The sequence below is a fragment of the Plectonema cf. radiosum LEGE 06105 genome (genome assembly GCF_015207665.1).
Classification (GTDB): Bacteria; Cyanobacteriota; Cyanobacteriia; order Cyanobacteriales; family Nostocaceae; genus Rivularia; species Rivularia radiosa_A.
Map to the genome: position 1 here is coordinate 1 of NZ_JADEWL010000039.1, position 49,497 is coordinate 49,497.

A 49,497-nucleotide genomic window follows, 5' to 3' on the forward strand; every position below is an offset into this window, starting at 1 on the left:
GTTCATGTTGGCTACGGATTAACGGAAGTTTTACTTGGTCGTCAATGGTTGCAAAGTAAACGATTAGTGGTGGATATAAATAAGAATGAATTGACGTTAGAATGACGTTATTTATTGGTGATTATTTCTTAATTTATAAGTCAAAGATAATATGTATTATTGTACGTTAAAACTATTTATTTAAAGGATAATTTTATATAGCATTGCTATTTTTATAACTCATCCACAATAGAAGTACTCTCAGATTTCCCTTCAAAATAACTACAATGCTCATCTTTTTGAAGACTAGGATTAACAGCACAAGGTAATAAATAATCGCCCGAAGCATATTTACAACCCAAGCACTGACAGGATAAATAATCTCCGCTTTCTCCCTTATCATGTTCATAATTTCTACTTAATCTAACTAGCGTATATGAAGTATCTCTATCCCCCTGGGCTGCTGCTCCTGCTCCTAATAAAATAAACCCAATTGCAAATCCACAGCTTCCAGAATTTGCTTTTTTTAATGTTTCTGGAGTTTTGTTCCCTGTTAATGGTAAAGCTATTAATGCGGCTCCAGAAATAATAAATATGCTAATACTTATAGCTGTTGCCCAGGATGATAAGCAAGCTAACGAATACCAAATTCCTATTTCTTGGAATTGTTGTAATTGATTTTTTATTCTATTCATGATTAAAATCTATTGGTTTACCGTTGAAATGTTGATAAATATTATTCGCTTCCAACCAATTGGGTAATGTTCTTTCTACTTCTTCCAACTCATTACCATTATCATCCACTAACCCATGTACAATTTGCACTCTAGGTAATGGTGTTTCTCCATTAGCGGAAAACTTTTTAAGTTGAATTGTGCCTGATTTCCTGGCTTCAAATGTTCCTTCTACAGTGCTTTCATTGGTAAAATAATGGTTAACACCAATGAAGTATTCTTTGGCTTTACGAGTATCTGTAAGGTGCATTGAGAAGAATTTTATTGCAGCATCTTTACAGCTATCAATTTTCTTTAGGTTGGTAAATTCATCAATAATGATTTGCTGTTTGGCAGACGGTTTTTCTTTGATTCTTTGTAACCATCTATCAGTTGCATCTTCTAGAGATTGTCCAATTTCTTCTTCTGATTCTGCTTTTAATGTTGCATCTAATAGTTTCCATACTTCCCAGTTTTCTCCTGTAGCGTGTCTGTCAATTAGTTGGTAGATTGGTGCATCGAAGCAGTATTTACGAATTAATGCGATCTGCTTGCAGCAGCGCTTCGCTATCGCACTAGCAGTATTGGTTTTACCGCTACCCTGAGAACCAATCAGCCATAGGGGTTTAGCATTTTTGATTAGGTCATACAGCCAACCGTCTTCATGGAATTTTAGGGCTTCTATAAGGGAGTTAACTAACTGTTTATCGCTGGTTTGATTAGTCAAGGGTTGAGATGATTTTTTATTCTGTAGCTTCTCTATTTCTTTCTCTGCTTTGTGTTTATCTAGTAGATTAGAGGCAATTTGTTTGTCCATGTCGGAATGTTTTACGGCTCTGGCTTTGAGATAATCTTCGAGTTGCAGTTGATTTTTAATAGCTTCATTCTCGTCATCGGTTAACCCTAGTTCTTTTCTTTGCTGCAAATCTTCTTGAGTTAAGCCATCTTTTAAAGTATCTGTATGTAGTTGGTTTGAGTGTTGTTTGATATCTCGGTTGCGTCTGTGTTGCTGCCAATTATAATAAGCTGTAGTTTTTTCTTCTTCTCCTAATTGGTAATCGGATTTTTTAAGCCTACCGACACGAGAAGCTAGCGTTAATGAAATACCCCACAATCCGACAATAGAAGCTACATTACCGTATATTTGATAAGGATTATCTTTGGGGATAATTCTTACTAAGCTTATGGTGCTACCCATATATGGAATAATTGAGCCGTAGCTGTTATATTTATCCCACTCTTCTGCAAGAACATATCTTGGTTGATGGCAGTATTTACTATCTAGTTTCTTTTGTGCTTTTTCTAAGTCATAATATTTCAGTTTTTTAGCTTTATTTTTATCAGTTAAAATGTTCTCTTTTTTGTTAGCAGTTTGCGGACAGAATTGTATTTGTGCTAGTGGGTAAGGTTGACGTGAATGGGAAAAGCAGAAGCCGGTTAAGCCGACTACTGCTGATATGATAATTGCAGATAGTTCAACTATATTTCTACTCATCTCCTATTAATAATAAATAACGAACCAAGTACTATACCTGCTGCAATACCAATTGATAACCAGGGGTCTAACCAAGGTCTTTCTTGGTAAATAGTCTGAATGTCTGCACTGATTTGATAGGCGCTATCTGTAGTCATTTGCTGGAAGTATTGATAGTCTTTTATTGCAAGCCAAGTGCTTCCAGCAGCGATTACAAACCCACCGATTGTTTTTACTGGTTTTTCCATACTTTCAACCTCAAAACCATTGTTATAATTAGCTCTAAACCCAGATAAACCAACTATTGAACTGATTGAACAAATAGAAAAACATAATCCTGCTGCAAGCCATAGAGATGCACCACCGTTGATTAATAAAAGCAGTCGTGCAAGAAAAAATCCGCTAGCACTTAACGACCAACTTATGAAATATTTCTGTACTAGTTCCGTTGTTTGAATGACTTGCTTTCTGTGTTTTTTACGTTCTTCTAAATGCTGTATTAAGTCTTTGGGTAATTGAGTATCTGGTGTAGTTTCTGAATGTTCTTGTTCTTCTAATTCGTTAAATTGCTCAATCATATGTTAATGAATATTGGGGGAAGTTAGAAGTTGTATAAGTTAAAAAGTAAGAAAGATAAATAAATGGTAGTGTTGTTATTAATCCATTAATCAGCAATTCTTCCCTCTTCTTTGAGAAATTAAAATCCAAGGATTGTATCTTTGATTTTTTGAATTATTGAACGACCTGCATATTGTTTCTTGGGTTTTAAATCATCTCTAGCATTATCACCAGCATCTAGATAATAATTACCTAGCTCTTTATCGTGCTGTAAATCAATTGTTTGTTGCCTTACTTCTGTTTTTAATTCTTCTTGCAACATCTTGTATTCGCCATCGATTGACATCATATGTCTATCAACCCAAGCTTTTAATGTAATATGTTCTTTAGCTTGTTTATGGCGCAATTCTTCTTTGCTTTTAGCTGCTTCAAAGTCAAGGTTTAATTCTTCTAATTGATTTGCTAGTTTATCGTCGGCGAGAATGGATGATTGTATTTCTCGTTCAATACGTTCTCCACTTACACCAGCTTGTTTATAAATAGCTGCTAGAGTTGTATTTAAATCTTCTGCTCCTTTTATTGCTGCTAGCATATTGTCCTTAACTTTAGGTGCAAATTCGCTTATTTTGGCTCCATCATTGCCCATTTGACCGATTAGTTTTAGTGCTTTTTGGTCGCCCATTAATGCCCTGTAAATTAGGTTTGTGGAAGCGTTAAATTTACCACGCAGTTGTCTTTCTAGGTGGCGAGATTTGGAAGAAACCAAGTTTTTTAGCTTGCCAGTATTTTTCACAGCGATTAACCCTCTCTTCTGTTAATATTTCTGTACATTGGTAGTGCATCCAGTTTTGGTATTGTTCTATTTGTTCTTTCTTTTCTAGATAGGCTTGATATTTGAAGTGATAACTGATTGATTGGTAGCAATAATCTATTAGGAATAAAGCAGGGATAAGGATTGATAGTAGTTTGAATGCTTTGCTAAACGTTAAGCATTTACTGTGCTTTAAATGCTGCCGAGAGACTTTTGGAGAAGCTTTTGAGATTAGAGCTTTTTTGCTCTAACACCTCCTTTGTTGTTATGGCTCCTTCTACACTCTTTCTCTGCAAGCTAGTAGTTCTGTTATTGATATAGTCACGCAGGTTGTTATTGCTAGCATCAATTTTTTGTTCAACTTCATCAAATTTACTTTGAGCGTAATTTTTAATTGATGAGTTGATAGTTTCTACAGCACTCACAAAGTCGGTAAATGAGTCGCTAACGGTTTGGGAGATATCTGTGATTTCTGATTCGCTCAACTCTATTCCCATAGATTGGGCTTGTACTGTTATTAATTGCTCTTTCTGTTGATTGGTAATTGCGGTTGAATTTCCCGTTTCTTGAGTAGCTTCTGATTCCGTAATAGCAGGGGGTGTATTTTCTGAATTGGGAATTTCTAGAGATTGATTATGTTTATCAATCAAATACTGTACCCCTGCTTTTATTTGTTCTTGAGTGGGATTATCTAAGTCATCGCATAAAACAGAAGAAGCTGCTTCTAAAAAATCGTTTTGCGAAAAACCCTGATAATTCTTCTTGTACAATCTTGTCCGAACGTTGTTCTGAAATTTTGTAGTAGCCATGTCGTTTTTCTCCAGTTACTTTGTTATCAATTCAAGATAGTTAACTCTAATTGTTTGATTTTGAAATTCCGTCCTTGAGTCATATTCATTCAATAGCTAAAACTTCAATTCTAGGTTTGGGCGTGTTAAATTTTGAGCCAGTAATGCGCTTATTAAATGCCCATTTGGCGGCTCCAAGTGCAACTAAAGCAAAATCATCGTTGTTGAACTTTTTATTAGCGGAATAAGACAATCCACAGCGACTAAACCAGTGATATTTTGTACTTCTAGGTATTTCTTTTATCTCTAATGTTTTTGTTAAGTCGTGTAGAAACGAGTCACAGGTAAAGGTTTGATTGCTATTTCTATATTTATTAAAGACTTCCCAACATTCTTGAAAATCTTCACTTGTAAACGAAAATCGCTTATATCGTGACTTAAATTGTGCAACTGATTTGACTATCGCTTCACTTGAAGGATTTTCTACCGCAAACCCTAAGTGGCACTTCATCGAAGCAACCAACCTGTACCAAGTTATATCTGAGATTTTCTTCCCTAAAGTCTGCTCGTAAAGACTTCTTAGCTTGCTGTACTTCCTTAAGTAGTTCTTGTTTGCCATATATTAAACGCTACTAATAATACATAGATATACGGTGATGATGTATCAGGTAGATGACTATCCGTAAATTCTTAGTTATCAGGTACGTCAATAACTTTGAATCATGTATCAATACCCTTGGACACCTATCTGATAACTTGGATAATAATTGAAGAAAAATCATCTTTACAAGACTTGAAACAACGTCTGGACAAGAGTTTTCAATGTTTTGATGTAATTAGACTCCTCTCTCTAGCACCCATATGTGTACCCCCGCTCACACGCCGCGCTTTGGGAATGAGGCGCTGTCGCTTCCAAGAACGTTTACAAGTGAAGGCATCTGAACAGAAAGTTGCTCCCAGTTGGCGCGTGGTTGCAACAATGTAGCCGGGGAGGGTATTTCCCACTTTTTAATGATTTTGTTCATAGGCTTAATGGAAATACGAATCTATGCCCCTCATTAGTTGTATTTTTGGCAGCGTAAGGATTTTGGGTATCTGCTATTTATGCTGATATGATAATAGTACTTTACCACAATGAAAAGTACATTACCTGACTATTTGTTGAGGTAAGTTTAAGAAATGATAATGAAGGAGGTGATTTTATATAGTTAAAGTTATTAATGCCAACAGATAAAGCACTAGTGAGCGTATATGTCCCTAAAGACATCAAAGAAAAGCTTGAAGTATGGGCAACTGAAGAAGACAGGTCTGTCAGTTATATAGTTGGCAGACTGATCATAGAAACGATTGAAGTTAGAGAATCAAAGAAAAATATTCCCCATGATTCTAAAGACAAAGGGGATAAGGAAGATGCATGAATCATTACAGTATCGACCCACTTAAATTGCCATCGTTACCATTAGCTGAACGTTCACAGATGCCAAGACAGCCATGCGTATACTTTGTCCTAACGGACAACTGCGTTTTGCACATTGGACAAACTGTTAATCTTGCTCGCATTGTGCCTGTGCAGCTTTCTTTATTGACCTTCTTCGCCTCTCGCCTATTTTTCTATTCTTTTTTGCAATTTCTTTCACCTTTGCTCCCAGGCAATAGTATGATAAGTGCATTAGTTTTGTTTACGCAGAACAATTTTTGCTGCGATATTCAGGAGCAGCAAAAAGTAAAACTAGTTCTTATTAATTGATAGGGGCTTTGAATTATTTAAGGAGGTTGTAGATGAGTTGATACGTTTAAAGGACAAAAAAGCTTAAAGTAAGCGAATTTTGCCCTAAAAACTAAATATTGCAACGGAGGGTTATATCTCAAAGAACCTAACCAGTATGGATTGCTTGGACGGCTTTTCAATTACTGTTTAAGTCTTAACCAGAGATGACTCCGCTTTGTGCTACACACACATCTTATTACAAGTTGCGTCTCTCTGTACAGCTTTTTTTGCCACAATTGGACATTTTTTAAATCGTTAAATTCCGGCTCACAAAAAGAAAGTAGTAGACAGTTGCACAAAAACGCGGAAACCCTCCACTCTTGTTCGCTTCAGTAACCAAAACAAGGAGGAAGTATGTATTTGTAAAAAATTAAGCCATTTTAATATGTCAGGGAATCATGACTTTAGCGCAAGAAAAAGCTGGGTAGTTCGCCTTGTGCTTGGTTAATTCCTTTCCGTGCAGCCACCATAGCCACACCGCAGTAAAGCGGTAGTTCGCCTGAGTCCTAGTTCCTACAGTTGTAGTAGTTCTAGCCTCATCCGTTCCACAGACCGAAAAAACCGCGAGACGATTTGCACTCGTCTCAGCACGCTGGAAAAATACCCCAGCGAATCAAAATATTAAGATTTGTTTTCATTCTAGGCTACACGTAAAGGAATTAACCAAAACAACGCAGGCGGCTACCCCGATCATCAAGCATCGGAGCAGCCATATGTATTTACCAAAAAATTCAGAAAATCCAGAAAATCCAGAAAATAACCGCTTTTCAAGCCGTGCGGCTTCTGACAATAAAAAACACAAAACCCATTCACCTGCCGACCCCGTGGGCAAGCGCTACGTAGAATGCTTCCACCACCCTCATGGCGCAATAGTAGCCCTTACACCATGCGGAGAAGAAAAACCAGCATGGCGTACTATTAGCTATTACCTCCAAGCTTCCACCATGTGGAACTATCACCAAGACTCGTCCAAACTGGTGGGTATCCGCTTTGGGAACAGCACGAAATTCGGCGTAATTGACCTAGATAACGGCGGCGACTACCATAACCCAGAATCCGTAAAAAAAATCCGATACGCCCTAGAAGCGATTGGCATCACCGATACAATACCCATACAATCAAGCTATAGCGGGGGCTACCACCTAATAATCCCCTTAGAAACCCAAATACCTACCTTCTCGCTCGCCTGCGCTTTAGAAATAGCATTAAGAAAAGCAGGTTTGAGCATTCGCCAAGGACATCTAGAAGTCTTTCCCAACGCCAAACCTTACGGCAGCAACACAGTTACCAACTACAACGCCATCCGCTGCCCCATGCAGCCCTATAGCGGTGCCTTACTCCTAGATGACGACCTGCAACCGATCGGCGACAGCGTAGAAGTCTTCTTAGACCACTGCGATCGCGCAGCAAGCCGCCAAGATTTAACAAAACTTAAAAGATTCGCCACAAAAGCCAGAAAACGGATAACCAAAGAAAGGTACAGCAAAACTTATTCTAAAGATGCTCTTGAATGGCGTACCGAGTGGGAAGAAATCATCGCCACCGGGTGGACTGGAAAAGGACAAACAAACACCTACCTACAAATCCTTGTAGGCTATGGAATAGTATTTTTGGGGTTAGAGTACTCCGAATTAGTTAAACACGCCTTAGAAGTCGCTACAAACGCCCCTGGCTACACGGAATATTGCGGACACCAACATGAAATAGAAGCTAGGATACGTCAATGGGCTAGAAACAGTATCAACAACAAATGGTATTCCGAATATGCTAGCTACCCAGAACGCCCCCGTGGAAGCTTTGCAGCCACATTCGCGGAGATAATTGCAGGTGGTAGCAATGAAGAAAGGAGGAAGAAGAAAGAAGGAAGAAGTGGATTACCTCAAACTTCTTCCCTCTTCCCTCTTCCCTCTTCCTTCACTGATAACGTAATACCATTTGACCGACGTAAAGCACAAAGCGAACGGCGCAGCCAGGAAGCCCAAAGGCGCATTCGTTGGTCGGTAAAAGCATTGGAATGGAGTACGGGCTTACCCGAAGGAATAACCGACCGAACTTTGGCAATAAGTGCTGAATACAAACGTAGTTTTGGTAAAACCATTTCTAGAGAAACGCTGCGGAAATATCTCCACCTGTGGCATCCGAAATTTTATGTGGAAGACCCCTGGGCAGAAAATAGCTCAAACGTTTATCAGACGGATAAGTACGGGTATTTTAACCGTCAAATAGCTGTTGACCAAAATAAAAACGCCCGAAATACTTACCAGATGGGCGAGTACGGGTATTCACCCTATATGAAGGTTTTGTGCCTTCCTCCGGCAGACGCTCCCCCGCAGGGGGGGTCGGCTGCTTCCGAAGTGTCCGATGAAGTTGATGGAGTGGATATTGAAAGACCAGGTGTTAATGAAAATGTAAATTTTTCTAACAATTCCAACAATCAACCAAATTCTGAAACCCAAAATCCAGAAATTGAAAATTGTTTTAATAATTCAAATAACGAATTAAATCCTGAGATTGAAAATCCAGAGAATTTAGAAAATCTAGAAATCATTGAAAATGTAAATAATCTTAACAATTTCAATGATTCCAACAATGAATTTAATAATTCAAATGATTCATCAGAATGTTTAAACAATTTTAAACCGATAGAAAATAACTCTGATAAGTATTTTAAATACCCACATGGCTGCGGCGCGGCTGAAAATGGCGATAATAAAAACTTATCAATCAATCTTGATCGAGCGGATTGTACTGTACCTTCATCTTCTTCTGTGCCACCAAAAGTTGAGGAATTGAAACGAGCTACCCGGTTGCGACTGAAAGCATTATCCGATGCCCAGAAAGCGGTGAGGACGTATTGCGTGATAACAGGACGTTTGTTACTAGGGCAAGAGCGATCGCGATTAGAGCAAATCGCCAAGTACCAATTTTACTTGAATTCGGGATGCTCCGTGTTGGTAGCAGAGGCAGAAGCTTGGGCAGCTGTTAATCCTGGGTGCTTGCCGTTTAGTTTGGAGTCGGCATTCAACGAACGCGCCGACGAATGAGGCGTTACAAAATATGCCTATCAAGTAATGCTTTCATTTTAGATGTAATGGGGATTGAGGAAGTCGTTTAAAACGTCCTCCGGTAACGGTTCGTCAAAGTCAGGAGCGATAGACACCTTACCACAATCTAATCCTGGAATTCTTGGTGATGGCTGCCTTATTACAGGCACAATACGGGCAACGGGAGTACCAGCTTGAGAAAGAACAATTTCTTCTCCCGCCAAAACTCGGTGGAGCAGTTCTGCAAAGTCAGACTGATTGGTAGGAAGTTCTGTATTATACATTTCCAAAAAAATAACGGAATCAAGTCTCACCCTTTGACGGTGGATTATTTATAGAATTGCGAGGTGTGGCTCAATAGTTATGAAAAATATAGTCAAATATAGCTTTTCACTCTTAGAGGACAACAATTCCGGTTTAAAACACGTTTACGATAGCAGCGGATAATTAAATGTTAAAAGAAATTCACCTCCAGCAAGTTGGTCTAGCTGACCATTTTGATGTTGAATTTGCCGATAGACTCAATATATTTACGGGCGATAACGGTTTGGGTAAAAGTTTTTTACTCGATGTTGCTTGGTGGGTAATTACTGGAAATTGGGTAGAACAACCTGCTTATCCACAACGAAATAAAGAGGGAAACCCAAAAATTAACTGCCTAGTTAGCACCGAAAAAAACATAAAAGAATATCAAAGTGACTTTGATTTCTCAGAACAACAATGGCGTAATTTACAAATGCCTCCCTTATTAAAAGAGGTAATTATTTACGTGCGTGTTGATGGTAGTTTTTCTGTTTTTGACCCCGCACGTAATCGGGATAATGCTTATAATTTTAATCCAGATACGCTTTGGAATGGCTTAAAATCAAACGGTAAAGTTCTTTGTAACGGTTTGATTCAAGATTGGGTTACATGGCAAAATCAACCCAATAAATATCCATTTCAACTATTTTCTAACGTCATTAAAAAACTTGCATCTCATCCTTCTGAATGGATAGAGATTGGAGAACCAACGCGAGTTTCTGTGGAAGACGTGCGCGATATTCCTACAGTTAATCTACCTTATGGTAACGTTCCTGTAACTCTAGCTTCTGCCGGAATGAAGCGGATTTTGGGATTAGCTTATTTACTAGTGTGGACTTGGTACGAACATAAAAAAGCTTCTGAACTGCGCCAAGAAAAGCCAACACATCAAATAGTTTTATTAATAGATGAAGTTGAATCTCACTTACATCCCCAGTGGCAAAGGGTAATTTTACCAGCTATTTTAGATGTGGCGTGTGAATTACAAAATAGTATAAATATACAGGCTTTAGTAACTACTCATTCTCCACTGGTGCTTGCTTCCTTAGAACCAGATTTTGATGAGGAAGAAGATAGATTATTTTTATTTGGATTAGAAGATAGAGAAGTCACTCTTAATGAAATACCTTGGTCAAAACAAGGAGATATAGTTGGATGGTTGACATCAGAAATTTTTGGACTCAAACAAGCTCGTTCTAAAGAAGCAGAAAATGCAATTGAAGCCGCAGAAGCCTGGATGCGCCATGACGATTTGAATGTTTTTCCAGAAAACTTGAGAACCCAACCACAAATTCATCTTCAATTGCAAAGACTTTTACCCGGACACGACCCATTTTGGGCGCGTTGGATAGTCACATCAGAAAAAAGAAATTCTGCTGGGTTATCGGGGGTTTAATAACACAGATGATACCGTTTGAACCTCCGCCAGAACCACCAGATTTTGATAAAAAAGCACGGCAACCAGGAAATGCTTGGTTAGCAAAAAATCCCGACCCCAAAAAAGGAACTAGAGATTATTGGTCGCCTTTTAAAAGTAATTTAGCCGATGGCTTTAACAATCTTTGTGCATATTCAGTAATGTACGAACCAGTAGGTACTGTAGAACATTATCTTAGCCGCGATAATTATCGTAATTTGGCTTACGAATGGAGCAATTTACGTTTTGCTTCTGGTTGGATTAATAGTTGCAAAGGTACGCTTGATGACCAAGTTCTTGACCATGCATGATTTGGGAGAAGATTGGTTTGAAATTCTGCTTCCTTCTTTACAGTTAGTATTAACGAATAAAGTTCCCCCGCAACAACGTCAGAAAGCAGAATTTACCTTGGAACGGTTGCGGTTACGCGATGATGAAAGAGTTCTGCGCCAGCGTCAATCATGGTATCAATTATATTTTGATGGAGATTTAACTCTACAAGGATTAGAAAAGAAAGCTCCTCTCATCGCTCGTGCAGTTAGAAAACAGCAGCAAGCAGATTAAAGGCAATAATATCAATTACCTTCTTAAAACTTCTATTATAAAAGCGACTATAGAACAGAAATAATTGTACTCTCCGACAGTCGTTATAGGAAACATAGCATAACAAAAGTTTCAGAAAATAAACGCTGATTAATTGCTGGTAAAAATAATTTTATATGATTAAAAGTACCTGTTTTTTAGCTGACAGCAACTAATCAAATTCCTCTAATAGTTATATAGTTATTATCGGGACTTATTTTTTTCTAACTCTAGCAGCGCTTTAATATTTTTGATATCGCTCGGTAAAATATTGCTATCTATACATCCGTCCTTTAACAGTAAAATAATTGCGAACCTATCTTCATTACTAACAATAACTTCTAGTAAATCTAAATTTTTACAAATTTTATAAAATGTATTTTCATGCATTTTTGCATATAAACGAGAATTACCCCCAGGCGATTCCCCACCATATTTTTCAACAAGTTCGGACGCGATACGTATAACTTCTTGTTCTTCATCAAGAAAGTTCTTTAAGTTCTCCGTTTCAAAAAGTTCTGGTTGTTGATGTCGTAAGTTGCAAAACAACGCCCATGCTAAATCATCTTGCTTAATGCCGTTTTTGTTAAGCGCAGAAACATTACAGTTACCCGATTGTTTGATATGAGTTAAATCCACATCCCACAAACAAATCCCAGCAACATTACAGTTAACAAATATCGCTCCCTCTACTATCGCTTGTCGCAAATTCACATCGCTTAAGTCTGCTCCTGTGAGGTTGATATTGCTAAGATTAGCTTTAATCAAACTGGCTTGATTCAATTTTGAATCCGTTAAAACTGCATTACTAAGATTAGCTTCATTAAGATTTACTTCAATTAAGTGTGAATTAAGCAGAGTCGCACCACTGAGGTTACAAGCCCTCATATCGGCTTGATAAAAATTTACATTTCGCAGATTTGCACCACTTAAATTAGCGCCAACAAGGTTAGTTTGATAAAAATTAGTTGCAGGACAAACAACAACCCCGCCGTTATTTTGACCCCGAAAAGCTGGAAAAACTAGCGCAATCAATCCAAGAACACGGAATCCTCGAACCCCTAATAGTGCGTCCCCTGACGGATGACACCTACGAACTAATTTGTGGCGATCGCCGTTTCAAAGCTTCTCAAAAAATTGGTTTAAAAGAGGTTCCGGTTAATGTACTTTTACTTGACGATAACCAGGTTAAGGAAATTCGCCTGATCGAAAACTTGCAACGGGAGGATTTAAACGCTTTTGAGGAAACAGAAGGTATTCTGGAATTGCTTGCAATCAAACTGGAAATGCCAACTGATAGTGTAGTATCCCTACTTTATAAGATGGCGAATGAAGAAAAAGGAAATTCTAACCAAAACGTTTTGGTTAGTTCCAAATCTCAAATAATCCAAAATTTGTTTAACGCCCTTGGTAGGTTATCTTGGCAATCGTTTGTTTCCTCAAGACTCCCCTTACTCAAGTTGTTTCCAGATATTCAACAAGCATTGAGAAACGGTTTGATTGAGTACACAAAAGCTAAATTTATTAACAAAATTAAAGACCAGTCGCAGCGTGTAGATTTTTTAGAACAAGTAGTATCCCAAAACTGGTCTTTGAGAACAATAAAAGAAAAAATTTGCGCTCTTAATAATACCCAAACTTCAACAGAAGAAAACCAAATATCAACAGAAAATGGTGATTATCCAAAGCGCGTTACGTCTGTACTTAATCAAATTAAAAAGATGCGTCTTTGGTCAGACCCCAATAAGCGCTCGAAATTAGAACCTCTTATCACCCAATTGGAACAACTTATAGCAGCTAATTCAGCTTGATATTTTTTTCAAAATTATGCGGAAGTTAGTATAGTCATGAAATAGTTTTGTACTGTCTTACTTTGAAGAAAGCACCACCGTTCGGTTGAAGAGAGGAAACACAGAAAAAAATGAAAGTTATGGGTATAAATCCCATCGCACGTTAATCGCAGGAACTGATGCTGCTGCTCCTTGTCAAGATTTAGTTAAACGCTATAAAAATGTCCAATCACCATTCAAAAATTACCAAGATATTAGATGCTTGGCTAGATTTCTTTTACCTAGAAAACCTTTGCCGAGCGCAAATCAATGCTGCTGATGATAGCAACCAAATCTTTGATAAAGGTATTTCTATCATTGGCGATAATCTCTCATTGCATGAATCTACTTTCAAGGAACTCAAACAGCAATATCAGCAAGTTGTCAAAAAAGGTAAAACTAATGATTTTAAAATAGCCGTGACGTTTCCTTCTATTTGGCGAGTCATTGATAACAGCCGCCGCTTTTATCCCTTATTTGCGATTGATATTTCTGCAATATTTACGGGCAATTATCGCGCTAAAGGATGGGACTTAAATAGTTGCAGCTTTCAACCAATCATTCCTAACTTGATGGAATTCTACGAATTAGATGAAGAGGAAGCAGAAAATTTGGTAACGCTTGAAGGGTTAAAAGTTTTTTTGGAAACGACCTTTAAAAAACCCTTTCAAACTTTACAAGATTTTGTTGACTTGATTGAAATACCTCCCAAACCGTACACAACCAAGCGCAATCCTTATTTATTTCAGTGCAGTTTGGGAAATTGGAATTACAACTTAAAAAAAGATTTGCAGAAAATTCTGGACACACCACATTCATGGGCGCAACCGGGACATCCTGCTTACGAATACTTGTTTGGGAAGCCCAACGAACTAACCCATGAAACATTGTATGGTGGAGCTTTTCCTACCCATCCCCCAACCGACTCGCAAGCCGCAGTTCTCAAACACGCTCAAAAAAATCCTCTTACCGCAGCTTTTGGACCACCAGGTAATGCTAAAACAACGATTACCCTACATCTTATAGCGCAGCAAGTAGTAAAAAGGGCGCTACATTTAGCACAAACAGGAGAAGATATAAGCAATCTAACTTTAGTTACCAGTACTAATAATCGGGCAGTAACTAATGTTGAGGAAAGATTATCCCCCATAACAGGAACGGAACGTTTTTATTTATCAGGAGGTAGTAAAGAGTTAATTAATCAACAATTACTGCCGAAGCTACAGGCTGCGCTTGATTGGTTGCAACAACAAAGTTTTGACGCAAGCAAATTAGCAGAAATATCTGCTCAATTGTTAGCAGTAGAAAACCAAATTCAAACTCTACAAAACCAAGACCAATTTTACGTAAAACAACAAGCTGCTGATAACGAATTATTGAAACGGTTGAATGTAGATATTCAAGTTTTGGTAGAAGAAATAGCCAACCAGGAAAGAGGAGTTAGTACAGATTCCTCTCATTTACTACGGAGTAATGCTGATTCCCATCAACTCAATCTGCAACTTATTAAAACTGACTATTCCCAATATCCATTTGATGCCTACTTGGAAATAGAACCGCATTTAAATAATGCAATTCGTGCGCTGTATTGTACTAAAAACCGATTAAATAAAGGCAGAAATAATAATTGGTGGACAAGATTTCAACGCTGGTTAGTCAAATTCTGGCGACAATTAACTAAAACTACTGATCGACATATTCTCAAACGGCTGTACCAACAAATTGAAATTCCCATATCTGCAACTCTAGCGACACCTTTTCCATTTCAAATGCCGTTGACGCGAGAATCGTTAATTGCTGCTAAATCTACTCTCGCGGCGCAATTGGAAGCTGCAAACCAATGGCGCGAACATTTAGGAAATATGTCAAATGCTCTTCGTCGTCTTGAAGAGATGAAAACTCGCAAATTACAGCTATCTGAGAAACTTGCATCAATTCCCACCCAAGAAAACTGCACCCCCAGTAACACCGAACATCATCACTTACAAGTGCAGTTGTTTGAATTATCGTGGCAATATCTGCAATTAATCGCCCTCAAACGCAATTCAGAAGTAATCAACTCCATCAAAACTTATATCGCCTTTCTTAACGGCGAATGGGATGCATTCCGTACCATAGCACGTGATTGGCGCAATATCTACCGCAACCTCAGCCTCATATTTCCTGTATTTACATCAACTCTACATTCAATCCGCAACCTCTTCCCCTACCCCGACAGCGGTTGTATTGACCGGGTAATTGTAGACGAAGCTGGGATGATACCACTCCACCAAGCATTCCCGGTATTGGTGCGCTCTCTACAAGCATTGTTTGTGGGCGACCCCATGCAACTCGAACCAGTGATGAATTTGACCCAGCAGACCCTAGAACAGTACTGTAACCAAGCTTTTAATGCACGGGGACTAACAGCAGAATATTACGACCTCTATAGCCCTACAGCTACCAGTACAGCTACTGCCTATCACCGGGCTGCTGGTGCAAACGGACAACCGGGAGACATGGGACAAGGGATTATCCTCAAAGAACACTATCGCTGCGTAGAGCCGATTATCTCATATTGCGATCGCGTTTGTAATTACGGCATGGTTGTCAAAACCCCAGATAAACCATCGTTGCTTGGCTCCAACCTAATTGCATACCACGTTCCAGGTGAATACGAATCCCACACTAACCCGGCTGAAGTCTTGGCGGTGGAAAGAATTGTGGCTCAACTACTTGAAGCGGGCTACTGCATTAATTCACCAGACAACGATAAAACGATAGGAATCATTTCTCCCTACCGTCGTCAAGCGAATGCGCTCAAATCCCATTTGCAATCAGTTTGGCAAGATTTTTCTCCTGGCAGTATTGGCACGGTTCATACTTTCCAAGGAGGCGAAAAATCAGCGATTATTCTATCAACTCGTCAGTGTCGTTCGTCAGATAGTTTGTGGTTTATCAACCGCCGTCCAAATCTACTGAATGTGGCTGTAAGTCGCGCTAAGGAATTGTTTATTTTGGTCGGCAATTTGGAGCGTTTAGAACAAGCAGGGGGCTATTCTAAAATGCTTGTTGAGCATATTAGTCAGCATGGAGAATTACTTGATATAGCGCATCCTCGTCACGCAGCATGAAGATAGTTCGGTGGATGTTCTACCAAATTGGGACTACCGCTCGTGGTGTGGTTTACGTGAATGTTATTTGTAATTAATTTATTAGCCCTCCTGCCTAATTCATCGAAACATAGAAACTTAATTTCATTTCAATTTTATGCTCAATTATTCTTGGGGATTCTCCAGATATGTATAAGAAGGATTAAGACAAGTTAATGGGGATTAATACTTACCTGAAAAATATGTAAACAGGCAGAATAATAAATTTATTTTTTTTCTCGGATAGCCGCTAGCGGTGCGTTTCATCTACCACTAATAATTGCCTTTACGAAGTTCTGTTGTCTTTCTTGTGAATTAATTTCTTCTTCCAACTTCTGTGTTAATTCCGCGTCGTAAGTATCATTCAACATCTGCCGTTTTTCCCGCACACGAGCGCTGCGCTAGCTCCTTCTTCAACCCCAAGAGTGTACTTATTACGGAATTTATTTAATTCCTTCTAATTCCTTCATTAGTTATCTATTTTTATTGTAAATAGAAGGATTGAGAGATATTGAAGGACGCTTGGTACTGACTGAAGGTTTAATAAACCCAAACTGAGAATTTATTTGAAGAGGATAAAAAAGGGTGGTGTTTCGACAATTAAATAAGTCTTTACTCGTTTTCTATTTAATTACTTCACATACATAAAATACACAAGCATAGGCTCGAAAAGCACTGCGCTTCTATATTACGAATTACCTAGCATCAAACAGAAGCGCCAATGAAACATCTATAAAAATTAATAATTAAATAATTATGGCATACGCAATTTTTTTAACGAAAAAACTAAAAACTGGCGGACAAATTGCGGGTTCTGCTAGTCACGTTCAACGCGATAGAGAAACGCCTAATGCTAATCCTTATAAAGAGAATGTTTGGTTAATGGGCAATCCCGAACAAGATTTAGTCCAAGACACCTTTAATCATATTGGTAATCAAACTATTCGCAAGAATGCCGTGCTTTGTGTAGAACTAGTTTTATCTGCATCCCCGGAGTTTTTTCGTCCCAGTACTCAAACCGAACCCGGTGAATACGAACAATTACAATTAAACCGTTGGCTCGATTTCAACAAGCAATGGTTGCAGGAACGATTTAACGTCACACCCGAAGGAATTTCCGTTCCGCACAATCGTATAATCTCAGCCGCCGCTCACTTAGATGAGGTTACACCCCACATCCACGCACATATGGTGCCAATTGATAAACGCGGTAAACTCAATGCCAGTGCGTTTTTCGGTTCTCCTAAATTATTACGGGAATGGCAAGATGATTACGCTCAAGCGATGAAACCCCTTGGTTTGGAACGCGGGATACGGGGAAGTAAGGCGACACATATTGATATCGGACGATATTACACTAATATTAATTCTCCTCAAACAGATAATATTGAAGTACTGCGCGATAAAGCTAGGGACAGGGATAGAGCGGAACGTCAGCGTCGGGAGATCGAAGCAACTGCACTTGCAAAACAAAAAGAAGCTGATGAATTAAGAAGACAAAACCAACAGTTGCAGCTGCAAATTCAGATTCAAAAAAAGAAATTAGAAGAGTTATCCAAATCGCCCTATGATATTTCTTTGGAAGATGTAGCCTATCAACTGGGATTCGAGCGCGATAAAAATAAACCTTTACTTTGGCTTAGTACAGACAGGTTACTGATGATTAACGACAACAAGTTTGCTACCAAGTCTGCTTCTTCTAATTCTGAAGAAACTGGAGAAAATCCCATCGATTTAGTACAAACAGTTTTGGATGTAGAACAACGTGAAAGCATTGGTTGGCTCGCCGATAACTTTGGTTCCGATGTGGCGATCGCCAACTTTATGAAGAAGATAAAACCAGAAATTCTCCAATACCCCACACCTAAATTCCAACCACCTTCCTCTTCGGAACAGAAATGGCAGCAAGCAAAAAGCTATCTCACCAACACCTATGGAATTAGCGACAAAGTTTTAGAAACAGAGCATTCCCACAATCGTATCTATGCTGATAATCAAGGCAATGCTGTAATCAAGCACTACTTAATTGCCCCCAGTAGAGAACATTTAAAGCAAGGAACCGTAGTAACGGGAGCTAGTATTGTAGGTGAGAAATTCAATGGAGTAGCATTAGGTTCCAGTCGTACAGAAGGTTGGTTTGGTATAGGATTTGACGAAGGTAAACTACATCAAGTTGCTCTAGCAGATTCGCCGATTGAAGTATTTTCCCTTGCATCGCTCAATCCAAAGCCCAAAAAACCAACGGTATTTTTAACAGCAAATGGTTCTATTTCAGAAAGTCAGATACATTTACTGCAACGCATTCAGTCAAATGGTGGCGAAATCATCTTAGCTTATAGCGCTACATCTTCTGGAGAGAAGCTAGTCAAACAAGTATCAGAACAACTGCAAGAAACTCGTAGAGTCAAGCCTCAAGCGGGTGAAACTTGGAATGATGACTTACGACTTCTTCGCGAACAGCTTCAACAAGAAAGGGAAAGACTGCAACAAAAACAAAAATCGGTTAAGCGAGGTATTGAATTAGACTGATACTCCGATCGAGCCGCACCTGCGAACGCTGCGCTAAAACGGGCGATGATGCTCCCGCAATCCGCTATATTACTCGTTTATTAACGTTATTCCTCTAATGCGGGGCATCACTACGCACGTTTTTCCCAGGTGCTTTTAGCTATAACGTGTGGAATGTTTTTATAAATGATTGTAGCGTAAACACCATACCTATTGTATCTCTTAACACGCCACATCGCACGTTTCCGTGCGATAGTACTTAGATATTTTCTAGAAAGCAAGTAATAACGATAACCGCTGTCTACATAATCGGCGTGAGGCTACAATCAATAATCACGAAAAACGCCGATGCATTCATTGCAATTCCACTGCAATAGTTCCGGAGTGTTGTTTCAGAAAACACTCAATATTGCACTTTTTTCTGACAAAACAGATTCAGATTAAACGGGAGAATGCAGTAAACTATACCAAATGCATACACCAAAACTGAGAATTATGGCAGATATACTTAACAAAAAGTTATTTCTTTTTACCAAGTTGTTACCTTCGTAAAGATAATTACAAATACTCTTCAAAAATATTCATACTTCAAAAACAGTCATTTTTTCAAGTAAAAGCGGTTATTTCCCAATACATCAAACTTCTTAGCCAAGAGAGATATCTTTATAAGTTCTTAATAAAAATTATACTTTCTCCGAAAATACACTGATAAAAATCATATGAATCTATAAAAATGTTCAGTATATTCACTGCTATAGGATTAATGTTTATTAGTGTTATAAAAATACTTGTGACTGCTAAGAATTGGAAAGTACTTGGTTATATGTCGGAACTGAAGTAAAAAGGTTCGTTAAATCAATCAGTATAATTATCAACCTTTGTGCAATTACCTCCGTATCTTACGGTATCTATTTATATTTATGTTTGTGATTAATACGGAAACACCTTTTGTATCGATCCATTAACTTTACAAAGAAGAAGTAAGGAGAAAGAAGGAATATCTAATAATAAATGCGCGATAGCAAGTTTAGAGCTTCGGTAAAAAAATATGTTTTTACCTGTCTTGTTGAACTAAAAAATTAATTCTTCAATACTATATGAGCGAACAAATTATAAAAATCATTCTTCACGATTATAGTAGACGTTGACGGCATCGTACTTTAACTTATAATTAAAAAAATCAGGGTGTTATGACAAGCATTGATATATTTGGTAAAGATACTTCTAATAATGAAGAATTTTTCTCTGCTTCCATATTAGATAATTCTGAAGAAGATATTTATGGTTTAAATGCAGCTAATAAGGTTGATAAAAATACAGGAACTGAACCCTTAGCTGCGGAAATAGAAAGACTTAAATCAGAAAATTTTAATATTGCATATAACACCGATAACATTGGTGACGATACCGTTAATTCAGTATCGTCACCATTTTTATATAATCAAATATCTACTCCAAACCAATTATTCGGACAACAAGTAACTGATTTTAAGAAAATAAATACCGATTTAGATAAAGATTTAGATAAAACCTCGATTGATTTCATTACTGGTAATAACAAAAATAATCCTTTAGTCGGTACATTTGAACTTGACTCAAATTTAAACTCAGATTCAAATTTATTAATAATAGAAAACGACATTGCTGCATCTCCCATCCCAATGTCAGCGTCTGCACCTACTCCTAAATATGCAATAAGAACCGAGAAACAAGTTAGCATTAATAACGGTGGAGATTTAGACGGAAATCCTCTCGATTTAAACGACGATTCTTTAATTTATGCTGCCAAAGGTTTTACGATTAATGGCAACATTACCCTACCAGTACAAAGAGATGAAAACGGTAATCCCCTTACTAATAATTCTGGTAAATTACTTTTAGTAAATAATGCCGTTACCGTTGCTCCGAATTACACTACCATCAATGCGAATAACAATCAATATGCTAATTTAATCCCTCCACAAGTAGTAGATGAACAAGTAATTGATATTCCAGCTTATGCAGATTTAAAACAGCAAACATTAGATAGCGTTATTGCTCCAGGTACATCAACAGTTACCTTTAATTCGAGTCAAAATCCTCTAAATAATTCTCAAGATTGGAATAACAAATTCCCAGCACCGGGTACTGAGTCAAATCCACGAGTTGTCAGAGTTACGGGTGGGGGATTAAATATTCCCGGTAATATTAATATCAGCAATTATGTTATCACCGTAGACAACGGAGATATTAACTTTAACGGCAACAACCATAACTTTAATAATATTGTATTAATTACCAACAACGGTAATATTAATTTATCTGGGGTACAGGCAACAAATTTATCTGTATTTGCTTCTCGTTCAATTAATATGAACAGTACTGCTAGATTTGCTAGTTCTACAATGCTAGCATCTGGAAGCAATAGCGGTAGCATTAACTTCAATGGTGCGACGACAAGTACTAACTCTGATGATAATTTGAGAGTAGTTTCAGCTGGTAGAATCACCTTTAACGCTGCATTGAATAGCCGTGGGTTATTTGAGAGTGTAGGCGATTTTACCTTCAATAATAATTCCACTTTGTACGGTACTATTGCTGCAAAGGGAAATATTACTTTTAATAATGGTGCCAATGTTATCTACACCAACGATACAACTGAAGAAGTAGATACGGAACAACCAGTAATTACAGCTGCATTGGTTAACGATACCGCACCAAATAATACTACCAATACAGATAGAATTACATCCGACCCCACAATTAATGGTACGGTAACTGATAATGGGGAGATAGTTGAATTCACCGCAGGGTTTGACGATACAGACATTGCCGCTTATGTCAATGTATTGCCTCAACGCTCGGCAAATGGTAATTTTAGCTTTGATAGAACAACTTTAGAATCTATTTACGGTAACACCTTACCGGATGGAAATCATACTTTGCATCTACTCTCCAAAGATGCTTCGGGTAATGTTTCCAATTTATTCGATTTAACGTTTACGTTAGATACGGTAACAACAGCACCAGCTAATTTAGATTTAACAGCAACCGATGATAGCGGAGTTGACGACAGCGATAATATTACTAATAATTCAACTCCTGGAATTACGGGTAATGCAGAAGCTCTTTCAAAGGTAGAATTATTAAACAATGGAGTCAAGATTGGAGAAGCGGAAGCTGATAGCAACGGAAATTGGCAAATAACCACCAATAATTTAGCAGACGGTAATTATAATATTACGGCTATTGCCACCGATATTGCTGGAAATCAAAATCAATCAGATGTACCCCTGTTGCTGACAATCGATACCACAGCACCCCTATCTCCCATTAACTTAAAATTGTCTCCAGATAGCGATTCTGGAATTAACAACAGCGATAATATTACCAACAATAATTCTCCCACCATCACTGGTAATGCAGAACCACTATCTACAGTAAGGTTGTTGCAAAATGGAGAATTAGTCGGAGAAACAACAGCTACGGACGATGGAAGTTGGCAGATTGCCACAAATAATCTTGCAGACGGTACTTATAACTTTATCGCGATCGCAACCGATATCGCAGGAAATACTAACAACTCTCCAACATCACTGCAAATAACGGTTGACACTACACAACCAACAATCAACCTTACCACGAGCATTGATACAGAAGCGCTGACCCAGGGGTCAAAATTAACTGGTAACTTAGATGGTACTGGTAGCGATATCTCTACTATCAGCTACCGTTTTAACGATGGTGCAGAAATTATCGTTCCCTTTGATGCTGCGGGTGCTTTTGATGCTCAATTTGATTTAACCGGACTTAACAACGGTGCTTATACGCTGACTGTTACTATTACCGATACCGCAGGTAACGTCAACACGATGACCTACAATGTCACCGTCGGTACGGTTACAAGTGCCTATGAAATTACAGCAGCTTTAGTCAACGATACTGCTCCTAATAATACTACCAATACTGATGGTATTACCAGTGATGCAACAATAGCTGGAAATATTAATAATTTCAGCGATAGCGTCCGTCTGCGTGTGGGTTTTGGCGATATTCCTGTATTAGATTACGTAGATGTCACCGAAGATATCAGTAGCGAAGGTAACTTTAATTTCAATTTGAGTCAACTCGCTTCGATCAACCGTGCATCTTTAGAAGATGGAGCATACAGCCTCAATTTACTTTTAGAAGACTTACAAGGTAATCAGTTAAATACTTCCACAGTTAACTTTACCCTCGATACCAGCAATCCTATTCTCGCATTAAATACGCCCTTAGATAGCGGCGAACATAGCAATAGGACGCGACTAATTGGTAACGTTAGCGATACTGGTAGCGGTTTGTTTGATACTAGCTATAGCTTGGATGGACAAGCATCTTCTCCTTTAACCATTAACGATCGAGGAAGATTTGACCAAGCCATTGTTCCCACAGGTTTGATAGATGGTTCTCACAACTTGGCATTATCGGTATTTGATATTGCTGGTAACTCTACCCAAAAGTCCGCTAACTTTACAGTCAGCGACGATTTTATCATTGGCAGCACGGGGACACAAGGCTGGGGAATTAAGACAAACGATAGCGTAATTTTGGGCGAACAAAACAGCTTTGTCACCCAAACCGCAATAGAAATTGAACTTGGTCAAAATAAAGGTAAGCGTCAATTAGAATTTGAAATCGATGCTCAATTTGATACCACTGACATCAATACCGCATCGTCAGACAGATTGTCACTTTATCTGGTAGATTCAATCAACCCAGAAATCACCTTACTCGACAAAGGAGAACCGGGAACCGCTTTATTTTCCCTTTCTGGAACCAATGCAGAATTCACCCCCGGACTGGTAAATTACGACGGGAATCGGGTCAGAGTTGACCTCACCAGCTTAAAAAGTCAAACCAGCGGTTCCTTAGTATTCCAACTAATTAATAACGACAACGATACTGGTAGCGTCGTCCAAATCAAAGATATTACCAATACCGTTGACACAGAAGCAATAAATGGTCCCGTATTCCCCACAGATATTGACCGAGCGGAAATCGGCGATCAAATAAATTTAGATACTTTCAATACCTCATCTGACGTAGAATTACTGCTATCTAACGTCCGACTTGATAGCGATACGGGGACTTACACCGCAGATTTACAAGTCCGCAATAACGGAACTACAACTCTCGGACGGGAATTAGCAGTTGTATTGACAAATCTCCCTTCGGGTGTTTCCCTAAATAACGCTTCCGGAACCCATCCTGGAGGTTCTCCCTACATCAATTTCAGTAATGCTATTCAACCGGGTGGCTTGAATCCTAAAGCCATATCCGACGCGGTACAAATTGTCTTTGATAACCCATCCTTAACCCGCTTCGATCTGCAACCAGTATTCTTAACGGGAGCGCCAGAACAACCGCCTCAACTGGCTCCTGTAGCATCGCAGAGCGTAATGCCGGGTGGGCGGTTAGAAATACCGTTAATTGCTACCGACCCCAACGGCGACCCCATTAGCTTCTCGCTGCGTTCCGACACCCCCTTACCCAAAGGAGAACTAACCGGGGATGGAACGCTGGTTTTTACCCCCAGTCCTGACGATATTGGCACCTATAACTTCACCGTAATTGCTACTGCTGGTGGGGTAGACGTTACCCAAGACGTAACCATTACCGTAGAACCAGACCCCATTACTACTACGAGGATTTCTGGTGTTATTCAAAACACCGACCAAGCAGCATTAGCCGGAGTAGTAATTGAATTAGGTGGAACGCAAACGACTACCGATGCGTCGGGTTACTTCCAACTTGAATTTAACGGAGAATTACCCAGCGATACCCTCAAAGTAAGGGCAGAACTACTTGCTGGCAACGATGCTTATCCGTTTATTGCCGAGAAACTGCCATTGCTATTAGAGCATGATGCCTACGCAGGGGTAAATAACGTTATTAGCCGTCCCATCTACCTGCCAGTGCTAGATACGGCAAATGCGATCGCAGTTGATCCAAATGCAGATACAACCGTGACCACCAGTACTATTCCCGGTGCATCCGTATTTGTAGCAGCAGGTAGCTTAAAAGACCAACAGGGGAATGCTTTTACGGGCGGGTTGAGCATTACAGAAGTCCCCGCAAACTTAACACCTGCCTCCTTACCGGAAAATCTGCGTCCGGATATGGTAGTGACTATTCAGCCAGGGGAAATGGTGCTTACAACTCCTGCACCTTTGTCACTGCCCAATCGTGCTGGATATGTACCGGGGTTGGAGATGGACTTGTGGTCAATTAATCCCAATACTGGGTTGTTTGACAAAGTGGGAGTCGGAAGAGTTAGCGATGATGGTAGCGTAATTGAGACGATTGAGGGGGGGATTCGTAATAGTAGTTGGCACTTCTTTGCACCTGTTGCAGTAGGCTTATCCGACCTAGAGGAAAATCCATACAACCACAACGGAGAGTATCTTACAGAAGTAAATACATATTTTGAAGAAGTTAAAGAACTAGGTTTACATAATGCAACCAAACACGTTAAGCACGATAAATGCTCTGAGGGCGAAGCCACTCAACCAATTAACTCAGATGTAGAATTGCATTCGGGTGCGGTACAAGAAACTCACAATCTGGTTACTTACGAGTCTTTGGGCAAAACTCGCGGTTTAGCTTTGAGTTATAGCTCCTTGCGTGCCGACCCCAAACCAATCTTACATTTTGGAGCCGATAATATTACGTATGAGAATGCTTCTGGGAACCCAGATGATGTGCTTGAAAATTTATTCGTTGCCAAACTGAGCGTCAAGCAAGGTGATTTTGAGTATCAAGTACCAGGTGTCGCTGAAGGAAAATACGGTTTATCTGGAGGAGAAAACTTCTGGTCGATACCTGGTCGTAATCCTAACAACGAACCTTTTGATATTGATGCTGCCTTGCAGGTAGATATGCGCTCTTTACCTACTGGTAAATATGAATACAAGGTCACGGGCGGTCTACAAGTATTTACAGACGAAGAAGAATTTAATGGTTCTTCAACAACTACAACGAGCGAGATAATTAGTGTCAACAGCATTGACAGTCCTTTCGGTAGCGGTTGGAGTTTAGCTGGATTGCAGGAAGTAGTTGAGAATGACGACGGTTCCGTACTGCTAGTTGATGGTGATGGTAGCCAATTCTTATTTGAAGCCCCCGCAGAACCAGGTGATTCTTATGTTTCTCCATCATTCGACTTTTCTACCTTAGAACGTGTAAACGGTACTTTCCGCCGCACCATGAAAGACCAAACCGTTTACCAGTTTGATGCCCAAAACAAACTTGAATTGGTACGCGATCGCAATGGCAATGAAACGCAGTACCAATATAATCCCGACGGTAAGCTTTCCAAAATAATTGACCCCGTAGGTTTGGAAACTGCGTTTACTTACACCAACGGTAGAGTTAGTAGCATCACTGACCCAGGAAATCGCGTTACCGAACTTAAATACGACACCAAAGGTAACTTAATTGAGATTACCGACCCCGATGAATCTTCTCGCAGTTGGGAATACGATAAATCTCACCGTATTACCGCTGCAATTGATAAACGCGATAATCGCGGAGAGGACGTTTATGATTCTTACGGTCGGGTCAAGAGTGCCGTTCGTCCGGATAAAACGGTAGTCAAGGTCAATTCAGCTCAAACACAAGGATTATACCGTCCGGAACAGACCCTTAATCCCTTCAATGCTCCTTTAGCCGATGAACTGGGTGATGCGGAAGCTAGCTATGCTGATGGTAACGGTAATGTAATTCGCACAAAACTTGACCAAGAAGGTCAGACTATTTCCTCAATAGATGGGGCTGGATTTTTGCCCGAAGTTGAGCGGAATGACAGTAATCTAGTGACAAAATCTACAAGTGCAAGAGGAGATGTCACGGAGTACACTTACGATGACAAAGGCAACATTCTCAGTATTAAGGATGAGATTTCTAGCCCTTTTCAAGGAACGGATAGCATCGCTGACCAAAGCTTATTCCCTAATGCCATTTATAAGATAGAACAATACTCAGATCAAATCGTAGCAGCAGATTTCAATGGCGATGGCTTTCTTGATTCTGTAATTGCTAATTATTATTCCAACAATGTATCTATTCTTCTTGGAAACGAAGATGGAACATTTGGTGTTGCTACTAAATTTGAAATAGAAAACTCATCTTCTTCTATTGCAGTAGGAGATATGAATGGAGATGGTTTTCTTGACTTAGTAAGTTTAGATAATTATTATTCCAATAATGTATTAATTGTTCTTGGGAACGGGGATGGAACATTCGGTACTACCGCTAACTTTGAATTAGAAAATGAAACTGATTCTCTCGCTGTAGGGGATATGAATGGAGATGGCTTTCTTGATTTAGTAGCTGCAACTGGATATGACTATTATTCCAACAATGTATCTATAATCCTTGGAAATGGGGATGGAACATTCGATAATGTCACTAAAATTGAATTAGAAAATGAAGCTGATTCTCTCGCTGTAGGGGATATGAATGGAGATGGCTTTCTTGACTTAGTAGCTGCAACTGGATATGACTATTATTCCAACAATGTATCTATAATCCTTGGAAATGGGGATGGAACATTCGGTAATGTCACTAAAATTGAATTAGAAAATGCCTCTAACTTCCTTGTTTTAGGTGATTTAGATAATGATGCCGATTTAGATATTGTAGTCGCCAGCGGTGATGGCTATGGTGTTGAAGGTAGCCTATCGTTGCTGTCAAACAACGGCGACCTTACTTTTACTCAAACAGCAGACATTGCAGTAGAAGAAGTTTATAATTTCGCATTAGGTGATGCAAATGGGGATGGTCTGCCTGACCTAATCACTGCTAACAACGATGATTATCGGGATCGATCGAGTGTATCGATACTTTTGAATGATGGAAACGCTTCTTTTGAAACGACTGATGAAAGCACTGAATTTGAAGTTGGGCTTAATCCAGAATTCATAACATCCGGAGATATCAATCAAGATTCAGCCCCCGACTTATTGATTCTAAATAACCCTGGTACTGGGATATTGAACCTATCCGTTTATCTTGGTAGAGGTGATGGTGTTTTCTCCGATCCAATAAATTCCGCGATTAATTTTTACACTACATCCGTGGTTTTGGGAGATGTAAATGGCGATATCAATCTCGACTTAATAACTGCTAATGGATTGGATGATAGTGTATCGGTACTGTTAAATAATGGCAATGGTACTTTTGCTTCTGCGGTTAACTATACGGTTAGTGACAGACCACTATCGGTAGTTGTGGAAGATGTAAACGGCGATACCAATCTTGACTTAATAACTGCTAGTGAAGATGATGATAGCGTATCGGTACTGTTAAACAATGGTGATGGTACTTTTGCCACTAAGGTTGATTATGCAGTTGGAAATGGTCCAGAATCAGTAATTGTAGAAGATATTAACGGCGATACCAATCTCGACTTAATAACTGCTAGTGAATTTGATGACAGCGTATCGGTACTGTTAAACAATGGGGATGGTACTTTTGCCTCTACGGTTGACTATACGGTTGGTAACAGACCAAGATCAGTAGTTGCAGGAGATATGAATGGAGATAACAATCTTGACTTAATAACTGTCAATGAATTTGATGACAGCGTATCGGTACTGTTAAATAATGGGGATGGTACTTTTGAAGAAAGCATTGACTATACAGTTGGCGAAAGACCAACATCAGTAGTTGTAGAAGATTTAAATGGAGATAACAATCCTGACTTAGTAACTGTCAATAAATTTGATGACAGCGTATCGGTACTGTTAAACAATGGGGATGGTACTTTTGAAGAAAGCATTGACTATACAGTTGGCGAAAGACCAATATCAGTAATTGTAGAAGATATAAATGGGGACGGTAATTTTGATATATTTACCACTAATTCCTACGACGATACAGTATCAGTATTGTTAAACAATGGTTCGGGTTCTTTTGATGAAGCAAATATTCGTTACTTTGCCGTAGGACGATTTCCCAAATCTATCACATTGGATGATTTTGATGGTGATGGGGATTTAGATTTTGCTACTGCTAATAAAAGTGATGCTACTGTCTCTGTAAGATTTAACAATACAGTTGGTTCTGGAGGAACCGGAGGAAGTGGAGAAAATACCGAACGCCGTTACACTTACGACTCCACCTTCAACCAAGTTACAAGCGTAACCGACGAACTGGGTAGAACCACGCTCTACAAAATCGACCCTAATAATGGAAACGTTCTTTCTACTACCAGGGTTGTAGGCGAAGTTGGTGGTAATGATGATGAAATTACCAGTTACACTTACACATCTGACGGTCAAATCGATACAATGACCGATGCGCTGAGTAGGTTAACTGACTACGATTACGATGATTTTGGCAGATTAATTAAGACAACCTTTGCCAAAGATACAGCAGATGAAGCGGTACAGCAGTTTAAGTACAACGCTGCTGGCAACCTCACGGCGTTTATTGATGAAAACGATAATCGTACCGAGTATGAGTACGATGACCTGAACCGTTTAATTAAAACTACCTATGCTAAAGGTACGGCAGAAGAAGCAACAGAAACAATCGAATACGACGACGCTGGAAATCAAACTGCAACTGTAGATGCAAACAACAATCGTACCGAATACGAGTACGATAAAATGAATCAGTTGGTTAAAACTACTGAGGCTGACCCAGATGGTGCGGGACCGCTAGCTTCACCAATAACTACTTACAAATACGACTCTTCAGGTAACTTAACTTCAGTTGTTGATCCATTAAAACAAGAAACCAAGTATCGTTACGACACAAGAAACCGCTTATTTGAAACTATATACGCCGATAACAGTAAGGAAAAACTACGCTATGACTTTGATGACAATCTAGTTGCAACTATTGATGCTAACGGAAATCAAACTCGCATGGTTTACGATGTTCGTGACAGGTTGGTTCGTACAGTTGACCCGCTACAAAATACAACTACCTACGAATACGACGCTGCCGACCAATTAATCGCCGTAACTGATGCCAACGAACACAAGACAAAGTACGATTACGATGATTTAGGACGGCAAGTTGCTATAACTGATGCTAAAAACGGTGTCACGACTACAGAATATAACAAAGTTGGAAATGTTATTGCTTTAACTGATGCGAATCAACATACAACTAACTACACCTACGACAATCGCGATCGCCAAACAATCATCACCGATGCAGAACAACAAACCACCACTACAACCTATGATGATGCCGGTAATGTCATATCTGTAACAGATGCAGAAAATGATACAGCAACATACTCCTACGATGCTCGCAACCGCCAAATTGGCATTACTGACCCGTTAAATCGCACTACAACTTATACTTACGACGATGCTAATAATTTAGTCGCAGTAGAAGATGCTTTAAATCGTACAACCGAATACTCTTACGACGCACTCAACCGCAACACAATTGTAGAAAACGCTTTGGGCGATACTGTTGTAACTACTTATGATGCGGCAGGTAACGTTACTTCTACCACTGACGAACTGAAGCGGAAAACTAGATATAAATACGATAAACGCAATCGTCTCACCACTACTATTGATCCGCTCAATCATCAAACCACCAGGGAATACGACGGTAACAGCAATTTAATTGCGCTTACAGATGCATTAAATCAAACTACTCGCTACGAATACGATGCGCTTGACCGTCAGAAGAAGATAATAGATGCTAAGTCTCAAGTAACAAGCTTTGCCTACGATAAAGTCGGCAATCTTGAAACCGTAACCGACCCAGAAGCAAATACTACTACTTATACTTACGACGAATTAGATAGGCTTAAAACCGAATCAAACGAACTCGGCTTTACGAACACCTACGATTACGATGCTGTTGGTAACTTAATCGCTACCACAGACCGCAATCAACGCTCTATCAGCTATACCTACGATAAAGTCGATCGCCAAAAAGTTGAAAACTGGCTTGATTCTCAAGGTAACGCAATACGCACTATTAATTACACTTACGATCGAGTAGGTCGCCTTACCGATACCTTTGACCCAGATTCCAGCTATTCCTACACCTACGACTCAGCCGGACAGTTAACGTCATTTGATAACGCAGGCACCCCAGGAGTTAATAACGTTGTTCTCGATTACACCTACGATGCAGTCGGCAATCTTAAAACCGTTACCGATACCATTGACGGAATCCAAAGCGGTTTAGAAGAATTTACTTACGATGACCTCAACCGCGTAACTAGAATTACTCAAAGCGGTAATGGGGTAGCTGATAAGCGGGTTGATATGACCTACGATGCTGCGAGTCAGTTAAAGGGTATAAATCGCTATGCGGATTTAGCTGGAACCCAACTTGTTGCAGATAGCAGCTATGACTATGATGTAGCAAGTCGTCTCAAGGAATTAAAGCATTTCAAGGGAACTGATGTTCTAGCAGCCTATGGCTTTGACTACGATGCTGGTAATCGCATTACTTCTTTCACTTCCCCGGATGGAACCAGTACTTACAGCTACGATTTAACGAATCAGCTTACTGGTACAGACCACAGTTATCAAAATGACGAAAGCTACAGCTACGATGCTAACGGCAATCGTACCAATGATGGTTATGACACTGGTACTGACAATCGCTTGTTAACTGATGGTAAATATAATTACTCCTATGATGATGAAGGGAATCGTACTCAACGAGTTGAAATCGCTACGGGTGAAATAACCGAGTACAGTTGGGATTACCGGAATCGTCTGACGGAAGTTGTTGTCAAAGATACTGACGGTAACGTTATCAAGACTTCTGGGTATGCATACGATATGTTTGACCGTCGTATTGCCAAGGAGGTAGACCCAGACGGGGATGGAGTCGCAACGGCTTTAGCAGAAAGGTTTGTTTATGATGGGGAGCATATTGCGCTCACCTTTGATGGGGATGGTAACTTAACTCATCGTTATTTACACGGTCCACAAATTGACCAGATTTTGGCAGACGAAAATGCCCAAGGTGAGGTGTTATGGGCGCTGACGGATAATCAAGGTACCGTGCGGGATGTGGTTGATAATGACGGTACCGTTGTTAATCATATTACCTACGATAGTTTTGGTCAGATTACCAGTGAGACAAATCCCAATGTTGATTTCCGGTTTGGGTATGCCGGAAGGGAATTTGATGAGGAGACGGGACAGTATTATTATCGGGCTAGGTATTATGACCCCGGCGTAGGTAGGTTTATCAGTGAAGACCCGATTGGTTTTGAAGCTGGCGACCCCAATTTTTACAGATACGTTAATAATAGCCCTGCTAACTTCACCGACCCAACAGGGGAAATCTTAGACGCGCTTTATAAAAATAACACGCTTTATAACGTAGTTAATAAGCTAGACCAATTCTCGGCAGGTTTTAGTGATGCGACCACTTTTGGGTTAACAACTAAGATACGTGAGATACGGTACGGCGAAACCGCAACGCGAAACCACAGTGGAGGATTGTTTACTGCCGGTCAGGTTTTTGGTACAGCAGCCAGTACTGCCGTGGGCTTTGGTGCTGGTGGTAATGCAGCAAGAGGTGGTGGCTGGGCTATACGTGCGGCTAAAGCTTATACCGTCGCTGGGGATATTGCTGGGGTTTATCAAAGTACGAGCAAGTTGTTGGAGGGGTGTTTTACTCCTCTCGATGCGTTGGGTTTTGCCCCTGTGGCTGGTTATCTTGGTGGTCGGGTTTGGCGTGGGTTACGGGGAGCGGATGATGCCACCTTATTCACTGGTCTAGATCCCTCTGGTAAACCACCTGGAGTATATTTTGCAAATAAACCATTAGATGGATCTATCATTGGCAGAACAGAGAATTGCGTGAACTGTGTAGTTGCTGGTGATGCTGCTTTGCAGGGTCTAAGAGCAACAGCTTTACCAAGTAATGGTCCAGTACCAAATGGACTGGCTAAGTTGCAAGAACACTTTGCTTCACAGAATGGTGGTGACGTATTTAAATTTATGAAGTTAGATAAGATTGATAAAACGTTACTTAATGCTGGTGATGGAGCGCGAGGAATTGTATATGTAAAATGGCGTCGTGGAAGTGGTGCACATGTATTTAATGCCGTTAATGACCGTGGCAGAATTAAATATCTTGATCCTCAAACTGGCGGTTTACAGAATTTAAGCCCAGGAATCAAACCATCCTACACAGGATTTATGAGAACAAATCAATAGACACAATGGTGATAGTAATGGAATACGAAGTAGCAAAACAACGAGTGCATAAATTTATTAACGACCGCTTTGATAGTGATGATGAGCTAATCATAGAGGATGAGGGGATAATAGAGACGGATTTCGGCTGGGTTTTTCCCTACGATTCCAAAAAGTTTTTGGAGTCAGGAGAATTAATTTATGCATCAGTGGGCAATGCACCTATTATTTTTGACAATCGTGATGAATCCATACACATAACTGGAACAGCACATGACGTTGATTATTATATCAATCAACACCAAGAATATTATAATCCCCAGAGTTAACACAACTTCTCACCGTGGCGTGAGCGCGGCTCTCCTATAAACGTTCATTCATTTATTACACGCCCAATTTGGAGACAAGCAGGTCAGTATGATTAAACCTGAATCATTGCGAATAGAACGAAGTGAAACGAACCAATTGTAAAGGTTTTGATAACTTTACTTTTCTTGACTCAGTTAAGTTTAATTGTGCTTACCTACCCTAAAAGATAATTTATTGTTTATTTGGGGTATTCCAGTAAAAGTAAAAAAACTAATAAATGTTTTTTTTTGAGTAAAAAACGCGAAAAACTCAATACTTACTTAAATGGAATTGGCTGGAAATATGTCAGAAATACAAGCAATTCAAAAATTAGAGAAGGCTGGTTTATTAGTGGTTCCAGTAGGTTCAGTCGGTCCATTTTCAAATGGATATTCTGTAGCTAAGCCCACGTCAGTCTCTGGAAATACAAGAGATGACTGCGAATGTTTATTTGGTGATGACGAAATACCTTGTGATGCGCCTGTTGCAAATATTTATCCAAAAGAAGATAAATGGATATTTGAAATTTCGGAATGGGTTCCAGGTCCAGGAATAGGAGATTTTCAGGATTCATTTGAGTCAATAGATGATGCTGTCTCGCCAATCTTAGATTACTATTTTGGAGATCCATCACGAATGAACCCACCTGAACTACTAGAAATTGAATAGTTTTAACTTCTTAAATAAAAAGCTAAGTGAGATGTGTTGTTGCGGAATATATAATCTGTAGGGTCGAAGTAGTAAATGGTAATTTTGGTAACTCAAAATTACCTGCTAGTACCCCCTTCTTCTCATCAAAGAAAAAACATCAGAACGAGCTTACAAAATAAAATATTACTTTTAGGCTTATCCTTTTGTGAATTTTTTTATTACTAATACCCTTATTTTATAAATATTGTTAACCACTACAAATAATAATCATTGTATCAAACCCTCAAAATCAACCTGAATTTTCACGGGATGTTGAAAACGTCATTTTAGCCGCATCGAGAACCCTACTTCTTTCGTGACTAATTATCATTAGTTTATAGTTATTGATAATAACTCTGTGGAAAAAGTAACGTTTTTTGGTTGACTCAGGACTTACCGTGAAAAGTCAGCAAAACCAACCCCTTGCCGAACTCAGTATTATAAATTACAACAGAAACTGAACTTCAACGAGCAGCCAGCAACCACACCACGGTATTGACTGCTACAAATGCTGCTGCCGTTCCTTCACGACAACTCCCAACAATGAAAACCCCAAAATCCCCTCAACAAAAAACCTTAAACACCAAACTCCCCCTACTCCTATCCTCCACAATCAGCATCCTCTTCAACCTCCCCTCCCCAGCAATGGACTTTTCCCTGCACACAGAAGACCCCGTACTGCTGTGGAACCAAGCAACCCTAGAAGCCATCAGCAACACCAACATGGGTCCCACTCCCACCTCCCGTGCTTTGGGCTTAGTTAATACCAGTATGTACGATGCCTGGGCAGCCTACGACCCAGTAGCAATTGACACTCAACTAGAAAACCTCCAAGTTGACCACAAAGAAATCACTCCAGAAAACAAAAGCACCGCAATTAACTACGCTGCATACACCACCCTCCTAGACTTATTCCCCAGCCAAGAACCTGCATTTACTCATCTCATGCAGCAACTGGGAATAGATTCCACCATTACAACCACCAACCCAAACACCCCAGCAGGAATAGGTAACTTAGCAGCTAAAACATTACTTAATAACAAATATACCGACGGCTCCAACCAATTAAATAATTACACCGACACCACTAACTACAAACCAGTCAACACCTGGGATAAAATAACCGACCCCAATCGCTGGCAACCAATTAGTATAGATAACGGTAACAACATTCAAGAATTTCTCACACCGCAATGGGGAGACGTTACCCCCTTTGCTTTAAAATCGGGGAGTCAATACCTACCACCACCACCCGCAGAATTCGGTACACAATCCTATATAGACCAAGCCCTGGAAGTAATTGAATACAGTTCTTCGCTTACAGACGAACAAAAAGTAATTGCCGAATACTGGGCAGACGGACCACAAACCATACTACCACCAGGTCACTGGCATTTGTTCGCCGAATATGTCTCCACCAGAGATAATTTAAGCCTAGATGATAACGTCAAACTCTTCTTCAGTTTAGGTAACGCAGTATCCGATGCAGGAATTGCTGCATGGGATGCAAAAGAACATTACGATTACGTCCGTCCCGTCACAGCCATCCAATACCTAGCAGCAAATAATTTATTACCAGACGACCATCCCCTAGTACGTACTAACCCCCAAACCAATACACAAGAAATCTATACTTGGGCAGGTCCAGATAAAGGTACTCAATGGATAGATGGTACAACCTGGCTACCCTACCAAGATATTACGTTTGTTACTCCTCCCTTTGCCGAATACGTATCCGGACACAGTACCTTTAGCGCTGCTGGTGCGGAAATACTCAAACGATTTACCAACAGCGATCGACTAGGAGGTTGCCATACCCAACTATCCAACACCTCCACCTTTGAAACCAATACACCTTCCAATCCAATTAAACTTTGCTGGGATACCTTTACGAGTGCTGCGGATGAAGCTGGAATTTCTCGACTTTACGGAGGTATTCACTTCCAGGATGGGGATATTAACGGTAGGGTATTAGGACGTAAAGTTGGTGAGGCAGTTTGGGAGAAATCACAATATTATATTAACGGTGGTAAGTCAGCTAAAAGCATTCCTGAATCTTCTTCTGTGATTAGTTTGTTGACATTTGTTGCTTTTAGTGCGGTGTCATTTTTTAAAGGAAATCATAGTGCCAGATTAAGAAAATGATTCGTCATTGGACAAATTTTAAATAGTGGTAATACTATATTAAAAGTATTATTGTTAATCAAACTTGATGCAATAATTTTAGATTCAAAACTAGTCCTTTATTTTTAATTAAAGGATAGTCTGAAATCTTTTTTTATTGAATAAATTTAATCTCTTGTTGGCAGAAAATTACTGATAAAAAACCGCAGAGACGCAGAACCGAGATGAGGTAAGAGATGAAGAGAGATAATAATTAGGAGCGGGATAGGAGTAAGTAAGTCGGCACAAATAAACCAAACTATGTAACAGAATGAAAACAACCCTCAATTCCTTGCGTTAGCGAAGCGTGTCCGATAGGACATTGAGCCGCACCTTTCAGGTGAATGCTTCGTTTCACTCGCAATGACATACCTTGATTTTTTTACACCGACTTACGTAATTTAAAATCTAAAATCTAAACCAGAAGCAACTTATTTTCTAATAAGAGAACAATCCAAAATTTCAAAAAAGTATCCGTTGTTAAAATCCAAAATCTAAAATCCAAAATTGAATGGCTTTATGCAACCAAAAATTTCCATAGTCATCCCAGTTTATAACCGCTCAAATTATCTCAGTACAGCCATAGAAAGCGTTCTCAAACAAACACTAACTGACTTTGAATTAATAATTTGGGATGATGGTTCAACTGACAACTCGGTAGATATTGCTAATCATTATGCCCAACAAGATAAACGAATAAAAGTAATTGCAGCAAAACACCAGGGACAAACTCTTTCATTACAAGGCGGATTTTCAGTTATATCTGGAACTTATACCGGGTGGATAGATAGCGACGATATCTTAGCACCAACTGCACTAGAAGAAACCGCCATCTTTTTAGATAACAATCCCCGTTGCGGACTAGTTTATACCGATTATTTAGTCATCAACGAAAAAAATCAAATGCTTGGGAAAGGAAAGCGCTGTCAAATCCCCTATTCCCCAGATAGACTACTAGTTGACTTTATGACTTTCCACTTCCGATTGATGCGTAAGGAAGTATTTAAACAAGCAGGTGGAATTGATTCAAAAGCTGAACTTGTCCAAGACTACGACTTATGCTTAAGATTATCAGAAATCACGCAAGTACATCATCTCCAACGTCCGCTATATTACTATCGTCAACATTCTGGCTGTATGTCCTCTCAACAGCGTATAGAGCTAATTTACAACTCCCAAGAAGCAATTGCAAGAGCATTACAGCGTCGGGGAATGGCATCTGACTATGAAATTGATGTAGAAATTATTGGTCGCTATCATCTTAAACGGAAAATCAAACCGCAATCAACTGCAAGAATTATTGATAATAAAGAACGTGTTGAAGAAGCGATTGTATAACCTAAAACTGATTGATTATTAAACAAAGCTAGAAGTTTTAAAGCAGCACACTAGTAAAAATATTATTTCTTCCATTCCCCATTCCCTTTACAACTGAGCTAACAAATTCAAACTAGATTGTACGGGTGTATGTTGAACGAGCATTCCAGCATTACGTAGTTTATCTAAAGTATAAAAAACCGCTAATCTTTGTCGTTCAAATATTGGAGCAAACCAAGGAATTGTATTAACTAACGCTTTTAATTCCTCTTTATTATTGCTTGGATACTCGTCTTTATATGGATATTGAATATCCAACTGCGGCTGCTTCCAAGTCAATCGATCGTGATTTGAAGAATATTCAATCCCTACCCATTTTGATAGCTCCTCTACAACAAAGTCATAGCTATCAATTTTATGAGAAACCACAATATGCTGTGCCATTAGATGTACAATTCTATGAGCATGGTCTTCTAAGGTGCAAACCGTATTAATTCTATGCAACGCGCTGATAACCCTTGCTTCTGCTTGATTAATAGTTATCTTATATTCTGTACGACGGTCAATTAAAAAGAAACTATCCGGTGCTTTTTGCATCAGCGTTACTGGTGCTAATTTCCACAAATCCCAATTTTGTTTGAGTAGAAACCAATGTTGCTTGGTAATTCTTTGTAGTGGCTGTTGTGCTGCAATTTCTTGGAAGCGGAGATGCATTCTTTTATAGCACCCAGCACGCCAGGAATAAGAAGCTTTACGGCTATTTTGAGTGGGCGACCAAAAATTGTAACGTACCAAAGCATTGGGAACGTAGAGGAAACGCAAGCCAATAATTGCAGCAATGGTGTAGTATTCTCTGTCTGTAGCTAAGAAAGTGTGTGGATTCCAAGCTTTTAGTTCTTGCAATTTTACTGCACAAGCGCGACGAAGCAAATATGAGAGGGGAGGTTGCCAGTTATGAGATAAAGCTTGCAGCAAGTAATCGTCATATTGTCGCGAGGTAAAGCTGAATCGGTGCTGGCATCTTTTTTGAGGAATTATGCGTTGCGAATTTTCCCCTTCCTCCACATCAGATTGATAAAAACAATATTCCCAATCTCCATAAGCAATATCAAAGTTAGGATTTTGCTCTAATGCTGCTACTTGCAATTCAATTTTATTGGACATTAAAGAGTCATCAGCATCCAACCATTGAATATAATCGCCACTTGCTAAAGTAAACCCGTGGTTAAAAGCATGATTTTGTCCTTGAGCGTGACATTTTGTAAAGATGACACGACGAGAAGAGTTAGCTGCCAGTTGACGAGCAATTGCTAGAGAGCCGTCAGTTGAATTGTTATCGACGATGATAATTTCTATATTAGGATAGGTTTGCTCAAAACACGAGCGCAAACACCCCTCGAACATCTCACCTGGGTTATAGCAGGGAATAATTATTGAAACTAAAGGAGCGAGGGAATTTTGTTTCTCCAAAGCTGGCTTCTGAACTTTAGCGTTTAATACGTTTCCTTGAAACCGATTGTCGGATTGACTTTCCCCTTCTTCCTCCTGCACTATACTCCCTGCCTTTTTCAGTTTAGGCTTGATACTAAAAAAAGCAGTAAGATGAGTATCCAGTTCGTAATCTGATGATAATCCCCGCCGTATGAGCGCATCATTAATTGCTTTTTGCGCCCAATAAATATTTTTCAAATTGTCGTTGGTAACATTGCTATCGTGGCGACGATAATAATAAAGAGGTTTGGCGATATGATAAACTTCGGTGACTTCAGATAATTTCAAGCATAAATCGTAATCTTCACCAGAAGCAAAGCTATCATCAATACCACCAATAGCATCGTAAACGCTGCGACGAATTAACCGGAAATGAAACGTCATCAAATCTACCAGCAAACCTTCTTTAGAGTAAGGAATTTGACATCGCGGTCCCAACCCATGAAGATTGCCATCCGAATCCATTAATTCGTAATCGGTGTAGACAAGTCCCACTTGAGGATGTTTGTTGAGAATTAAACTCGTTTCCTCAATCGCTGTAGGAGCAACCATATCATCGCTATCTACCCAACCAATATAATCTCCCGTAGTAGCTGCAACTGCGGCTTTGATAGCTGGGGGAAAGCCCGTATTTTGTTCGGCAGCAATTACTCGAATACGGCGATCGCATGACGCATACTGATAGGCAATGTCTAAAGAATTATCAGTGCTTGCATCGTCCCAGATGATTAACTCAAAATCGCGATGAGTTTGATTAAGAACGCTTTCTATAGCAGATCCAAGATAATGCGAGCGGTTGTATACCGTGATAACGATGGAGATAGTAGGGTGCATGAGTCGAAATATTAAACAACTTTTAACTGATTACAACTCCCCCATCGAATCCAAAGTCAGCAAAGTGCTAATTTCATCATTTTGGAACCCCAATGCCATTGGTCGCCGTACTTGCGGTAATATCTGTACATCGTACAACTCTCTAATCACCCCAGAAACAGAAACCGAATGGACGATTTCACTACTTTTTATATCAACTACCATCAATCCACAACGGGCTTCTTCTCCTTTCTCCGTTAACCTTTCATCTAACGCTAACCCAGAAAATGTTTTATCTTCTCCTCGCGGCTTAGATAACCCAATAATCGCCCACTGTTTCCAGAATGCCAGCCCGCGCAAATAACCAGGACAAAAGGCTACAACTTCAAAACTTCCCCTCTCCAAATCGACATAACCAAACTCCCCAGTTCCCGAATTCATCAGCCACAACTTACCTTGATAAAACCGAGGCGAATGAGGCATTGATAATCCAGATAAAATAATTTCATTATTAGTAACATCAATTACACACCCTCCATTCCGACGCTTTTCTCGCCAAGCATCCTTCACGTCAGTTTGAGCAACTGCCGTTACATAGCGGGGCTTGCCGTCCACCATTGCCATCCCATTCAAGTGACAGCGGTCTTCATTCACTACCTTAGAAATAAACGACGGCTTCCACAAAGGCGTACAGCTATTGGATTCGCTTACCGTTGCCAAACAATTGAGCAAGGTACTGACAAAAACTATCCGCCCCCCATCTTCCACAGCAACATCGTGGATATCCAAATCCCCCGTAGTGTAACCAGTGCGGGGAACGTAAAGTTTATCGTAACCTTGATAGTTCTGTCCCTCTTCAAGTACGTTATCAAACTGCCATAATTGATATTTGGTACTGAGCATTAGGCGCTCAGAACCAACGGTATACAGCCCCATTGCTCGGTTAAAATTGCGCTCAAACCCAGAAAATCTTCCTTCTTGACCAATTCCCAGCAATATTAAACGACTGGTTTGATAGGTAGTAAAAGCTAAACTTATCTGTTCTTGATACAACCATCCCACAAATTGTTGGGAGCAATTTATCTCTAAAGCTGGGGAATTGGAAGTGGTTTCAACACCATTAGAATGTTGTTTGGGACTTGTAACAACCATAATTGTATACTGTTGCGCTGTGTATGAAATATAAGTAAATTTCGCTTCCCTTAAATTGCTGCTTGCTTGTTATAGAGTTAATAAAATTTATATATTGTTACTGCAATAGTTAATGCTTATACGTATAAATAACTAATTTACTACCATACAACATATATTTGTGATTGTCATATTAAGTCAACTTGCTACACCTAAGCCTGCTTCGGATTTTTAACGGCAACTCTTTCTTGTGCGCGATAACAGGTAAGCGTAATGCCATCAAAAACCGTTAAATAACTACATCCAGAGTAAGCTTCAATATTCAAATAACCGGAGCAGTTCAATACAAGTAAGTATTGGTATTGGCTGCGACGCAATACTTACTACTCACTACAATCAATATCCAACATTGATTTTTTAAACTATGAATACTTAAATAGTTATAAAAGCAAAAGGAGCAATATGTCATCAAAAAAAATATGGCAGAAATATGAGGATGTAACGAGACAACTATTACTAGACATTCGAGATTTTATTGGTTTAAGCAAAGTAGAATCGAAACAAGTAATTCAAGGAAACAGTGGAACTGAATGGGAAATTGATGTTGTTGCTTATGACAACATTACAAGTAAAATTATTTTGGTTGAATGTAAGCATCGAACCAATTCAAGCTTACCGCAATCATTAGTAGGTGGCTTTGCTTATACAATCAAAGATACAAATGCAGAGAGGGGAATCATTGTAACAACAATTGGACTTCAAGAAGGAGCAGAAAAGGTAGCTAAACACGAAAAAATAACTCCTATCAGGTTAACAATTGATGTTACCAATAATTCTGACGATTACATTGCAAGATTATCAAATCAAATATTTGTTAAAGTTACTGACAGAATTGCTATTTCTTTCTCCTGCTTATCGGTTACAAAAGTCACACATTATAAATTTTTCAACAGACAATAATTTGAAATATTAAAAGCTCTAAATTATTAAAGTATTCTCACGGTTTTAAGGATATTGTACCCTTCATTTACATTGAAATTGCTTTGTTATTTATGCTCAAGACAAAAGCCATATCAGTTAAAGTCTTACTTCGTAGATACTTTCCTCGATGATAAAAATTTCTGGTTTGATGAGTGTGAAATAAAAACAGAAAAGGATAAATTTTGAGTTAGATAATAAAAATTTTATTTCGCCTACAATAAGTTAGCTCTTTTATGTTTTTAAGTTTGCCTGACTACTATCTTACAATAATTTAATCGATTCCTTCTAGTTTTAATTCTATTAACGATATTCCTAATTTTTGCATATATCTATTACAGATTTCAACTCCTTTATGAGTTAGTTCATAAAATTGATGGAAGGAAGGAACTTGTTTACCTAAAATTTTACCTTCATTTCTCTCTACAGCGAGAAAAAAGTCATTGCTTGCCCGATTTAAACGTCTTTCTTTTTCTTCTTTGGGTAGATTTTCAATTTCTTCTGTAGTAATCTTACCCGCACGGTATATTAACTCTCCTCCATATATATTCTGTATGTCAATATTAACTTTTTTTGGATGCAATCTATTATCTGTATGGCTAATAACTTTATCTCTCAATTGCATTAAACCATCAACAAGTTCATTTTCAGGTGTTACAAAATTTTTATCTTGTTCTAGCTGTTCAGCGTCAAGAATATCTGGTAAGCCCCAAAATCTATATTCAGATTGGAGTATATTAATTATCTTCAAAAGACCTAAACTGTTTTTATCATATGCTCTGGTAAGCCCTATAATTCCGGCTTCATAGTGAGCCATACGTGACCAATCAAAAAAAGGTGGGTATTCCTCAAAATGAGTATTTAGTGCTTCTGTCATACTTTCATGAATTTTTAAATGAAAATGTGAAAAATACAAATTTTCTCCAACTTGGTTTATTTTGATTTCAAAATCTTCTCTAGATACTGACATACACCTTTTTATTACTTATATGTTTATAATTGCTTGACCATCTTTACCATGTCCAGGGAACGCATTAGATGAGCAAATTACCTCCACTCTGACACCTTTTGAGGGAGCCACAGTACGATTTATCTCCTCAACAACTTTTAAAACGTGACTTCTTTCCGTTTTCACATCACCTGGAGAAGCAAGAAAAATTTTTATTAGTTCTACTTTTGGCATAGCCCCATTCGCTAAGTATAAAAAATGGCTAGCCGAATAATAATATCAAAAATCCTCTATATTTCCAGTACCTTATTTTTCTCAAGCGCTTCGCCTTTCTAAAAATGTGACAGAAACGAATTGTAAATTATTAATTACTGTGACGCTTTTGTCTTAAACTATCTTGTGTTATAAATCACAATATCTTAAACACTCACGTACCGGATGTGACCATAATAATTGCCATCTTCAACCAAGCAGGCGGAGTAATGAAAACCTCTCTCGCCATGAATCTTGGCTATCAACTACATCTCCAGAAACACAAAACGCTCCTCGTTGATATGGACCCGCAAGGAAGTTTAACAACTTTCATGGGTTTGGAACCCCACGAGTTAGAGCAAACCGTTGGCGATTCCATTTTCAACGAAGAAACGCCACCTTCAATTCACGACAACCTACACGGCATGGATTTACTGCCAGCCAACATTACGCTGAGTGCCGTAGAACTGCAACTAGCTACCGTTATGGCACGAGAAACCCGACTTAAAATAGCTTTAGAACCCCTTTTAAACCAATATCGCTTCATCATTATTGACTGTCCCCCATCATTAGGAATACTCAGCATTCTCAGCCTTACCGCTGCTACCCACGTACTAATTCCCATTCAAACCCACTTCAAAGCTTTCAAAGGTACGGAACTGCTACTAGATACCATCAAGCAAGTCAAAAAACACGTTAACCCCCAACTAACTATTGCAGGATTCGTTCCCACACTTTACAGCAACGCCAACCAAGATAAAATTATCTTAGAAGCGCTCATTGACCAACTAGAACCACTTGCTACCGTATACCCCCCAATCCCACGCGCTACCGCCTTTGCCGATGCAGCAATGAACCGCCAACCATTAGCCTTGTACGCACCCAAACATCCAGCAATAACAATTTTAAATAAAATTCAATTCGGAATGGAGAAACTCTAATGCCAGCCAGAAAAACAACACAAGTCCCCCAAATGCGCGGCGTTCAAGACTTAATCAGCATGAATGCGGAGACAAGCCAAACCACAGTACCCATCAACAAAATTCAAACTAATGATAAGCAACCCCGCCGCTACTTTGACCAGGATAAAATGGCACAACTAGTGCATTCCGTCAAAGAACACGGCATCCTAGAACCATTATTAGTACGCCCCTTAAAACAAGACGAATACGAACTCATCGCCGGAGAAAGAAGGCTAAGAGCAGCCAAAGAAGCAGGACTTACAGAAGTACCAATTGTCAGCAAACAATTCGACGACAAACAAGCCCTGCAAGTCGCACTTTTAGAAAACTTACAGCGAGAAGACCTCAATCCAGTAGAAGAAGTAGAAGCAATACTGGAGCTATTAACAATTCAACTAGAAGTAACCCCAGCAGAAATTAAATCAATTCTTAACGAATCTGCCAACGCTAAAAAACGCAAATTAGAGTTAGCGGAAAACGTTTCCCGTCAATTAGAACAAATCGAAACTATCCTAGCTGGTATTGGTAGATTTAACGCCGAAAGCTTCCGCACTAGCCGCTTACCGCTGCTAAACCTACCCTCGGATGTACTTGAAGTGCTGCGCCAAGGGAAAATAGAATATACCAAGGCGAGAGCGATTGCGAGAGTTAAAGATGAGCAGCAGCGTTCTGACTTGTTAAATGACGCAATCTCTCAAAATTTATCACTAACTCAAATCAAAGAATTAATACAACAACATGAACTTAACCAAACCGATATTGAAGAAACCGAACAGCAACAACTAACTAGACGATACTCGGATGTTGGTAAGCGGTTGAAGAGTACCAAAATATGGGACGACACCAGAAAGCGTAAGAAGTTGGAGAGATTGTTGGGTGATTTGGAAAAGTTGCTTTTAGAAAGCGAGGTAAAGCAAAATTAAACCGTTTCTTGAAAAATATTTTTTTGCGGTATATTAAATCCACCCGTGAGCAGTAGCCACTGATGATAACGATTATCTTTCTCATAATCAATATCAATCTTCTAAAATTGAAGTAATATTATCTTGCGACAGCCGGTATGATTATCATCGTAAATTAGCCGAGCGTATCTGGGTATTTTCTACCAAGCAATTGGAGTATTAGGAGAGGAAGAAGGTTGATTTTTTGCAATTTATGAGAAAGGTTGCTGTCTTTAAGAACAACAGGAAAATAGTTAAGCGATTAGGAAGTAATATGGTAGCAATAACGATTAGTATCTCAGAACATCAACTGCAAAAATTACAGGAATTAGCGCAAAAATTGGGAATCTCCACCGAAGAGTTATTATCTGCGAGTGTAGAAGATTTATTAAATCATCCTAAAAGTGATTTTACAGAAGCTGCTAATTATGTAATGCAAAAAAATGCTGAACTTTATCGGCGATTAGGATGATTCGCTATTTAGTGCTTATTGAAGTTATTGAACTTCATCGTCAAATTATTGAGCAGTCTGGGGGAGCATTGGGTATAAGAGACTTTGGTGCTTTAGAATCTGCACTTGCTCAACCTTACATGACTTTTAGCGGAGAGGAGCTTTATCCAACACTTGTCGATAAAGCTTCTGCAATTGGATTTTCGTTGGTAATGAATCATCCATTTATCGATGGTAATAAGCGAATTGGTCATGCAGCAATGGAGGTTTTTCTAGTCATGAATGGTGTAGAAATTGATGCTTCTGTAGATGAACAAGAATCTATCTTCCTATCCTTAGCATCGGGTAAACTTAACCGCGAAGCATTTACACATTGGTTAAAATCTCATGTCAAAGTTCGGTAGGGTGCGTTATGGACTTCAGTCCTAATGCACCGAAAAATCTTGGTGTTTTAAACCAAATCTTCCAAAAGCGCAGTAATTTTCCCCTGTGCCTTGGTGCGGTTATCATCGTAAATCATCAAAGTATTTAAAGAAGCGTGACGGCTCAACTTTTGCACGCTTCTAACATCCCCTTGACTCGCATCCAACGCCGCCGTTACCGACGAATGCCGGATTTTGTGCGGGCTGATGATTTTAGAAATTCCCGCCTCTTTAGATATCCCCACCACAATCTTGCGGATACCGTCACCCGTCAACCTATGCCCGTAGCGCGGACGTAAAGAAACGAACAACGGCTGCTTAATATCTAATTCCTTACGCACCCACAACCAATCCATAAGTGCCGCACAACTCTTATGATGTAAATCAATAAGTTCCTTCTGCGTACCTCGTCCCTTCCCCAAAATAGCCAGCGTCTTTGCTTCCAAATCCAAGTCTTCAATGTTACATCGAGATATTTCTTCCCTGCGTAGCGCGTTCGCCCATAACAACCGCAACAAGGCATAATCCCGCTTACCTTTCAACGTATCCCTATCTGGTATTGCTAACATTTTTTTAAAAGCTTCGGGACTAATTCCCGTCGTATCCCGGTACTGCTTTACCTTTTCACTTTTGATATCAGCCAAAGTCCAACTGCACTTGCCCACATTATAAGCATAATTAACCAACGCCTTAATCGCCGCCAACCGCCGATTAACAGTAGCTTCCTTCAATCCCAAATCAATCAACTGTGCCTTATACCGCAACACTAAGGTTACAGCAGAAAACCTTTCCATCTCTAAAAACTGCGCCACCAACTCAGGTGTCGGCTCCTTTGCTGCCACAGCTTGAAAAAATTTTCTTAAATCCTTAGCATATTCATGACGGGTACTTTTGTTGCGCTTCCCCACCAACAACTCCTGCAACAAATCGCGTTCTGCTGCAATGGCAAAAGGGTTAGTAATTATATCAGTATGCGACTTGTCTGGGAGTAACATAAAAAACAACTATCGAAAAGTTTTATTTTCGATATTTATTCTACCGTTTCTTTGTCCTTCCCTTACACAATCCAAGTTTTCGGCAGTTATTACCCCTGTAAGTTCGCGCATAAAATGAAAATTTGTCGCGCTGGAGATGAAAACGAGTGGCTGTAATCCCTGTGTTTTCGTGACACCCTTGTAGCACCGCCGTCATAAAGAAAGCGCCGTCTTCTTTATCCTGTAAGAGGACAGCAACTTTCCGAACGGTTGAAGCAGAAATTTTCAACTTATGCGCCTTCCCTACACAATTGGCTGCAACGGGTGTAACCAATACAAGATATGCTGATATCATTGCTATCGATTTGATATCGATTTGATATCGATTTGATCGCTTGTAGTCTACGCTGTTAGCTATGCCCGATTCTTCTCCAGAACATAAGCCCAGTCAAATGATTCGCGTGCCTACTCCAATAATAGGGGCAGTACGGGAATTATCCCGGTTGCATCGTCAAGGAAGAACAAGTGAAATTCTTCAAGGTTTAGAAGAGTTAATTTCAACGTTAGAAAGTAGCAGCAGTAGTAGGTACAATACTAATTCTAAAACTTTATCTGAAATAATGGAACGTCTTGATAAAGTTGAGTCAAATAAGACGGATGAATGTAGTAGTAATGAAATTGTTGATGCCGAACGCATAAACAATTTAGAAGATAAAGTTGATTCTATTGTTTCTAGAATAGAGCAATTTACTGATGCCATCAGACAGATACAAAATCATCTAAATAATCAACATAAAAATAATAAAAAATCTTACTACAACAATTCTTCTTCCTCTAGGCAAACTCCGCGAATACAGCCGTTAACAGAGGAAGGTTTAGCTTTGAGATTCGGTGTAAGTTTAGAAACTGTACGCAAGCAAAGAATTGATTTACCATCTCCGCATTTTGTGGCGTGGTGCAAGCGTCGAGATACTTCTAATATTGGGTGGGAATATAATCAAGATACGGGTTTATATCATCCAGTAATGTAAAGGAATAAGTAATAATTTATCTTATTGTAGGAGTAATTAATAATATGAGCAATTCTTCTTTTAGAAGCCCCTGGGTGGGAATGAGACAGTACACTAATGGATTTTCATCTAAGAAGGCAAGTCCGGGATATATTGCGCGTGCGCGTTCAATTTATAATAAGCTTTGTTCTGAATTAAGTGATAATCACGGGCGTTTGGGGTATGCTGCTATAGAATCCGATAGTGGCGAGTATTTTATTAATGCTAACAAAAAAGTCGCTCAGAGGGAACTTGCAATAAAATATCCAGGACGGTTAATTTGTACTTTTAAATTAACAAGGGCATCGTAATATAAATTGATATAAGGATAATTTGGATAGAAGAAGATGACTAATAGTAATTCTCAAATATTATACCCAGACAATTGGAAAGAATTAGCCACCAGTATCAAGGCTACTAAGGATTGGAAGTGTCAAAAATGTGGTAGGATATGCATAAAACCAGGGCAAAAAATACCCTCGGATTGGAGCAATTCTCAACGTAGGGCATACACGTTACAGGTGCATCATTGGAATAGAAATCCCGCAGATAATAGAATATCTAATTTAGCGGCATTATGCCCTGGATGTCATTTATTTTATCATACAAGAGGAAGAGGAAATATTTCAGAGCGGGCAGCTATCTTTTTTTGATAAGTTAGGAATTGAATCTGATGGGTAAATTAATTAAAGTCAGAATAAATGATGAATATTCCGCTTCAGTGAGTGTCAATAAACTTTAATAAAATATATATTAATTAATCGAAGTTTATAATAATTAAAAAAGGAGAAACGATTATGACAACAGATAAATCTACTCGCACCGTCCGTCGGGGAAGAATATTTCCAGAAATTCAGTGGACGGAAGAACAATTAGCGCAATGGAAAGCAGAACGCGAGGAGTTTCGGAAGCGTTGTCAAGTTATTTTTGACCGTGTAAAGCCTTCTTTAATGCAAACCCATTACAACTGGTATATAACGATTGAACCTCTGAGCGGTGAATATTTTGTTAATAAGGATGATATACATGGCGCTCAAATCGCACATGAGAAATATCCAGGTGCAAAGTTGTATACTTTCCGCATTAATGAAACCGGAGTGTGCGGAACAATATGATTCCTGGTTTTTTTGGTGATGAAGATGCTTTATTTTTTGAGATTGAACTAATATCATCTGATGGTTTAGAACTGCCAGTTGATGCACTTTTTGATACTGGCTTTTCTGCTTGGTTAGCTATTAACAATCAAGATTTAGATGCGCTTGGTTGGACATATATAAAACAGCAGCCAATGTTTACCGCACGGGGGGAAGCAGAATTTGAGATTTATTTGGGTAAAGTAATATTTGGCGGTCAAGAATACGATATTCCCGTTCATGTTGGCTACGGATTAACGGAAGTTTTACTTGGTCGTCAATGGTTGCAAAGTAAACGATTAGTGGTGGATATAAATAAGAATGAATTGACGTTAGAATGACGTTATTTATTGGTGATTATTT

Annotated in this window: 36 protein-coding genes; 23 read left to right on the plus strand and 13 right to left on the minus strand. The window is 39.2% G+C overall.

What is annotated here, in order from left to right:
* Positions 1 to 212 precede the first annotated feature (212 nt).
* From IQ247_RS13585 to IQ247_RS13610, 6 genes are all read right to left on the minus strand, one after another.
* Positions 213 to 674, minus strand: a complete 462-nt coding sequence (locus IQ247_RS13585) for a hypothetical protein (RefSeq protein WP_193920800.1) — start codon at positions 672 to 674, stop codon at positions 213 to 215.
* Positions 667 to 2,187, minus strand: a complete 1,521-nt coding sequence (locus IQ247_RS13590; RefSeq protein WP_193920802.1) for a hypothetical protein — start codon at positions 2,185 to 2,187, stop codon at positions 667 to 669. The genes IQ247_RS13585 and IQ247_RS13590 overlap by 8 nt, the downstream gene beginning before the upstream one ends.
* Positions 2,184 to 2,744: a hypothetical protein gene (locus IQ247_RS13595; protein ID WP_193920804.1), complete on the minus strand. Its 561-nt coding sequence runs from the start codon at positions 2,742 to 2,744 to the stop codon at positions 2,184 to 2,186. The genes IQ247_RS13590 and IQ247_RS13595 overlap by 4 nt, the downstream gene beginning before the upstream one ends.
* Before the next feature lie 119 nt (positions 2,745 to 2,863).
* Positions 2,864 to 3,517 (minus strand): hypothetical protein, encoded by a 654-nt coding sequence (locus IQ247_RS13600; protein ID WP_193920806.1) that lies wholly within the window; start codon positions 3,515 to 3,517, stop codon positions 2,864 to 2,866.
* Positions 3,518 to 3,717: 200 nt separating this feature from the next.
* On the minus strand, positions 3,718 to 4,344 hold the full coding sequence (locus tag IQ247_RS13605) for a hypothetical protein (RefSeq protein ID WP_193920807.1): 627 nt from the start codon (positions 4,342 to 4,344) through the stop codon (positions 3,718 to 3,720).
* 85 nt (positions 4,345 to 4,429) lie between these two features.
* Positions 4,430 to 4,942, minus strand: coding sequence for a hypothetical protein (locus IQ247_RS13610; RefSeq protein WP_193920808.1), 513 nt, complete (start codon positions 4,940 to 4,942; stop codon positions 4,430 to 4,432).
* A 622-nt stretch (positions 4,943 to 5,564) separates the two neighbouring features.
* On the opposite strand from IQ247_RS13610, the gene IQ247_RS13620 reads away from it, so the two are divergent.
* On the plus strand, positions 5,565 to 5,741 hold the full coding sequence (locus tag IQ247_RS13620; RefSeq protein WP_193920810.1) for a ribbon-helix-helix domain-containing protein: 177 nt from the start codon (positions 5,565 to 5,567) through the stop codon (positions 5,739 to 5,741).
* A gap of 1,063 nt (positions 5,742 to 6,804) precedes the next feature.
* The gene (locus IQ247_RS13625; protein ID WP_193920811.1) at positions 6,805 to 9,135 is read left to right on the plus strand and encodes a hypothetical protein; all 2,331 of its coding nucleotides are present in this window, start codon (positions 6,805 to 6,807) and stop codon (positions 9,133 to 9,135) included.
* Between the two features lie 38 nt (positions 9,136 to 9,173).
* Here IQ247_RS13625 and IQ247_RS13630 read toward each other — a convergent pair whose 3' ends face one another.
* The gene (locus tag IQ247_RS13630; protein ID WP_193920812.1) at positions 9,174 to 9,419 is read right to left on the minus strand and encodes a type II toxin-antitoxin system Phd/YefM family antitoxin; all 246 of its coding nucleotides are present in this window, start codon (positions 9,417 to 9,419) and stop codon (positions 9,174 to 9,176) included.
* Positions 9,420 to 9,586: 167 nt separating this feature from the next.
* Between IQ247_RS13630 and IQ247_RS13635 the strand changes: the two genes are divergently transcribed.
* From IQ247_RS13635 to IQ247_RS32580, 3 genes are read left to right on the plus strand one after another with little or no spacing between them, the layout of a single operon-like run.
* The gene (locus IQ247_RS13635) at positions 9,587 to 10,834 is read left to right on the plus strand and encodes an AAA family ATPase (protein ID WP_193920813.1); all 1,248 of its coding nucleotides are present in this window, start codon (positions 9,587 to 9,589) and stop codon (positions 10,832 to 10,834) included.
* An 8-nt stretch (positions 10,835 to 10,842) separates the two neighbouring features.
* Positions 10,843 to 11,166, plus strand: a complete 324-nt coding sequence (locus tag IQ247_RS32575) for a hypothetical protein (RefSeq protein WP_228059726.1) — start codon at positions 10,843 to 10,845, stop codon at positions 11,164 to 11,166.
* The gene (locus IQ247_RS32580) at positions 11,141 to 11,419 is read left to right on the plus strand and encodes a hypothetical protein (protein ID WP_228059727.1); all 279 of its coding nucleotides are present in this window, start codon (positions 11,141 to 11,143) and stop codon (positions 11,417 to 11,419) included. The genes IQ247_RS32575 and IQ247_RS32580 overlap by 26 nt, the downstream gene beginning before the upstream one ends.
* A gap of 222 nt (positions 11,420 to 11,641) precedes the next feature.
* Here the strand turns inward: IQ247_RS32580 and IQ247_RS13645 are convergent, their stop codons facing one another.
* A complete protein-coding gene (locus IQ247_RS13645; RefSeq protein WP_193920814.1) occupies positions 11,642 to 12,325 on the minus strand; it encodes a pentapeptide repeat-containing protein in 684 nt (227 codons plus the stop codon).
* 80 nt (positions 12,326 to 12,405) lie between these two features.
* Here IQ247_RS13645 and IQ247_RS13650 point away from each other — a divergent pair, with 80 nt between their 5' ends.
* From IQ247_RS13650 to IQ247_RS13685, 8 genes are all read left to right on the plus strand, one after another.
* Complete coding sequence (locus IQ247_RS13650) at positions 12,406 to 13,248, plus strand: ParB/RepB/Spo0J family partition protein (RefSeq protein ID WP_193920815.1); 843 nt, start codon at positions 12,406 to 12,408, stop codon at positions 13,246 to 13,248.
* Between the two features lie 200 nt (positions 13,249 to 13,448).
* A complete protein-coding gene (locus IQ247_RS13655; RefSeq protein ID WP_193920817.1) occupies positions 13,449 to 16,379 on the plus strand; it encodes a DEAD/DEAH box helicase in 2,931 nt (976 codons plus the stop codon).
* A gap of 774 nt (positions 16,380 to 17,153) precedes the next feature.
* Positions 17,154 to 18,926: a MobV family relaxase gene (gene mobV, locus IQ247_RS13660; RefSeq protein ID WP_193920819.1), complete on the plus strand. Its 1,773-nt coding sequence runs from the start codon at positions 17,154 to 17,156 to the stop codon at positions 18,924 to 18,926.
* A gap of 1,169 nt (positions 18,927 to 20,095) precedes the next feature.
* Entirely contained in the window at positions 20,096 to 33,091 is a 12,996-nt protein-coding gene (locus tag IQ247_RS13665) for an FG-GAP-like repeat-containing protein (protein ID WP_193920821.1), read from the plus strand.
* Positions 33,092 to 33,108: 17 nt separating this feature from the next.
* Positions 33,109 to 33,399 (plus strand): YrhB domain-containing protein, encoded by a 291-nt coding sequence (locus IQ247_RS13670; protein ID WP_193920823.1) that lies wholly within the window; start codon positions 33,109 to 33,111, stop codon positions 33,397 to 33,399.
* A gap of 322 nt (positions 33,400 to 33,721) precedes the next feature.
* The gene (locus tag IQ247_RS13675) at positions 33,722 to 34,087 is read left to right on the plus strand and encodes a hypothetical protein (RefSeq protein ID WP_228059729.1); all 366 of its coding nucleotides are present in this window, start codon (positions 33,722 to 33,724) and stop codon (positions 34,085 to 34,087) included.
* A 666-nt stretch (positions 34,088 to 34,753) separates the two neighbouring features.
* Positions 34,754 to 36,253, plus strand: coding sequence for a vanadium-dependent haloperoxidase (locus tag IQ247_RS13680; protein ID WP_193920827.1), 1,500 nt, complete (start codon positions 34,754 to 34,756; stop codon positions 36,251 to 36,253).
* A 537-nt stretch (positions 36,254 to 36,790) separates the two neighbouring features.
* Complete coding sequence (locus IQ247_RS13685) at positions 36,791 to 37,609, plus strand: glycosyltransferase (RefSeq protein WP_193920829.1); 819 nt, start codon at positions 36,791 to 36,793, stop codon at positions 37,607 to 37,609.
* Positions 37,610 to 37,696: 87 nt separating this feature from the next.
* Here IQ247_RS13685 and IQ247_RS13690 read toward each other — a convergent pair whose 3' ends face one another.
* Both IQ247_RS13690 and IQ247_RS13695 read right to left on the minus strand, forming a co-directional pair.
* Positions 37,697 to 39,913, minus strand: coding sequence for a glycosyltransferase family 2 protein (locus tag IQ247_RS13690; RefSeq protein ID WP_193920831.1), 2,217 nt, complete (start codon positions 39,911 to 39,913; stop codon positions 37,697 to 37,699).
* Between the two features lie 30 nt (positions 39,914 to 39,943).
* Positions 39,944 to 41,044, minus strand: coding sequence for a TIGR03032 family protein (locus IQ247_RS13695; RefSeq protein ID WP_193920833.1), 1,101 nt, complete (start codon positions 41,042 to 41,044; stop codon positions 39,944 to 39,946).
* A 441-nt stretch (positions 41,045 to 41,485) separates the two neighbouring features.
* Here IQ247_RS13695 and IQ247_RS13700 point away from each other — a divergent pair, with 441 nt between their 5' ends.
* Complete coding sequence (locus IQ247_RS13700; RefSeq protein WP_193920835.1) at positions 41,486 to 41,983, plus strand: restriction endonuclease; 498 nt, start codon at positions 41,486 to 41,488, stop codon at positions 41,981 to 41,983.
* A gap of 292 nt (positions 41,984 to 42,275) precedes the next feature.
* Here the strand turns inward: IQ247_RS13700 and IQ247_RS13705 are convergent, their stop codons facing one another.
* Complete coding sequence (locus tag IQ247_RS13705; protein ID WP_193920837.1) at positions 42,276 to 42,971, minus strand: AbiU2 domain-containing protein; 696 nt, start codon at positions 42,969 to 42,971, stop codon at positions 42,276 to 42,278.
* Positions 42,972 to 42,986: 15 nt separating this feature from the next.
* Positions 42,987 to 43,184: a hypothetical protein gene (locus IQ247_RS13710; RefSeq protein WP_193920839.1), complete on the minus strand. Its 198-nt coding sequence runs from the start codon at positions 43,182 to 43,184 to the stop codon at positions 42,987 to 42,989.
* 206 nt (positions 43,185 to 43,390) lie between these two features.
* Here IQ247_RS13710 and IQ247_RS13715 point away from each other — a divergent pair, with 206 nt between their 5' ends.
* The 4 genes from IQ247_RS13715 to IQ247_RS13730 all read left to right on the plus strand — a co-directional run bounded on the left by IQ247_RS13715 (position 43,391) and on the right by IQ247_RS13730 (position 45,960).
* Positions 43,391 to 44,143 carry a ParA family protein gene (locus tag IQ247_RS13715; protein WP_193920841.1) on the plus strand — a complete coding sequence of 251 codons (753 nt, stop codon included), beginning with the start codon at positions 43,391 to 43,393 and terminating at the stop codon, positions 44,141 to 44,143.
* Positions 44,143 to 45,087 carry a ParB/RepB/Spo0J family partition protein gene (locus tag IQ247_RS13720; protein ID WP_193920843.1) on the plus strand — a complete coding sequence of 315 codons (945 nt, stop codon included), beginning with the start codon at positions 44,143 to 44,145 and terminating at the stop codon, positions 45,085 to 45,087. Before IQ247_RS13715 ends, IQ247_RS13720 begins: the two co-directional genes overlap by 1 nt.
* Before the next feature lie 292 nt (positions 45,088 to 45,379).
* A complete protein-coding gene (locus tag IQ247_RS13725; RefSeq protein ID WP_193920845.1) occupies positions 45,380 to 45,577 on the plus strand; it encodes a DNA-binding protein in 198 nt (65 codons plus the stop codon).
* Positions 45,574 to 45,960: a type II toxin-antitoxin system death-on-curing family toxin gene (locus IQ247_RS13730; protein WP_193920846.1), complete on the plus strand. Its 387-nt coding sequence runs from the start codon at positions 45,574 to 45,576 to the stop codon at positions 45,958 to 45,960. The genes IQ247_RS13725 and IQ247_RS13730 overlap by 4 nt, the downstream gene beginning before the upstream one ends.
* A gap of 47 nt (positions 45,961 to 46,007) precedes the next feature.
* Here the strand turns inward: IQ247_RS13730 and IQ247_RS13735 are convergent, their stop codons facing one another.
* Positions 46,008 to 46,973 carry a tyrosine-type recombinase/integrase gene (locus IQ247_RS13735; protein WP_193920848.1) on the minus strand — a complete coding sequence of 322 codons (966 nt, stop codon included), beginning with the start codon at positions 46,971 to 46,973 and terminating at the stop codon, positions 46,008 to 46,010.
* 395 nt (positions 46,974 to 47,368) lie between these two features.
* Here IQ247_RS13735 and IQ247_RS13740 point away from each other — a divergent pair, with 395 nt between their 5' ends.
* The 5 genes from IQ247_RS13740 (at position 47,369) to IQ247_RS13760 (ending at position 49,475) form a co-directional block, all read left to right on the plus strand.
* Positions 47,369 to 47,983 carry a hypothetical protein gene (locus IQ247_RS13740; protein WP_193920850.1) on the plus strand — a complete coding sequence of 205 codons (615 nt, stop codon included), beginning with the start codon at positions 47,369 to 47,371 and terminating at the stop codon, positions 47,981 to 47,983.
* Between the two features lie 44 nt (positions 47,984 to 48,027).
* Complete coding sequence (locus tag IQ247_RS13745; protein WP_193920852.1) at positions 48,028 to 48,312, plus strand: hypothetical protein; 285 nt, start codon at positions 48,028 to 48,030, stop codon at positions 48,310 to 48,312.
* 36 nt (positions 48,313 to 48,348) lie between these two features.
* Positions 48,349 to 48,654 carry an HNH endonuclease gene (locus IQ247_RS13750; protein ID WP_228059731.1) on the plus strand — a complete coding sequence of 102 codons (306 nt, stop codon included), beginning with the start codon at positions 48,349 to 48,351 and terminating at the stop codon, positions 48,652 to 48,654.
* A gap of 144 nt (positions 48,655 to 48,798) precedes the next feature.
* The gene (locus IQ247_RS13755; RefSeq protein WP_193920853.1) at positions 48,799 to 49,116 is read left to right on the plus strand and encodes a hypothetical protein; all 318 of its coding nucleotides are present in this window, start codon (positions 48,799 to 48,801) and stop codon (positions 49,114 to 49,116) included.
* The gene (locus tag IQ247_RS13760; RefSeq protein ID WP_193920854.1) at positions 49,113 to 49,475 is read left to right on the plus strand and encodes an aspartyl protease; all 363 of its coding nucleotides are present in this window, start codon (positions 49,113 to 49,115) and stop codon (positions 49,473 to 49,475) included. The genes IQ247_RS13755 and IQ247_RS13760 overlap by 4 nt, the downstream gene beginning before the upstream one ends.
* Positions 49,476 to 49,497 lie beyond the last annotated feature (22 nt).

Excerpts from the sequence above, each read along its gene's own strand:
- IQ247_RS13685 (WP_193920829.1), top strand. The coding sequence starts at position 36,791 with ATGCAACCAAAAATTTCCATAGTCATCCCAGTTTATAACCGCTCAAAT.
- IQ247_RS13750 (WP_228059731.1), top strand. The coding sequence starts at position 48,349 with ATGACTAATAGTAATTCTCAAATATTATACCCAGACAATTGGAAAGAA.
- IQ247_RS13720 (WP_193920843.1), top strand. The coding sequence starts at position 44,143 with ATGCCAGCCAGAAAAACAACACAAGTCCCCCAAATGCGCGGCGTTCAA.
- IQ247_RS13635 (WP_193920813.1), top strand. The coding sequence starts at position 9,587 with ATGTTAAAAGAAATTCACCTCCAGCAAGTTGGTCTAGCTGACCATTTT.
- IQ247_RS13735 (WP_193920848.1), bottom strand. The coding sequence starts at position 46,973 with ATGTTACTCCCAGACAAGTCGCATACTGATATAATTACTAACCCTTTT.
- IQ247_RS13740 (WP_193920850.1), top strand. The coding sequence starts at position 47,369 with ATGCCCGATTCTTCTCCAGAACATAAGCCCAGTCAAATGATTCGCGTG.
- mobV (WP_193920819.1), top strand. The coding sequence starts at position 17,154 with ATGGCATACGCAATTTTTTTAACGAAAAAACTAAAAACTGGCGGACAA.
- IQ247_RS13590 (WP_193920802.1), bottom strand. The coding sequence starts at position 2,187 with ATGAGTAGAAATATAGTTGAACTATCTGCAATTATCATATCAGCAGTA.
- IQ247_RS13755 (WP_193920853.1), top strand. The coding sequence starts at position 48,799 with ATGACAACAGATAAATCTACTCGCACCGTCCGTCGGGGAAGAATATTT.
- IQ247_RS13730 (WP_193920846.1), top strand. The coding sequence starts at position 45,574 with ATGATTCGCTATTTAGTGCTTATTGAAGTTATTGAACTTCATCGTCAA.
- IQ247_RS13610 (WP_193920808.1), bottom strand. The coding sequence starts at position 4,942 with ATGGCAAACAAGAACTACTTAAGGAAGTACAGCAAGCTAAGAAGTCTT.
- IQ247_RS13595 (WP_193920804.1), bottom strand. The coding sequence starts at position 2,744 with ATGATTGAGCAATTTAACGAATTAGAAGAACAAGAACATTCAGAAACT.
- IQ247_RS13700 (WP_193920835.1), top strand. The coding sequence starts at position 41,486 with ATGTCATCAAAAAAAATATGGCAGAAATATGAGGATGTAACGAGACAA.
- IQ247_RS13665 (WP_193920821.1), top strand. The coding sequence starts at position 20,096 with ATGACAAGCATTGATATATTTGGTAAAGATACTTCTAATAATGAAGAA.
- IQ247_RS13695 (WP_193920833.1), bottom strand. The coding sequence starts at position 41,044 with ATGGTTGTTACAAGTCCCAAACAACATTCTAATGGTGTTGAAACCACT.
- IQ247_RS13680 (WP_193920827.1), top strand. The coding sequence starts at position 34,754 with ATGGACTTTTCCCTGCACACAGAAGACCCCGTACTGCTGTGGAACCAA.
- IQ247_RS13710 (WP_193920839.1), bottom strand. The coding sequence starts at position 43,184 with ATGCCAAAAGTAGAACTAATAAAAATTTTTCTTGCTTCTCCAGGTGAT.
- IQ247_RS13585 (WP_193920800.1), bottom strand. The coding sequence starts at position 674 with ATGAATAGAATAAAAAATCAATTACAACAATTCCAAGAAATAGGAATT.
- IQ247_RS32580 (WP_228059727.1), top strand. The coding sequence starts at position 11,141 with ATGACCAAGTTCTTGACCATGCATGATTTGGGAGAAGATTGGTTTGAA.
- IQ247_RS13670 (WP_193920823.1), top strand. The coding sequence starts at position 33,109 with ATGGAATACGAAGTAGCAAAACAACGAGTGCATAAATTTATTAACGAC.
- IQ247_RS13760 (WP_193920854.1), top strand. The coding sequence starts at position 49,113 with ATGATTCCTGGTTTTTTTGGTGATGAAGATGCTTTATTTTTTGAGATT.
- IQ247_RS13645 (WP_193920814.1), bottom strand. The coding sequence starts at position 12,325 with ATGAGGGCTTGTAACCTCAGTGGTGCGACTCTGCTTAATTCACACTTA.
- IQ247_RS13705 (WP_193920837.1), bottom strand. The coding sequence starts at position 42,971 with ATGTCAGTATCTAGAGAAGATTTTGAAATCAAAATAAACCAAGTTGGA.
- IQ247_RS13745 (WP_193920852.1), top strand. The coding sequence starts at position 48,028 with ATGAGCAATTCTTCTTTTAGAAGCCCCTGGGTGGGAATGAGACAGTAC.
- IQ247_RS13725 (WP_193920845.1), top strand. The coding sequence starts at position 45,380 with ATGGTAGCAATAACGATTAGTATCTCAGAACATCAACTGCAAAAATTA.
- IQ247_RS13675 (WP_228059729.1), top strand. The coding sequence starts at position 33,722 with ATGTCAGAAATACAAGCAATTCAAAAATTAGAGAAGGCTGGTTTATTA.
- IQ247_RS13625 (WP_193920811.1), top strand. The coding sequence starts at position 6,805 with ATGTATTTACCAAAAAATTCAGAAAATCCAGAAAATCCAGAAAATAAC.
- IQ247_RS13655 (WP_193920817.1), top strand. The coding sequence starts at position 13,449 with ATGTCCAATCACCATTCAAAAATTACCAAGATATTAGATGCTTGGCTA.
- IQ247_RS13690 (WP_193920831.1), bottom strand. The coding sequence starts at position 39,913 with ATGCACCCTACTATCTCCATCGTTATCACGGTATACAACCGCTCGCAT.
- IQ247_RS13605 (WP_193920807.1), bottom strand. The coding sequence starts at position 4,344 with ATGGCTACTACAAAATTTCAGAACAACGTTCGGACAAGATTGTACAAG.
- IQ247_RS32575 (WP_228059726.1), top strand. The coding sequence starts at position 10,843 with ATGATACCGTTTGAACCTCCGCCAGAACCACCAGATTTTGATAAAAAA.
- IQ247_RS13630 (WP_193920812.1), bottom strand. The coding sequence starts at position 9,419 with ATGTATAATACAGAACTTCCTACCAATCAGTCTGACTTTGCAGAACTG.